We start from the raw sequence: 57,671 nt of genomic DNA, 5'->3' as shown, positions 1-57,671 counted from the left end.
GCACTGCGTGCCAAAAGACGATGCGTGGTCGTGCCGTACGCTTTTTAAAAGGCGGTGCCACGATCGGCGCCGTACGCCGCGGGCGCGATGCGAGGTTTGAGCCTCACGTGGCAGACGAAGTATGCACAGCACACGTAAATGCGAATAAATTTTAAAACGGAGAGATGATTGAAAACCGATAAATGGCTATATTACTTCACCTGCGCGCTCATTACGATCGGCATGATATTTTCGCTGTCGTTGAGCTCATATACGGTGCTTCTGCTGGGTGCTACGCCGCTGCATTTTTTTTATCGTCAGTGCGCGGTAGGGATCGCGTGCATCGCGGTGATGTGGATCGTCTCGCGCGCCGATCCCGATAAATGCCTAACGCCGGTGTGCATGTCGCTTTTTGCGATAATGGGGATTTTGATGCTCGCGATGGGCTTTTTACCCAAATCCTTGGTCGCCGACGTAAACGGCGCGGCGCGCTGGATCAGACTGCCGTTTTTTAACCTCGCGCCGGTGGAATTTTTCAAAGTGGGCTTTATCTACTTTTTGGCGTGGAGCTTCTCGCGCAAGCTTGATCACTCCAAAAAAAGCATCGGGCGCGAGATCGCGACGCTGCTTCCATACGTAGCGCTTTTCGGCTTCGTGGTGATCCTAGTCGCCATCGTGCAAAACGATCTGGGGCAGGTCGCGGTGCTGGGGCTTACGATGATTTTTATGTCGCTTTTTGCGGGCACGAGCTTCAAGCTCATCGGCTTTAGCTTTATGGGGATTTTGGGGCTTGCTTACGTTTTTATCGTCACGAGCGCGCACAGGGTCGATCGCGTGCGCTCGTGGTGGGGCGGCGTGCAGGATTTCGTGCTGTCGTTTATGTCGCCCGAAACTGCTGCCGGGCTGCGTATAGAGGACGCTAGCGCGCCGTATCAGGTCGGACACTCGCTAAATGCGATAAACAACGGCGAGTTTTTCGGGCAGGGACTTGGGCTTGGAAGCTTTAAACTGGGCTATCTGAGCGAGGTGCATACAGACTTCGTGCTCGCAGGTATAGCCGAGGAGTGGGGGTTCGTCGGGATTTTGCTCATCGTGGCACTATTTTATGCGATGCTATTTCGCATCTTTCAGACCGCGAGCAAGTCGCCGAGTAACGTAAATTTCCTCTTTTGCCTGGGTATCGGCTTTATGTTTTTCTTTTCGTTCATTATCAATTCCTACGGCATCACGTCGATCTCGCCGGTAAAGGGCATCGCCGTGCCGTTTCTGAGCTACGGCGGCAGCCACCTGCTCGCGGCATCGTTTGCGGTGGGGCTCGTTTTGATGGCGTCGAAAAGGGCGAAATTTTAAGGCTTTTGCGGGCTTTGGAGCGAGTGCGATTTAAATTTAGGCGTAAATTTAGAGCCAAATCGCGCTTAAAATTTTATGCCTAAGCACGCCGAGGCTTAAATTTAAGCGCGAAATTTTATAAATTTAAAGGAAAAGTATGGTCATAGCAATCAGCGGCGGCGGCACCGGCGGGCATCTGATAATCGCTAAAAATTTAGCCGCCCGCCTTGCGAAGCAGGGTACCAAGGCAATCTTCATCGGCTCAAACCGCGGGCAGGATCGCGCATGGTTTGAGGGTAGCGAGCTTTTTGCGCACACCTATTTTCTGCAAAGCTCGGGCGTCGTCGATAAAAAGGGCTTTGCCAAGCTAGCCTCGCTGCTAAATATCCTGCGCCTCTCGCTTGCGGCGCGTAAAATTTTAAAGCAAAACGGCGCCCGCGCGCTCATCAGCGTGGGCGGATACAGCTCGGCGCCCGCATCCATCGCGGCGATCCTTTCTCGTGTGCCGTTTTTTATCCACGAGCAAAATGCCATTTGCGGTCGGCTAAACCGCTTGCTGAGGCCCTTTGCGCGCGCGTTTTACAGCTCCTATGAAAAGCCCGCGTTTGCTTATCCGATCGCAGATATTTTTTTCGAGACGGCGCGGCCGCGCACGGCGCTTAAGAGGGTCATCTTTTTGGGCGGCTCGCAGGGGGCGAGCTTTATCAACTCGCTTGCCGTGGAGCTTGCGCCCAAGCTTTTGAGCCTCGGCTACGGCGTGATCCATCAGTGCGGCGAGCGCGAGTTTGAGCGTATATCGCAAATTTACGCGCAGCAGGGTCTGGACGTACAGCTCGTGGGCTTTTGCAAAAACATGCACGAGCTTATCGCAAGCGCCGATCTTTGCGTCGGACGCAGCGGTGCCAGCACGCTGTGGGAGCTCTGCGCAAACGGCCTGCCTGCGATATTCGTGCCGTTTCCGTTCGCGGCGGCGGATCATCAGTTTTATAACGCGAAATTTCTTAAAGAGCGCGGACTTTGCGAAATTTTACGTCAAGAGGAAGCGAGCAGCGAGCGGATATTAGGCTTGATTGAGAGCTTCGACGTGGCGCGAGCGAGCAAAGGACTGCTTGAGCTCGCGGATAAAAATGGCGCGCAAGCGATAATTGACGATGTGATGAGTAAAATTTAAAAGGGCGTAGGCTCGCTTGCGTAAATTTGAGACAATCTCTCCGTGAAGTCGATTTTAAATTTATTAAACCGATTAAATTTGACTTTTTGCGTTTGTGCAAATTTTACGCGGCACTTCGGTTTGAGTAAAATTTTAAATTTGCATGCTTGCAGACGAAGGACGCTTTTTGATTTGCGCAAATTTAAGCTCGCAAACGAAGCGCGCAAAAGTGCATTGAGCCGTAAAATTATCTGCGCCTAAAGCTGATTATCGCATCGTCGTTTTCTTGTTGATATTTTTCAAATAGAGCCTGATATCTTTGCGATTTTGCCGGATCATTTGAATAAATTCCTACTAGAAAATAGCACGCCTCCGCAAATCGCAACTCGCACGATCGCTCAAAGTATCGCGTACCCGTTTCTTTGTCATCGTCGTCAAAATACGCGACGTAACCGAACATAAAGCAGCCTTCGCCATCGCCGAGCTTGCATGCTTTTTTGTACAATTTTCTGCCCTCTTGAGAATCTCTATCCTCGTAGCTTGCGAGTCTCGTGCAGCTTTCGCCGCCGTTAAGCTCGTAGCAGCCTTTTTTAAGCAGATCTTTGGCGCCCTCTTGCGAAATTTCGCCATTTAACAGCAGCAGGCTCGAAAGTACGGCGCAGGCATCGCCGTCTCCGCCGTCGCAATCTTCGCGAAATCTTACGGGATTTTTCATTTTTAAAGTGCCGTCTTTGGTGCGAATAGAAATTTCTTTAGGATTTTTATTCGCGTCTTCATTTGCTTGATTGATCGGAATTTGGGTTTCATTCAAAGCCTCCGTGCGAAAAGGTGCCTTTATCGCTATAAAAACCGCGACTATACATACGATGATGAGAGGAAGTATTTTTGGCATGGAGCGATTTTTGTGCAGAGTACGGAGGTCTGCGTCTTTGATCGATTGCCTACCTATTAAAGTAACGACGGAAGGCTTGGGGCTCGGTTTTTGGCTTAAATTTGCGGTCGAATTTTCGCCTGATTTTTCGGTCAAATTTATGGTAGCGTCAGTATCCATATCTGCATTAATATCCGCTTTGCAGATATTTTCGTTTGAGCTTTTTAAATTTTTGCTCCGCTTTTCTCTCAGCTCATTTATGCGTTGTATGATTTCTTCGTTATTCAAATGGAATCCTTTTTGCTAGATAAATTTTGCTAGTCGGTTAACCCTCTGGTTTTATCATCAAAATCGCATCAGCATCAAGAGGAATTATATCATCTTGTTTTAAATTTTTCAAAAAAATATGACCAAGAAAAATCTGCAAATTTAGTGTAAATACGCCGTCAAATTTAGACGGGTTCTTGCTAGGATTATCCACAGCTAGGTTTAAATTTTATATACTTCGGACGCGTATAAATTTACAAAACTTGATAGGATTCATATCAAGTTTATTTATTCTACTCTTGACAAGATTAGCACTCCATGATATAATCTGCCAAAATTTTCAAAAAGGACCGCATAATGGCAAAGAAAAAATTTAAGACCGAAGTGAATGATCTACTAAATTTGATGATCCATTCGCTTTATTCAAACAAGGAGATTTTTTTGCGCGAGCTGATCTCAAACGCAAGCGACGCGCTGGATAAATTAAACTATCTAAGCCTTACGAATGACGATTACAAGGCGCTTTCGTATGTGCCGCGCATCGATATAAAGATCGACAAAGAGGCCAAAACGCTAAGCATCGGCGACAACGGCATAGGCATGGACGAAGCCGAGCTAGAGAGCAATCTAGGCACCATCGCGCGCAGCGGCACGAAGGGCTTTATGGCGAGCCTTAGCGGCGATGCGGCGAAGGACAGTAACCTCATCGGGCAGTTCGGCGTCGGGTTTTATTCGGCGTTTATGGTAGCGGACCGTATCGATGTTATCAGCCGCAAGCCGCTCTCGCAGGACGGCTATAAATGGAGCAGCGACGCGAGCAACTACATGGTCGAAAAGGCGGAGAAAGAGGACTTCGGCACGACGATAATCCTGCATATGAAAGATGAGGAGTTTTTGGACGAATATAGGCTGGAAGGCATCATCAAAAAATACTCCAACCACATCCCTTATCCGATCTTTATGGATAAGGAAGAATACGTACCCGCGCAAAAAGAGGGCGAGCAGGGACATAGCGAGGTTAAAAACGTCCAGATCAACCGCGCGAGCGCGCTTTGGCAGCTGCCAAAAAGCAGCCTAAAGTCTGGCGATTACAATGAATTTTACAAGCAGATCAGCCACGACAGCGGCGATCCGCTATTTTACATCCACACCAAGGCCGAGGGCACGCACGAATACACGACGCTTTTTTACGTGCCGAGCAGCGAGCCTTTCGATCTATACCGCGTCGATTATCAAAGCGGCGTAAAGCTCTACGTCAAGCGCGTTTTCATCACCGACGACGCCAAAGAGCTACTGCCTAGCTATCTGCGCTTCGTGCGCGGCATAATGGACGTCGAGGATCTGCCGCTAAACGTAAGCCGCGAAATTCTGCAAGAAAATCGAATTCTTGCCTACGTCCGCGAACAGAGCGTGAAAAAAATTCTATCCGAGCTGCAGAAACTTTTGCAGAACGATCGCGAAAAATACATAAAATTTTACGAATTATTCGGCAAGGTTTTGAAAGAGGGGCTTTACGGCTTCGGCGCAAATAAAGAGGAAATTTTAAAGCTTTGTCTTTTCAAATCAAACCTGCGAGACGGGCTCATCATGCTTAGCGAGTATAAGGAAAAAATGAAAGAGGGTCAAAAAGAGATCTATTATATCGCGGGAAACAGCGCCGCGATGCTTAAAAGCTCGCCTCTGATCGAGAAATTTAACGCCGAAGGCACGGAGGTGCTACTCTGCGACGATGAGATCGATACGATCGTGATGCCGGGCGTTTTTGAGTTTGATAAGACGCCGGTTAAAAATGCGACTTCGATCAAGCAAGAAGCTGTGAGCGACGATACCGCGACGCCGCAAGCCAAAGAGATCGCCGCAAAGATCAAAGAAATTTTAGGCGAACGCGTCAAGGACGTTAAAATTTCATCGCGTCTAAGCGGCTCGCTTTCATGCCTTGTTTTTGACGAGAACGATCCCGATTTTGCGACGCAGCAGCTGCTTAAGCAGATGGGAAACCGCAATCTGCCGCCAATAAAGCCGATTTTGGAGATCAACGCCGATCACGAGATCATCAAAAAGCTACAGTCCGACAAACTAATGCTGCCGCAAGTATCTGAAATAATCTACGATCTGGCGCGCCTTAGCGAGGGGCAGGAGCTTGAAAATCCGAGCGAGTTTATCAAAAACGTAAACGAGCTGATCGCAAAGGCTCTATAGATTATCTAAATTTAGAGCTTCGATCTGCTAGCAAAATTCCGCGCGGCTGCATATATCTATGTAGCCGCGTTTTAAATTTAAAAAGAAATTTCTGCAGGCAAACTTCACGAGCTTTTTAAATTTTAAAATTTAAAAGCGGTGGAATTTCACCCTTTAATTTCGGTAAAAATTTTATTTGGCGGCTCGGTTTGGCGTTTTAGAAATTTTGAGGTTTCGATCGCTTTTATTCGCGAGTCGAGGTTGGAGCGCGAGCCGAAAATATCCGTCAAATCATGAAATCATAAATCGGGCGATAAATTTCACTATTCATTAATTTAATCTTTACAAAGTTGCGTAATTCTATTTTGAATTTCCACCTTTTTTATCGCAAACAGCGAGATTGTTTGATATAATTCATTTTATAAATATTTGTAAATCTTTATGAAAGGAGATTTCGAATGAAACTCATCAAACTAAGTTTAGCTGCGGCGTTTTGCGCATGTGCAGTGTCCTCGCTAAGCGCGGCGGATAGCGTAGCCGAAGCGATCACTAATGGTAAGCTTGGCGGAACGGTAAAGACAACTTACGCCAGTAAAACCGTAGATAATAGAGGCGAAGCTGCTACGGGCGATAACGACTACGAGGCATTCGGCGTGGGTCTTGAGCTCGGATACGTTACCGATCCTCTTTACGGCTTTAGAATAGGGCTTACCGGACAGGGCTGGTTGATGCCGTATCACGTAGGCTCAAGCAATAAGATCGCCTACGATAAGGAGTGGTATACTAAAGGTGCGGTATTATCGGAATTATACCTAGGATACGGCATAGGAAATACCGATATAAAGGCAGGTAGACAATATGTCGTAACTCCGCTCGTTGCTGGCAACTATACGAGGGCGTTTAAAGAGGCTTTCGAGGGCGTGGCGATATCCAATAAAGATATCCCCGATACTACATTGTGGGGCGGATGGTTTTATAAATTCCAAGGAAGGAGCAAAACCGCTATGGGCGCTCCGGCAGGCGAAGGAAAGGCTCCTTTATTTAAAGATAGAGTGATTCTGGGTAATATGACCGGTCCTGTCGCCGTAAAATTTGAAAATATCTTCTCTGCATACGTTCAAAACAAATCCTTGCCTTATACTACTTTAACCGGCGCTTACGCAGCGGTAACGGACGTAAAACCCGCTAACGCATTAAAAGACGGCGATGTTAGCCTATATCTTGCCGAGGCGAATGTAAAAGTGCCGGTAGGAGAAATTTTAAAGCTGGGATTTGATTTTAACTACAAAGGCTCACGCGTAAACGGAGGGCTGGAGCCAAGAAAGCTTGACGGCGATATGTTCGGTGCAAGAGTCTCGGTTAGCGAGTTTTTCGGATTCGGTCTATCGTATGCCTATACGACCGTTAGCGATGATGATGCCGTTATTTTGGGCGTCGGCAACGGCCCGGGATCATATACCGCACTGCCTATTAGAGGTCCGTTCGTCTTCACAGGATATGCGGGTATGGATACGCACAAGGTCGTGCTTGATTACGACTTCGGCGCTATCGGTCTGGACGGCCTCAAAACCGCGCTGCACTACGTAAAGGGCGATCAAGACAGAGTAGGCGGCACAAATAATATCAATGCTAGCGGGGCTGCGGGCCAAAAGGTCGGCACCAGCATGGACGTAGAGGGCTGGGCGGTAACGGCAAACTACGCTCCTAAGGCCGTTAAGGGGCTAAGCTTGGGCGTAACCTACACTGCGCTTGAGAGAAGCGACCACTACGCTAGCGGCGTAAATAGGAAGTTCGACGAGAATGAGATATGGTTGCAAGCTGCGTATAAATTTGATCTAAGCGGCGACTAAAGCTTTAAAGAGCGGAGTATTTCCGCTCTTTCTTATTTACATTATTTTGCCTCGTATATGACGCAAAAAAGGGCGTTTAAACCCGAAAAATTTACTCTTCCTCATCGTGCATTATCAAACGGGCTCGTGCTTGATAAATGTTTCATCCTAGCTCCTTAAATTTAAACATGCTCTTAAATTTTAAATGAAACGGAGGTAAAATTTATCTAAAATTTTGCCGCAGAGCTTTGACATACCGAAATTTAAATAAAGCTTGGGTGTTGAAATTTTGACGAGGATTTTGTTCTGCGCGCTTTATAGGAATTTTAAATTTATAAAAATTTTAGAGATTTCCTTACAATTACAAGAAATATACCTTTCTAGCGTTTTAAATCTTTTGATACGAAAGTTACTTGAATATTTTCTTTCGGGACAAATTTATTTAAACTTGCACCGCCCCTATACTCTTCTAATGCGTCTTTTAAAATTTTAACTATCTCATCCCTTGATATACCATAAGTATGGGTTTTTATAGACTTTAATTCATATAAGATTTTAAAAGGGTTGTCCGTAATTTTTGTGCTAGTATTTTTATTGTTTATATCTCTTAAATCAAGCTCAATATCTTGATCATCATAGTGCAAAACCCAGATCCGTTCCCCGCTCCATCCGTCTCTATGATCTGGCAAATGTAAATTAACGACAGATATTAGCCAAACGTCTCTTTGCCTATCAATCACCCAGCAGAGTTGATCAATTAAATAATCCGAGTATTCTTCTTCATTATACTTGCGGCAGCATGTATTTATAATGTTTATAATATCATATTTCTCCAAGTCCTCTTTAGAAATATATTCCGCTACAAACGCCATCGCTTCCTCCTAAAATTTTAATTCGATTATACTCTCGATAATTTATGCTAGCCTTATGCTCTCATAAATGTATCGTGAGTATGAAATCAAGTTAGCACTATAGTAAGGCTCATAGAGATGCAATTGTAAGGGTTTTTTTGGATACTTTTCGTTTACGACCTGGCGAGTAAGAAGCGTATAAACTTAAGTTGCGGGCGGTTGGTTTAAATATAGTCTGATAGATGAAATTTTAAATCGAGAATTCTGGTAAATTTTAAATCTAAAAGCTGATAAATTTAATAAACACCTCACAAAAATTTCGTCAAAATTTCAAAAATCCCGTCAAGGTCTCAGCTAAACCTCGGCGGAATTTTAAAATTTAGAAATTCTAGGATTTCAAGCGGCGTTATTTTTTCGTGCTAGAAGCGTCCATAAAGGCCTGCTCTTCGGCGCTCGGTTTATACTCGTCGCCGAAAAATTCCTTCTTCGCCTTGATCTTCTCCTGCATCATCTTCTTTTCGTAAATTTTATACGTCGGTCGCCAGTACTCTAGGTAGTTGCGAAGCCCGATGCCGTGGCCTGCGCTTACGTGGCAGCTCGCGCATTTAAGCTCGCGCTCGGTGCCTAGGAGCTTTTTGTAGTGCGCGTGCATGCGCTGTGCTTGCTCGGAGGTGATTTTGCTGTCGATCACGGTGGCGTGGCAGCTCATGCAGCCGTTGTCAAACACATAGTGCTCGCGCTCTTCGCGCCTTTTGTTCCAATCAAATTTTTCGGGCTCGTCAAAGAAGTGCGAGTAACCCTCTAGCACGCCGTTTTTGGCCTTTTGATAGACGTATTTTACGATATTGTCGTGCGGCAGGTGGCAATCGACGCATTGAGCTTTGATGCCCGTTTTGCCCTTGCCCGAGTGGACGTCGTCTTGATAGGCGATCACCATCGGATCCATCTCGTGACAGACGTCGCAGAATTTATCGGTGCTCGTTTTCTCAAGCGCATAGTGCACCGGCACGACGACGAAAAACCCTATAATGCCGCTTATTAAGATGATAAGCGCTAGTAATTTTTTAGAAATTCTCATGGTGTCACCCCCATCCATTGCGGCACTTCGTGCTCGTGGCATTCGGTACACATATTCGTAGATGCCTTGTGCTCGTTGTGGCATTCGTCGCAGTATAGCGTAGGACCGTCGTGGACGGAGTTGTGCGGATTGGCCTTGAGCGTATCCATAAATTTTAGCCTCAAAGCGAGCTTCTTTTTGTCGCCGTGGCAGCTGATACAGCCCTTGTCGCCGATACTTTTAAATTTAGACGGATCGCTTCCTTGATTTACGTGGCAATCAACGCAGTCAAACGACAAATGCTCGTGATGAGGTTTGATTTTGTATTTTGCCCGAAGCTCATCTGAAACGACTATGTTCGTGGCGTTGGCGTCGTTGGCAGACGGCGCGCCGAACAAAGTCGCGATGATACAGCACAGAAACAGCGCCGTAAAACTGAAATTTTTCATTTGCAACCTTTTATAAAACTGCCTTGCCGGTCCGCTTTCGCTACCGGCAAAGCTTTAAAGAGCTTGCGCTCAGACTAGCTAAGCGATCTGCTCACCCGCGATCATTCCGAAAACTATGCAGTCGGTGATCGCGACGGTGCCTAAGCGGCTAGCGCCGTGAGTCCCGCCGGTGATCTCGCCTGCAGCCCAGAGGCCTGGGATTGGTTTATTCGTCTTAGATGATAAGACCTCGGCTTTGGTGTTGATCTTTAGACCGCCCATCGTGTGGTGAGGTTTCGGCGAGAGGCGGATGACGTAGAAAGGTCCCGCTTCGTTGATCTCGCTAAGCGCGCTTTCTTGCTTGCCGAACTCGTCTTTTTTTGCTTTGACGCCTTCGTTGTATTTCTTAACGGTTTCTTTTAACGCATCGGCAGGCACGCCGTATTTTTTAGCGATATCATCGAGCGTAGCGCATTCGCCCACTAACTTACCGCTTGCCATGCCTTTAGAAATAACCTCTTCGCTTAGGTCTTTAAACGCCATTTTGGTATCGGCGAAGGTTATCGGATAGGCTTTCGGATCCTCGCGTAAAATTTTAAACTCCGCGTCCGCGCGGGTCTTGCGATCTGCAAGCTCGTTCATAAAGCGTTTTCCTGTGCGTACGTCCACGGCGATGCCGTATTTAAAGGTGCCTTGCTGAGTTAGGATCGGAGCGGTACCGAAGCCCTTCTCATCGGGGCTCGCCCATGGACCGAACTGGATCCAATCGACCTGCACCGGATACGCGCCGATCTCAAAGGCTTTTAGCAGCACGCCCGCAGTGGCTCCCGGGTGGTTCGTGCTATCGACATCATCTGGGATGCGCGGATCTTGAAGCTTGCGGAAAATTTTATCGCGACAAAATCCGCCCGCTGCGAGCACTACGCCCTTTTTGGCTTTGAGCGTCTTTTTGGTGCCGCTTGTGTTTTCAAGATCGTCGCTGTAGAGATTTGGATCAAATTTATACTCCTCGCGGATTACGACGCCCGCCACGCGATCTCCGTCCATTACGAAATCGTCAAATTTAGCGCGGCGGCGAAGCTCGCAGCCCTTATCTTTTAGCGCTTCAAATTTTTCAAGCATCGGCTGGATGTAGCCAGAGCCGCTATCATTTGTAGTTAGCATCGAGCGCGCGACGCTGTGTCCGCCGAAGTGGGCGCAGTGATCCATCTTAAATTGCACGCCGCTATCGACGAGGAATTTAAACGCGTCCAAGCCGCGATCGGCTAGGGTGCTTAAAAGCTCGGGGTGGTTGATGCCAAGACCCGCCTTTAGGCAGTCGTTCATAAATAGCTCTTTGCTGTCTTTAACGCCAGTTTTTTCCTGCACGGGGTTCATTGGCACGCTCATACCGCCGCCGTTGATGACGGAGTTGCCGCCGATGCGGCCCATCTTTTCGAGGATCAAGACTTTGTTGCCCTTTTCGGCTGCTTTTAAGCCCGCCGCAAGTCCAGCAAAGCCGCTACCGATGATGATTACATCCCACTCCTCGTCAAATTTGACGTCCTTTGCGTCCACCGCGCTTGCTTGTGCATTTACCGCGCTAAGTGCGAGTGCACCGGCTCCTACCATACCCATTTTCAGTATGTCGCGTCTCTGCATATTTGCCCCTTTACTTAGAGATTTTTTAATCTTAAAGATTAATGTCGTAATTTTATATTAAATCTTTATGTAAGTCAAATGTTATTTGGTATATAATTTAATAGCTAAAGGCTATAAAATTTCAACCGAAAGGGCAAAAAATGAGCCTGCGACATATGGAATTTGCGGTAAAAATTTCGGAGCTTAAAAGCTTTACAAAAGCGGCGAGCGAGCTTGGAATTGCACAACCGTCGCTTTCAAAGAGCATTATGCTTTTAGAAAAGGAGCTCGGGATCGAAATTTTCGATAGAAAAAACGGCCTTGAGCTTACATACGCGGGCGAAATTTACATCGCCAGAGCGAAAAATATGCTTAGGCTCAATAAGGAGCTAAATAACGAAATCCGCGGACTTTCGTCGATCAAGACGGGCAAGCTCGTAATCGGCGCAACCTCGACCAGCTTTAAATTTATCGAAAAGATCATCGCGATGTTTTATAGCAGATTTTCCAAAGCCGACATCAGGGTCGTGCACGCTCACTCCGAGCCTGCGCTCATCGAGATGCTAAAAAGCGGCGAGCTTGACATCGTCTATGCCGCGCACTTCGGCGAGCTTGTCGCGGAGGGGCTTGAGTGCGAGTTTATAAAAAAGCGCAGGCTTCTTCTAAGCGTCTGCTCCTCTCATCCTGCCGTTTCGCGAGCGAGTATAAATTCTACCGAGAAATACCCTAAAATCGCGCTTAGCGAGTTCAAATCCGATAAATTTGCAATCAGCAGTAAAATTTTAAAAAGCGAGTCGAACTTCAAAAAGATATTTGAAAACGCCGGCTTTACGCCTCAAATTTTCTGCGACACCTCCTATCTGTACGTGGCTAACGCGATGGTCGCGGCGGGGCTTTGCGTCAGCTTCAGCTTCGCGCGGTACATTTTTGAGACGCAAAAGGACTACATCACGCTCTTTGATGTCGCGGATGAGCCGCTTTTGGACGTATCGTTTTCGGTCGTGTATAAAAAACCATCCAAGCTCGCAAAGGAATTTATAAAGATGATAAAAGCGGGCAAAAGCGACGCGTAGGGCGGATCGGTGCATAGCGCACAAAAGATAACGGTGCCGTCGTAATGCGAACACGTCGGACTCGCTCCGCCGCCGTTAGAAATATCGTCGGCGTATATGGCGCAGGTGTGAAAACGATTAAATTTTGCCGTTCAGATAGCACGTAGGTGCGGAGCGCGTGAGCTAAATTTACAGCGACAATCCGTGTGCCTTGTGAATACGATTCGCAAAGGATGTCGCGGAGTAGATTTAAATTTGCTGCGCGGGTAGCTTGCGGGCGGCATGAGTTTAAATTTAATAACGCGCCGCAAGGGTTTAAATTTAATGACCGCAAGGTGCTACGCCAAAGATCGGCTTTTAAAATTTATCCCGCAATCTTGCTCTTTAAATTTCACTTCGTAACTTGCTTGGCCGAAATTTCATCTTAAATTTATCTCGCGCCGTGACGCGCTAAATTTCATTTTGCAGCAAGTTGGATTAAAATTTTCAGCCGTGGCGGCTGCGTAAATTTACGGCGTGCTTTTTTTGTAAAATTTTATCTACAAGCGGGGCAAAGAGCGTCTATTCAGTGCTTTCGGCTCTTTGGCTCCCGCTTGATTAGCTTTTCTTGCTCGCCGCTAAAACTTGCGCCAAGATCGCCGCTAGCGCGATATTGAGGCTGACGCAGAGCCCAAACAGCGCCACGGCCTTGGTGGAGCTGAAAGCGAGCGTGAAAAAGGAGATTATGCTGGTAAGAGACGCGAGCGTAATGCCGAAAATTTTATCCCTAAGCGCCATCTTATCGTTGTTTGCAAAGATCATATAATCGATCCCCACAGCGCCTGATAGGATCAGCGCAAAGATTGCAAAAATATTCACGCTCACGCCGAATGCGCTAAGCAGGGCGAGCACGGCTAAATTTGTCGCAAAAACGCAGATGACGATCAACCACGCCGTCCGCGCGCCGAAAAACGCCCACAGCAGCGCAAGCGCAAGGGCGTATGCGGCGCATTTTAGATACAGGGCGTTGATTTTGATCTGCGAAAACGCCTCGCTTATGGCGCTTCGCATGTTTAGATGCAGCGCGCCCATCTGCGCGGCAAGCTCGCTTACGGCCGCTTTATCGCGCACGCCGCGCAAAAAAGCGATATGCGGATCGATGCTTGGCATCGCGGCAAAAAGAACGGAGCTTTTAGCTTGCTCGTAGCTTAAAATGGGCGCATCCGCGATCTTGGCAAAGTTTGCGTCCACGAGCTCGCGGCTAAGCCCGAGACGTAAAAATGCGCTTCTATCGTAGTTTGCAAAGGCCTGCTTGATAAAGCTCTGCGTAGCTGGATCCAAAATCGGCGCGCCGGTGTATGAGTCCGCAAGACTGCGCGCTACGGCCTCTTTGGCTACTGCGCCCGCATCGTTGCCCACGATCAGATCAAAGCTCGAGCCTCCGATGCTTGCGAGCTTGGCGCTCATCGCGATAAGGTTTTTATCCAGGCTCGCGTATTCACTGACGTCGTCCTTAAGCTCCATCCTGAAATACAAAAACGCAAGCAACGCCGCGCAAACGATGGCGAGCGCTTTGAGGCTTAGGTTTATCTTGCAAAGCGCCTTCGCGTAGAGTTCAAGAGCTTTTGCAAAGAGCGGGGCGGGGCGAAATTTCGCTCCTTCAAGAAGTAGCGGCAGGGCGAAGTAGCTAAAGCAAAACGCCCCCGCAAGTGCGGCTATTGCAAAGATCGCGATCTCTTTGAGCAGAAAAAACGGGCTGAATAAAAATACGAAGTAGCCTCCCGCGGTGATGAAAAACCCTAGAAGCAGGATGTTTCGCATGCTTTTTATCGAGCGAGCCTCGATGCGGCGCGCGATGTTTGCGCCCAGCCAGTGCACTGCGTAATCCAGCATCAGCCCGATTAGGCTCGTCGAAACTACGGCGCTTAGGATATGGATCGAGCCGCGGATCGCCATCGTAGCCGCTACGCCGCAGGCAAGCCCAAAAAGTGCGGGCAGCAGCAGGCAGAAGATCCGTGCGCGCGAAAATGCCGCCAGCAGCAGCGCTGCGCACAGGCTAAGCGATACGGCGCCCGCGACGGAGCTTTCGCGCACGCCCGCGCTTTTGCCCAAAGCGCTAAAAAGGGCAGTGCCGGAGATTAAAATTTCGCTCTTTTGCGCCTCGCGCACCAGCGCGCTAAGCGCATCGTCGTTTGCTTTCGGAGCGAGTTTGGCCGTAGCGAGGTAGTGCGGCGCGCCGTCAATGATCGCAATAAAGCGGTTTTGCGCAGGATCGAGCTTGATAGCGCCGCGGGCGCCGAGGCGCGAGTGAAGGCTGAGCGAGAAAAAGTCCTGCGAGAGGCTAAGCGGACGAAATTTTGAATAAAGCTCACGCGCGCTACGCTCAAAAAAGGCCTGCGGATCGCTTTTTAAAAGCTCCACGCTCGCATCATCGAGCATCGCGGGCGCAAAGCGCGCAAGCTCGCTCTGATACACGCTCGCGTCCTTTACCTCGTAAATTATGCTCTCAAAAAGCCCGCTTTTTTGCATATCTGCAATGAACGCGTCAAAGCTCGCCTTCTCTGTGCTTGCGACGATGATTTGCCTTGCAATCTCGCGGTTGAAATCCTCGACGCTCTGTTTCTGCTCGCCCGAAATTTCAATGCCGCTCAGCTCGTAAAAACCGGAATTTACGCGGTTTAAATTTAACGCTATAAAGGCGCAAAGCGCGATGAATGCCGCGCCGAATGCCGTTAGGATCGCGCTCTTACTCATCTAAGCTCACGACGCTCGAAAAAACGTTTTCGCTCACGTCGCCGTTAGCGCTGCTAATCCGCAGCACCCTGACGTAGGCACCGCCCTCGATCACGATATTTTTAAAGATATTTTGTAGCATCCCTTTGGGGCTTAACTCGGCGCGCCACGCATCTTTGCTGCCGCTTAGCGCGATCGAGAAATTTTTGCTAAGTCGCGCTACGTCCAGGCGTGAGATCGCCAAAAAGGTGTCCTTATCAAAAAGCGAATCGGCGCTTTTGACCCATGCCACGCCGCTACGCTCAAAAACGCCGTCCGCGCCGATTTTTAGCTCGCTTCGCACCGGCTTTAGCGTCGTCCAAAACAGCTCGCCGCCTTTGATCCTAAACTCGCCGCTGCTTCGTACGGGCTCAGCAAAGCCCTCAATGCTGAGCGTTTCGCTAAATTTGCCGCCGATATTATCGGTCTTAAGCGCCAGATCGCTTACTTCAAGCGCGCTCGCAAGTCCCAAAATCGCTAAAAATAAAGCTAAAATTTTCATCGTAGTCCTTTAAATTTTATGCTCGCTAAATTTTCACTGCTCGTTATCGCTAGGCAAAATTTCATTCGCCGCGGCATTTTGAGGGCGCTCTTGCTCGGGCGCGGTTTTGCTTGCCGTCGAAATCTCATTCGTTGTCGAATTTTTATCTACTGCCGAAATTTTACCCGCGGGATTTTTCTTTAATAAAATTTTATCCGCGCACACCCTTAACTGCGGCGGTATCTCATACAGCGTCCTTTTGGAATCAAGCTCCACCGCGGCTTGCGACGTGGTAGCTTTGGCCAATAGCGCGCCCAACGGGCTTTTGATGCGGTAGGAGAATTTTATGATCGTGTCGCACTCAAGCAGCTCGATGCTCACCGCAACCTCGTCGTCAAAAAGTATCGGCGCGATAAATTTAAACTCCATTTTGATAATGGGATATATAAATCCATCATCTCTCATCTGCATATATGTGTAGCCCGCGTCACGCCAAAACTCGCATCTAGCGTCCTCGCAGAGCTTTACGTAGTTGCCGTGCCACATCACGCCCATCGGATCGGCGTCGTAAAATCTAGCGCGAAATTTATACTCTTTCATTCCTCTCTCCGCTATGAAATTTTTTGTCTTGCGCGGCGGATTTTGCAGCGCTCAAATTTGAATTATCTAAATTTAGCACAGTATCCGAGCTCGCCGTACTTTTTAAATTTAACGCCGTATTTAAACCCGCCGTCTTATTTAAATCCGCTGCACCATTTAAATTTGCCGCAGCATTTGAACCCGTCTCGTCGAAATTTTGCGCACCGTCGCGCTTTGCATCGCTCACGTTTTTTTCTTGCGCCCAAAAATCAAAGAAATTATACCATTGAGAAGGAAATTCTTTGACATAAAGCTCGAGCTGGCGCACGTAGCATTTAAGCGCTAGCGCGACCGATCGCGCCTTATCGCGGCTTTTTAGCGGCGCAGGTAGCGGCTGCAGCCGCAGCTCACGCCCTTCGCGCCCCTCGTAGCACCATAAGCTAAATAGCGGCGCGTCCAAAATTTTCGCGAGCAGATAGCCGCCGATCGGGAAGTTCGCGCTGCGTCCTAAAAAATCCTCGCTTTGAAATTTATCCGAGCCCACCGGCATGCGATCGCCCATTACTGCGATGTGCTCGCCGTTTTGCAGCAGCTCTTTGATTTGCAGCATCTCGCCGATACCGAGCTCGCCGACGTATAGAATTTTCACGCCGCCGCCCATCTTTTCGATAAATTTCATAAAATTTTCGCTGTGTTTGCGAAAGATCAGCACGTTGATTTTTATCCCCGCCGTGCTTGCCGAAAGGGCGCGCGCGATCTCGGTGTTGCCGAAGTGCGAAGTGATTAAAATTTTACCCGTTCCATCGCTTAAAAGCTCCTTCATACCGCTTTGTACGCGAATTTGATCCAGTGCGATCTTGCCGTTCCAAACCGCGATTTTTTCGCACAGACTGAGGGAAAATTTATAAAAATTCGCGTAAATTTCGCGTATCTTGGGCTCGCGATCAAGCGCGCGCCGCAAAAACTCCCTGATCGCGCGCCGTTCGTTTTTAAGCAGCGCAAAATAGATCGCCGAGATGCAAAGCGCGGTGCTTCGCATGCAAAAATCAGGCGTGTGAAGCGTGACGAAGCGGGCTAAATTTAAAAGCGCCGCGCCCGCCTTTTCGTTGTTTTTGCTCCAGTGTTTAGCCATCGCGCCCGTCCTTTGCGGCGGCGCTCTGCTGCGATGCTTTTACGAGCGAGCTTTGCGCTGCGGCGTTGTCGCCGCATTTTTCGGTACCAGCTTTTTCGTCTGCGCCGCCGTCCATCTCCTCTTTGGTACCTTTACGACCATCGCGCCGCGCTCCGCCGCAAAGGTTTTGCCCCGCTAGCCCTTGCAAAATTTCGTCTGCACTCTGCTGCGAAACATCCTGCAAGTCGCGCTTTTTAAATTTATCGCAGGCGCGCTCTAGCGCCCTTTTTGCAAGCCAAAGCGGAAGCCCGCAAAATAGCCTCGCGTGCATCAGCGAAATTCCGAAATTATCCCGAAACGGCGCAAAGTGGCTCACTCCGCCCGCTTCGTAGCGCACCGCCAGATCGAGCCATTTTATCTCTAACCCCGCCCGCACGGCCAGGATTAAAATTTCGGCATCAAAGCTCATTCTGCGGCTTTTGGTGCGGGACAGAAGCGGCACGATCCCCTCTAGCGGGTAAATTCTAAAGCCGCACATCGCGTCTTTTATGCGGTGCGAAAGGGTATTTACCACGCACCAAAAATTCATTATCTTGCGTCCGTGTAGGCGGGATTTGGGCGCGCTTTCATCATACACTGGCGCGGCGCAGATCAACGCGGCGGGCTGCTTTGCCGCAAGTGCCAAAAACTCCTCACACCCGCCTACGTCGTGCTGAAAGTCCGCGTCGATCTGAAAGGCGTGCGTAAATTCAAGCTCCTTCGCCCACGCCAGCCCGTCGCACACGGCAGCGCCTTTGCCGCCGTTTTGCGCGCGGGTGTAAATTTGAGCCGCAAGCCCCTTTAGCGCGCTTTTGCTCGCTTCGTCGCTGCCGTCGTCCACGATCAGCACGGGCGCGATGGGCGCCAGGGCGCTTACGAGCTCGGCGATGCGCGCGGGGTGGTTGAAGTAGGGCAGCAAAAACGCGGGCTTAAAGGCAAATTCTTCCACTGGCGCAGACCTTGTCGTTTGAAATTTCAAAGCGGAGTTTGCCGCTTGCTTCGGTGATTTTGATAAAAATTTCATCGCCCGGGCGGATGAAATTTTTAAATTTTAAATTTTCTATCTTTTGCGTACCGTCCAGCTCGTAGCCCAGGGCTTTTGCGCAGATTAATACGAAGCGAAGCTGCATAAACGCGGGCACTAGCGGAAATCGCGCAAAGTGTCCGTCGAAATAAAAGTCGCTAGCGCGCACCTTCGCGCGAAACTCATTCTCCGCGCTTTGCTCGAAAACGGGCACCTCGTAGCGCTGCAGAGCGCTTAAAAAGTCCTTTTTGCTTAGCTTGCCCTGCTCATTAAAAGGCAGCTTGCTCGCGATCTTGAAGTAGCGCAAAATCGCGCCGAATTCGGGCTTCAAAAAGGCCTTCAGTTCGTCCGTAACGCCCTTTTTACCGCCTGCGCGAAACGCCTGCTCGCCGCGCTCGCTGAGCTTGATAAGAGCTACGGCGCGGTCGCGCTGTGGGTGCAGATTGATCCTACACTCGCCGATAAATTCGTGCGAGCGGAGTTTGGCTTCGAGCAGATCGAGGCTCACGCGGTTTTCGTTGATTTTGACGGTGCGATCGCCGCGCCCCAAAAGGGTGATCTCATCTGCGCGCACATAGCCGAAATCGCGGCTTTCGAAGCTCTCGCACCAAGGCGAGCTGATCGTAAACTCGCCCATTTGCAAAAATTTGTCGGCGGGCCGCTTTGCCCTAAATTTATCGCAAAGCTCCTCTGTCTGCGTAAATTTATCGTCGTGTTTTATCGCGGCGATCGGTGCGGAGCTGTTTTTCTGATCGGCTGCGGTTTTATCGCTAGTGTCTACATTAAATTTAGACGCCTGCTCGCCCAAGCGGTTTGTGTCTTGCCCGTCCACACTGCTCGTTTTAGGCTTTGCCGCAAAATTTTCGCCGCAAGGGCTTGCCGCAAGATCGAAGGGCTTATTCTCGCATTTTGCCGCGCTGCCGCTATCAATATCTGCGCGAATCTGCACGCTAACGGGAGCGAATTTTTTAAGCCCCGCGCCCTCGTTGCAGGCGATCACGCCCGTCTCGCTCGAGCCGTAAATATCGACGATGCGGGCATTGCTAAGCGCGCGCAAATTATCTCGGATCGCAGGACTTAGCGGCGCGCCTGCGCTAAAAATGGTGCTCAAAGGCGCTATGTTTGCGGCGTCTGCGTGCTCGCACAGCGCGCCTAGCACCGTGGGCGAGCTGATCAGCACGGCGCCCGCAAGATCGGCTGCGAGGATGATTTCAGGATAGTTTAGGCCACCTTTTTGCGTGCGCGAACCGCAAAGCAGCGGCACGAAGATGCTAAAAGTAAGCCCGAACATATTTTGGTGCGAGACGCCCGATAAAAATCGATCGCTTGCGCAAAGGCCGAATCTTTCTACCAAAAATTCCGTCTCCAAAACCATATCGCGCAGGCTTTTTTCGATGTTTTTCGCCTCGCCCGTGGAGCCCGAAGTTTTGATATAAAATTTTTGATCCGCTCGCAGCAGATGTAAAGAGACAGCCTCTTGCTCGCACGGCGCGTGATTTTGCGGCGCGTTTTTAGATGAAATTTTAGGCACAGATTTTTCGGTATCGTGCAGCGAAATTTTTTCTAAATCATGGAAGCAGAATTCGTCTAAATTTTGTGCTGCGGCGAGATTTGGAATTTTCACGTCGCCGCCGAGATGAAATTCGCCGCTAAATTTGGGCTCTCGCAGCAGTACGGGCGCAAAACTCGCAAGCAGCGCGCCGAAAAAAAACGCAATGAACTCCGCCGCGTCCTCGCCGTAAATTTCAATCATCGGCGCGCGCTTTTGCTCTTGCGTCTGCGCCGATTGCAGGGCGTGCGCGGCACCTGCGCCGCCACTAGAATTTTCCGCATCTTTTAAATTTACATTTGCCGCGCTACTTTGGAGTTTGTCCGCGTCTTTTAAGCTTGCCGCTTCGCTCTGCTTGCACCGAGTTTCCGCTAAATCGCGCGCAAGAGCCGCCGCGGCAAGGATTTCGCGCTCGTAAGGCCTCAAAGAATTAATCAAATTTTTTAACATAAAATTTCCTAAAAATCATCTCGCCGCCGATCAGCGCGCCGATGAGGACGTATGAGATCGCGCCGCAATAAACGCTCCAATAAATTTTATCTCGCGGTAACAGCAGCGCCGCGCTAAGTAGGCCGTTTAGCACGAAAAATCCGAGCCAAATTTCGGTCAGCTTGCGCGTGTAGGCGCGGCCGTGCTCGTTGAGACCTGGCCGCTTCAAAAGCGCTAGGCGCGTGATCGCGGGCGTCGATCTTAGGCTGAGCGCAAAAAGCGCCGCGAGCGAGAAATTTATTATGAGTGGATACAGATACGCAAGCGCTCCGCTGCAAAATATAGCGCACAGCGCAAAAAATGCCGCGCTCGCGCCCTTAATAGCGCGATCTTTACTTTCAAAAACAGCTCGCGCGCCCCATAGCGCGCTCATAGCCGCGAGCAAGCAGACCCGCGCGCCGCCGTGCAAAAAATAGAGGCCGAAAGGGTAAAACACGCTTAAAATTATGGTAGCTGTTTTTAAAAATATCGTTCGTCGCAATCTTTGTAATCCTTAAATTTAGCCGCGAGGGCTTGTTTTTTTACCGCGGCGGTTTAGCTTTGTCGCAGCGTTGGGCTTTTGCCGCGGTGGCTTTAGCTTCGTCGCAGCGGTTTTTTTGTTTTGCCGTTAGCAGCGCACAGCGCGATTTGTACCGCGCCAAGATACTTTAAATTTGACCTCGGCGCCACGGTTTTGGGCGCCATGCTTATAAAATTTTAATTCAGCCGCGCCTGCCGCCCTCAAATTCTAGCCGCATCTTAAAATTTAGCTGCGCTTTAATTTGGCTCGCGGCACTGCGCCCGCGATCAGATCCGCTAAATTAAATTTAGCCGAAATTTTAAAATTTTGAAATTTTACGAAAATGACGGTCGCAAAAGAAACAGCGCCTTTTAAAATTTCAAAATTTCACTCAGGCTCGCAGATTAAAATTTTAATCTGCAAAGCGCTTTACATAATAGCTTAAAAGCGGCAGGCAAGCGGGCTTTGTGCCGTGCCGTTTAGCCGCTAAGCCCGCAAAAGCCGCTAGTTCCACGCTCTTTCAATAAAACGTTCGCCGCTCGCTGCGCACCTTTGATAATATTCGCCGCGCCTTATCCAAACCGCCGCACGCCGTCAAATAAACGACGCCGTATGTTTATCCGCTCGCTCGCTGCCCCGTGTCGCCGCAAACTACCAAGCCGCGCCGCACGCGATCCTGCCGCGCCGCACGGCGAAATTTAACTCTCGCCGTCCGTAGTTTCCCCGTTTGCGCCTTGATCGAGCTTCGCGGCTACGGCATCCACGATGTCGCCGAGAGTTTGGATATTTTTAAAATCATCTGGCATCAGCTTGTAGCCGGTGTTTTTCTTGACGTAATCGACCAGATCGATCGCGTCGATGCTGTCGATCTGCAGATCCTCGTAAATTTTAGCCTCCGGCACGACCTTGCTCTCGTCGATCTCGAAAAGCTCCACGAGCGCCTTTTTTAAAATTTCAAAAATTTCATCTTTACTCATTTTTACTCCTATTTTCGGCGATGTATTGCGCCAAAGACGCAACGGATGAGAAAATTTGCTTTAAATTTTGGGTTTTTGAGTTAAGCACGATGCCGTATTTTTTCTGCACCAAAAGCCCGAGCTCCAGCGCATCGACCGAATCGAGCCCGAGCCCGTCGCCAAAAAGCGGCTCATCGTCATTTATGTCGCCAGGCGCTACGTCTTCGAGGTTTAGCCCCGAAATGATCAGCTCCTTAAGTTCCAAAATTTCTTCGTTCACAGATTCTCCTTTTCATATAGATTTGATATTTTTTCGTAGAGTTTGCGCACTCGGATTGGGTTTGGACGATCCGGCTCAAAGCCCGTTAGATCAAGCGCGCACAGCTCGTAGAGGTCGTACTTCATCCGAACCTCGGGCGTATCGTACCATACTTGTCCTTTTTTTAGGCTTTTAGGATCCATTTTTATCGCGACGCAATTCATATTTTTTGCGAAATTTATCGCGATGTAAAACGCCGCTTTGTGCATGGCGATGCGATCTGCGGTGCGCGTGCCCTCGGGGAAGATGATTAGGCTTTCTCCTCGCGCAAGGGCGCTGCGGCACGCATCTATCATCGCTTCCGAGCCGGTGTTTGGGATGTAGCCTGCGGCTGCGATGGCGGCGGAGAGGAAGGGGTTTTTGCATAGGCTTTCCTTGACTACGCAGTTTGCGCGCCGCACGTGAGCTAAAAAAATCACCACGTCAAGCAGGCTAGGGTGGTTTGCGATGATGAGAGTGCCGCTAGGCGGGAGTTTGCAGCGCCAGCTCACGCCGATACTGCCGTAAAGACGCGCTAGCAGCAAAAATATGCGCCACGAGATCATTATGAAATCGCGCACGAAATTTCGCACGGCCTCTATGCGGTTTAATCGCAGTAGCGCTACTGGGAGGAAGAGCAGGTTGCCTAACATACACAGCGCGCCGAAGCTTGAGAAGGATAACGCGATGCTGATCTGCTTGATTTTGCGCCTTAGCGGATCTGTCTGCTTCATCGCACGGCGCCTCTTTCGACGGGGATTTTATGCCTCTCGACGAGGATTTTACAGCTTTCGGCGGGGATTTGATGGCTCGTCATGCGCGCGATCTCGATAAAATTTCTACGGCTTGCCGCCTGCCGCATCGCAGCGGAGTTTTCGCGGTTTTCTGCGCGCGATATTTCGCCTTGCGGCATGTGCCGAAGTAATAGAGCTTTTATGGTCTGAGCGGAGGCGACCTCGGTGCCGTGTATGTGTCGAAGCAATAGAATTTCTGCGGCGCGCGGTAAACTGCGATTTTGTAGAATTCTCGCCGTTTGCCGTGCGCATTGCCTCGGTGAAATTTCCTCAGCTTGCCGCACGCTTCGTCGTGCGTGCCATTGCGATGGAATTTTTATCTTTTGCCGCGCGTATCGTTGCGGTAGAATTTCTGCGGTTTGCCACGCGCGCCATTGCGACGGAATTTCTGCGAAGCGCCGTATACGCCGTTTTTGCGCCGCCGTATGACGCGCCGTCTGATTAAATTTATAGCTCGCGGCGTCGTTAAATTTAAAATTCATCGTAGCGCCTTGTCGTGTGCATCCTGCGTGAGCGGCTACTCGGTTCATCGCGCGGCTAAATTTAAACTCGTAGCCCAAGCTTTGATCTGCTAAATTTATGAAATTTACAGCCTGCTGCGCGTAGTATTTCGGCTCGTCGCATCTGTCTTTATAGCGGAATTTTACGGTGTCTTCCATGCGCCGCTGCGGTAAAATTTTTATGGCTCGCAGCTCGCAGCGTTTAGGCGGATTTTTTTGGATTCGTTGCGTATTCCTCGGCGGCGTATTTTCGCAGCGCGCCTCATTGCAACGCGATTTGGGGGCGTATGGCACGCGCCCTTTCGGCGTGTTTTTAAGATGTGCCGTTTGGGCGAGCTCGTGTTTGATAGCGCGGCTAAATTTAAAACCTTCACTATATCCGCGTTTGGCGGAGCGGCTAAATTTAAAGCTTGTCGTTCGCGCCTTTGCAGCTCCGTGTAGCCCGGAATTTTGATCAAAATTGCTCGTCTTGCCGTGCCTGCTCATGCGATGAAATTTTGCTATTTTAACGTTCATGATTTTGCCTTAAAAAAGCTGCGATTTTGGCGGGATCTTTGACGCGCCAAAGATAGTCTAAAACCCCGTCGCTACTGCGCCATTCGCACTTGCCGGAGAGGATTTTAGCCAAAAATTCCACCGCGGTATCTAGCGGGATTTCGCCTCCCTTTTTAAAGCTTCGTAAAATTTCATTTTCGGCTCGCGATTTCGGATTTTGTGCCTCTATGCTCTGTGCCGTCGCGTCTGCAACGTGCGGCGAAATTTCGATCTGCACGTCATCTCCGCGCTGAAGCACCAAAAGTAGGGCGCAGGCAAAGTCGCAGCGCTTCAGATAGTTGTTATTTGCCTCCTCAAAATAGCAGAGCAGGGCGATTTTATCGTTATCCGATTTGCATTCGCCGTTTTTGCCTGCTTCGTTCGCATCCTGTGCGGAGCCGGAATTTTCCGCGCTTTCTTTCAGCCTCGTAGCTGCGATTATTGCGCCGTTTTCGAGCGCACACGCCGCAGAGATCGTCGAAATTTCGGCATGATTTTGCGTAAAAATCGCATTTTGCGCCGCAATCGCGTTGAGTACGCTGACACAAAAGCTCGAAGGCGAGACGCTTTCGCTCATCGAGCCGAGCAGGCTAAAACAGCGGTTGATCTCGCCCATGCGCGAGCAAAAGACGAGCGGCAGCCCTTCGCGCTGCGTCGCGGAGCTTTGCATCTCATGATCGCAGGCTCCCGAGCTTTCGTTTGTTTTGGAATTCTGCCTCGCGGAATTTAAAGAATTTTCATTTGTGAAATCTTGCGGCGCCGAATCTAAATTTTGCTGCATAAAATTTAAAGAATTCTTATTTGAAAAATCCTGCGGCGACGGGTTTTGTGCGGCGGCACGGCTTTTGCTCGCATCTAAATTTTGAGGCGCGAGATTTAAGGAGTTTTCCTCAGCTAAACTTTGCGGCGTATTTTGCGAAATTTCGCCTAAAAGCGAGATGCAAAGTTTTGCCCCGAGCCCCAAACGGCGGCGGTGCAATGGCGGAATATGCTCAAGAGCCGGCTTTTTCTTCAAAGGCTCTAAGGCTAAAATTTCCTCTTTTAAGCGAGCGTGGGTAGAAATTTTTAAGTTTTCTACGAAGCTTTTTTGTAAAACCCCATTTTCGCACGCTGCAAAATTTGCGGGATTTATAGAATTCTGCTCGTAGTCCCGAGTATCTGTAAAATCTTGCGTAAAATTTAACGTAAAATCATACGTAAAATTTTGATCCATATCGCAAGCGGGATCGGAATTTCCGTCTAAGTTTACTTCGGAAATTCCGTCCGAACAAGCGGCGAGGTTTTTATAAAACTCCGCCGGCTCGCCCGAAATTATCGCGCTTGCGTAAGATATACCGAAGCTTAGTTTATTTTGCAATATAGCCTCTTAGTGTGACACCGCTCATTATCGTGCCTACGCCGCATTCAAACTCTTTATCGCTCACGAAAACGTTTTTATAATAGTAGCTCGTGATATTGACGATCTTGTTGCCGCCCTCTTTTTTGGCGCGATCTTGAAAGCTAAGTAGCGCCGATAAAAACGCGCGGTTGCATGCGGCTTGATCGCTCTTGCCGACGCCGTTTGCTTTTTTATTCGAGCTTAGCTGCTGCGTAATCTTTCTGCCTGCGGATTTGTTGCCGAAGTAGAATTTTATGTTCGGATCAAGCTTGGCTTTGGCGTCTGGCTCTGCGAGTGCCGCAGCGATCGGGAAGCGCACGATATCGTTTTTGGCATAAGCCGCATTAGCGACAAAAAGCGTCGCAACTACGAAAAATAGAAATTTTTTCATTTTCTCTCCTTTAGTCGATAAATTTTTTAAAAATCAAAGATGTATTTACGCCGCCGAAAGCGAAGTTGTTATTCATAACGTAGTCCGTCTTTATCTCCTGCGGCTGCGTGAGGTATCTAAGCGGCGCGCACTGCGGATCGATAGCTTGTAAATTTAGATTCGGATAGAACAGCCCCTCGTTCATCATCATCACCGAGATGAAGCTCTCCAGCGCCCCGCACGCACCTAAAGTATGGCCCAAATATCCCTTATAAGAGCTCACGGGCGTTTGCGAGCCGAAAATTTCATGCGTCGCCATAGATTCCGCGATGTCGCCCTGTCTGGTCGCCGTAGCGTGGGCGTTTACGTGCCCGATGAGATCCGGCGAAATCGCGGCGTCTTTGAGCGCCAGCTGCATCGCCGCGCGCATAGTCTCACTCTGTGGGCGGGTGATATGCGTGCCGTCACAGGTCGTGCCGAAACCTACTATCTCGGCGTAAATTTTAGCGCCGCGCGCAAGTGCGCTTCTGAGGCTTTCCAGCACAAACATAGCGCCGCCTTCGCCTAAAACCAGCCCATCACGCGCTATATCAAAAGGCGCAGGGCTGAGAGTAGGGGTGTCGTTTTTGCAGCTTGTCGCGTAGAGCTTATCAAATACGAATGCCTGGCTTGGGTGCAGCTCGTCCGCGCCGCCTGCTAACATCATATCCGCAAGGCCAAATTTTATCGCTTCATAGGAGTAGCCGATCGCTTGAGATGCGCTCGTGCACGCAGAGCTCGTGGGGATGAGCCTGCCTTTTAGCCCGTAGTAGATCGCGATATTCGCAGCGACGGTGTGGGGCATCATCTTGACGTAGGAGTTGGCGTTGAAGGTGCTATCCTTGCCATGCAAAATATCTATGACCTCGCCCGTAGCCTTCGCATCGCCGCTGCAGCTACCCGCTGCGACGCCCATACGACCGTCCTTTATGCGCTCATCTTCTAAAAGCCCCGCATCCGCCAGAGCTTCGCCCGCAGCATCAACGCCAAACATCGCTACCTTACCCATCGAGCGGGTATCTTTGCGATTCCAGTGCGCAGGCGGCGCGTAGTTTTGTATCGGCGCGCCAAGCCTCGTATTTAGTTCCTCGCCGAAGATATCCCATTCGCTCATATAAACTACGGCGCTTTTTTGCTGCGCCAAATTCTGCTTTATGCTCGCCCAGTCTCGCCCGAATGCACAGACGTTGCCAAAACCCGTAATAACTACTCTATTTAACATAATCCACCGTCTATTTTAATAACCTCTTTTGTGATGTATGCGGAATTTTCGCTTAGCAAAAACTCCACCAAATGTGCTACCTCGCTCGGCTCGCCGATGCGGCCTAGCGGGATCGCGCCTAAAATTTGCTCGCTTGCAGCTTCGTTTATGCCTTCGCTCATCGCCGTTTTGATGAGCCCCGGGGCTACGACGTTTACCGTGATCTTGCGGCTTGCAAGTTCTATCGCCAGGGATTTGGCCGCGGCGATTAGGCCTCCTTTGCTAGCGGCGTAGTTGCTCTGGCCGCGGTTGCCGGCAATTCCGCTAACCGAGCTCATCACGACGATACGCCCGCCCTTTTTGGCGCGGATCATCGGCATCAGCGCGGGCTTTAGGACGTTATAAAACCCGCCCAAATTTGTATCTATCACGCTTTGCCAATCCTCGCGCTCGAACCACACGAAGGAGTTATCCCGCGTGATGCCCGCATTTAGCACGATGCCCCAGTACGCGCCGTTTGCCTCTATGTCTGCTTCGATACGCTCCTGTGCCGCGGCAGTGTCTGCAACGTCAAATTTTAAAATTTGAACTTCCGCCGCGCCCGCGTCCAAGCAGCGCCTCGCTACGTCTTTTAGCTTTGCTTCGTTGCGCCCATTTAGCGCCAAGCCATAGCCCTTTTGTGCTAAATTTAACGCGCACGCCTCGCCGATACCGCCGCTTGCTCCGGTAATTAAAATTCTCTTAGCCATTTATACTCTTTATCATTTCGTCGCTCGCGCGCATTACGCTTAGCGTGGCGCTTGCGATATGTTCGCCGCCGCAGCGGATCTCGCAGTCGAAGATATATAACCCATCGCCGTCGCTTACGCTCTGCCTCGCCGTCGCGATCACGCGCTCGCCCACCTTCAGGCTTGAACGCGAAATATCGAGGTTCCGCACGCCCAGCAAAAACCCGAGCCTTGCCTCGCCGTCATTTCGGTAGCCCGAATACACGCCGATGCACTGCGCCATTATCTCCATATACGCGTAGCTGCCGAGTTCGCCGTCTTCGGTAAACGGCGAGTCCTCTTTAACGCTAAACGCGCAGCTTACGTAGCCATCGCTAACCTCTAAAATTTCATCCGCGAAGACCATATATCCGCTCTGCGGTAGGATGCTAGAGGCTCTCATACTCGTCCTATTATGGTTACGGCATTGTCTCCGCCGAAAGCAAAGCTTAGATTCATCGCGGTATCTACGCGCGCTTTTTTGGCTTCGCACGCGAGATTAAATTTAGACAGCGCCGCGGAGATTTCGCTCGTTTGCGAAGCTTGATCCGCAGCGTATTTTAAAATTTTATCGCCTGCGTCTTGCAAAGCTTTAGACGCAGCCAAAATTTCATCCGCGCTACTTTTTGAAATTTCACTCTGCGCGTTTTGTAAAATTTCATCGCCCGAGTTGCATAAAATTTGATCGCTTGCGTTGTTTAAAATTTCGTCGTTTCGCTCGCCGTGCCGCGCCTGCGCGCCACGAAAAATTTCAGCCTCCGAGCCGCGCCAAATTTTATCGTTCGTAAAATTCGGCGGAATCACGCCCTGTCTGATCGCCTCGTAGCAGACGGCAAGCTCGATCGCCCCCGCAGCGCCCAGGGTGTGTCCGATCGCCCATTTGGACGAGCTTGCGAGCGCTAAGGGTAGGGCGGCGCTCATAGCTAAGGCCTCCATCGCGTCGTTAGCCGCAGTGCCCGTTCCGTGCAGATTTACGTAGTCCACGCTTTGCAGATGAGCCGATTTCAGCGCGGTTTTGATCGCCGTGATCTGCATGCGTGCGCCGGGATCGGGCTTGGTGATGTGGTAGGCGTCGGAGTTTGCGGCGTGAGCCAAAAGCGCGACGTCGCTTATGTGTTCGCGCGAAAGCACGAATGCGCAGGCCCCTTCGCCTAGATTTGTGCCTGATCGCGCCTCTGAAAACGGCTTGAGCGGATGCTCGCTTAAAATTTCAAGCGCGCTAAAGCCCTGCAGCGTGAGCTCGTCTAATGCATCGGCGCCGCCGAATACGACCGCATCGCAAAGTCCCGCGTAGATGAGGCGCGAAGCTTCGATGAGAGCTTTGTTTCCGCTGGTACACGCACTCGAAACTCCGATCGCGACGGATTTTAGCCCGAAGCATTCGCGGATAAAATTTGCGGGGTTTGCGTGGGAGTTGCGCTCGAAGCAGAAGTTTTTAAATTTATCGTTTGCATTTTTTGAAATTTTGGCGAAATTTTCGCCGTTCATCGCAGAAATTTCACTGCACGGCGCGGAGCTCTCGCCGTCTTGCGAGATAAAATTTCCCGCGTCTTTACCGCAGGCGAAAAATTCCGCATAGTTTTCCTGCACGCCGGTGTTGGTGGTTGCAAACACCACTCCTACGCGGTGCGCGCCGAATTTTTTCACGGCTTGCTCGATCTGTCCGTGCACGCCGAGGCAGGCATAAAGCGCCAGAGCGTTCGTGCGCGTGGCGTAGGCGCGATCTTTGATCTGCGGCAGCGGCGTATCCACGCGCCCGAAGATGAAATTTTTACCACAGACATCAAGCTTTCGCAGCGCGGATCTTTTTTCGCACAGCGCGCTAAAAAGCTCTGCAGCGCTGTTTGCGCCCGCACAGATGAGCCCGGGGCTACTTAGATATTGCGTCATATCGGCGCCCCTTTGCGTTTATGGTGAAATTCGGTTTATCCGCATTCTCAAGCAGGGCTAAAAATACTCGCTCGCTTTGCGAATCGGGCGGCAGGAAGCCGTCGTTGCGAAATTTAGCCTCGCCGCCTTTGATCGATAAAATTTTGCGTGCTATCGGCGCGCCTAGCATATCGAGCCAGACGAGCTTGTAGCGGCTCTCCTCGCCGTTTGCGGGTGAAATTTTTGAGATCAGGGCTCTGCTTTTCACGCCGTTAGTATCCGTCAAGATGAACTGTTTTTGGCTAAATTCCGCTATTTGCCCAGGCGCTTTGTGCGCGCATCCGCCTATAAAAAACGCGGCGCAAAGCAGAATGAAAGCCGTTTTAGAAATAGCGTAAAAACGATAAACAGGTCTCAAAAATTCTCCCTAAAAACGAGCGAAATCAAAATCTGGCCCTCCAAAATATAGCTTTTGTGCGACCACGCCTTGCCGCGCTCATCAAGCGCCAGAGCTTCACCGCCTACGCCGCGCGCGAGCCCCACGCGATCAAGCGCGTAAAAACCTAGGCTTCGCGCCTTAATTAGCGCCTCTTTGATCGTGTAAATTTTATAAAAAACGAGCGCTTTTTCGCTCTCGTCCGCCGCCGCCAAAAGTTCGCGTTCAAAGTCGTTGAAACAAAACTCGCTCGCCGCGGCAAAATTCCGCGGTTTTAAAATTTCAAGATCGAGCCCGAATTTTTGCCTCGCTAGAGCCACGGCGACGATCGTTTTGCCCTCCGCGCTTTTGTGCGAGATGCAAAATTTTCCGCGCTTTTTAAAGCGCGACTTAAGCGCCCGCGAAACGCGAAACTCGCGCAGATGGCCTCGCGTTCGCGCCAGCTTCTTATCGCGCCTGCTCAAAAGCTGCCTCGGGGTGCACAGATCCTCGTCGGTGATTAAAATTTTTATCTCGCTCATAAAGCCCTGATTTTACTAAAATAGTCTTTATAAAAATATAAAATAGTGCTGTAGCGTTAGAATTTCGTTTAAAATTTATTTGATACGATTGGATTCAAAGGCGCATTAAATTATAAAAATTTATCGCGTTTTGAATTGCGCCAAGGCGCCGCGCGCGGTAAAATTTTAAAATTTAGCGCGTTTTGATCTGCACCGCGCGCTTTTTGGTTCGTCGCGTGTCGCTATGCGGCGTCGGCTGTATTCGTTGCGCTCGTCTTGTTTGTCGTATCTCGTGCGACGACCGTCATGTTTGGTTAAATTTTTAGCGTGGCTGTATCAAGAGGCAGGCAGTGTAAGGTTTTGAAAATATCGGCGCGGAATTTTAAAAATTCCGCGATAAAATTTCTATCGCGGGCGGCGTTTGCGCCGGAGCTTTTGCAATGAAATCTAGATGTGTCATGCGATAAAATTTTAAAATTCCGAAGCGAAATTTAAAACTACGAGCAGTGCGTGGCGCAGCAGACATCGCAGTATGACAGCGCAAAATTAGCCGCATTTGAATAAACGGCATAAAATTTAAGCGCTCCTGAATACGGCAGCTCGAGATTTAAATGTCCTTAAACTAAAGTGGTTCGAAATTTAATCGTGCTTAGCTAGAACAACCGCATTAAATTCTGAGCTACGCCGTGCCACACTAAATTTGCCGCCAAGCCGCATTAAATTTTATGTAAAAATTTCGCTGCTAAGCTACGACAAATTTAGATTAAAATTCCGCTGGCATGCCTATATGCGGTAATTTTTTACGAATTTTTCTATGCGCTCAAAGCCGCGTTTTAGATTTTCCATAGAGCACGCAAAGCTTATGCGGAAGTGCCCATCCATGCCAAATCCGCTTCCTGGCACCGTGGCTACGAGCCCTTTATCTAGCAGTTGCATGCAGAATTTCATACTATCGGGTTCTACCTGGGAGCAATCTATGAAGAAATAAAATGCGCCATCTGGTTTTACGACACTAAGCCCAGGAATCGCGCCTATCGCGTCCGTGCCAAAATCGCGCCTGCGCTCGTATTCGCGCCTCATCTCCTCGATATAATCGTCTGCCTCGCCCCGCAGCACCGGCATAGCGCCTGCCTGGACGATGCTTGCTACGTTGCTGACGCTTTGACTTTGCAGGTTTATCATCGCCTTATTTAGCTCATCGATTGCGCAGGCGGTGTAGCCGAAGCGCCAGCCGGGCATCGCGCCGCATTTGCTTAGCCCGTTGATCGTCACGGTGCGCCCAAACATATCCTCGCTGATGCTTGCTGCGGCTATGAAGCTCTTGCCGAAGACGATTTTTTCGTAAATTTCATCGGCAATTACTAAAATATCCGTGCTTTTTAGTACTTCCGCAAGCTCTTGCAGCTCCTGGCGCGAATATACGGCGCCTGCGGGGTTACTCGGGTTGAAAAGGCACAGCGCCTTCGTGCGCGGCGTGATCGCGGCTTTGAGCTGCGAGGCGGTGATTTTGTATCGGTTTTCCGCCTTGGTGTCTACGATGACGGGCTTGCCCCCGCAAAATTTTACGATGTCTGGGTAGGTGACCCAATAAGGCGCCGGTATTATAACCTCATCGCCTTCGTTTAAGATGCAGTTAAAGGCGTTAAATAGCGAGTGCTTGGCGCCTACGTTGGTGATAATCTGATCAGGCCTGTAGTTTAGAGCATTATCGCGCTTTAGCTTCTGCGCGATTAAATTTAAAATTTCAGGCGTGCCAGCAACCGGCGTATATTTTCCGCAGCCCTTGGCCATAGCTTCTATGACAGCCTTTTTGGCGACCTCTGCGGTATCGAAATCGGGCTCGCCCGCGCTTAGGATCACGACGTCTTGCCCCTGGGCTTTCATCTGCTTGGCTTTAGTGCTGATTGCGATTGTTAGGCTTTCGCCGAGCTTGCTTACGCGACTTGAAAGTGTTAATTTCATTGATGCTCCTTGGATTGGTTTAGACAATTTAAAATTTGATTTTTGACGCTAAAAGCCCTGCCGCTACTTGGGTCTTGGTCGTAGATATCGTCGATTTTATAATCTCCTCCGCTACGGACGAGTTTGTAGATTATCGTCTGCGCGCCGTAGGGGCAGGTCTGAGTTACTACGACGGTATCGCGCTGCCCTAGCTCAAAATCATATTTCGCGTCGTCGCAGACATCTTGACCGCCGATTACCGGATCGTAGTCCAAACAGCCCACCTCACCTTCGCCAGCAGATGCTTCATCTTGCATAAGCACGGATCTGAAAGAAGCTGATAGGGCATTTTTGTGATCGCCAAAATAGGTGTCCTTGATGTATAGACTTTTTACTAGGCTTATTCTGGCGTCGTCCGCGGAATTTTTCGCGCTATTAGCATCGCTGCCGCTTGCCGACAAAATAGCAAAAATTGTAAAAAATAGAGCTTTTTTCACTTTAACCCTCTTATTTTAATGATTTCAGATACTCTTCGTAGAATTTATTTAGATCCTCATCCATTGCGGAGATATCTTTTCTGCCGCTGCAGATGCACTCTTCCAAAATTTCGATACGCTTGATGAGATATTTGATAAGCTCTTGGCTGATATCGGGAATTTTATTATGCGCCAAAGGATCGCTCTCGCAGCTTCCTAAAATTCTAGCCGGTACTCCTACGGCGGTGCAGTTTGGCGCGACATCCTTTACGACGACGGAATTTGCGCCGATTTTGGAATTTTCGCCGATCGTGATATTGCCTAACACCTTAGCTCCTGCGCCTACTACGACGCCGTTTTGCAGCGTCGGATGGCGCTTGCCGTGCTCTAAGCTCACGCCACCGAGAGTTACGCCCTGATAGATCAGACAGTTATCGCCGATGATCGCCGTTTCTCCGATGACAAGCCCCGTAGCGTGGTCGAAAAATACGCCCGAGCCGATCTGTGCGCCCGGGTTGATATCTACGGCGGTGATTATGCGGCTAAGTCCGCTAATCGCGCGAGCTATGAGCTTAAAACCTCGCTCGTAGAAAAAATGCGCGAAGCGATAATTTATTAGCGCCCAGACGCCGGGATAGCAGAAAAATATCTCAAATACGCTGTTGCATGCGGGATCTTGGCGCAAGGGCTCGGTGAAGTCCTGTTTTAAAATTTGCCAAAAATTCATTTGATCGTCTTTAGATAGCTGTTGTCGTTTAAAAACAGATATAGCTCGCCCAGGATATGCTTTTTCTCTTTTGCGTCTATGAGATTTGATTTTTCGACGCGCTCGTTTAGGCTTTCGCGGATATCTACTACGTCGTAGTCCATATCCTCCAAGATGTCGATGACCGATTGCGATTCGATGAAATCCTTGATCTCAAAACCGCCGTCATCCTTTAAGATCACGGTCGCTTCAGTGGGGTGTGCAAAGAGGTTGTGGCTCATGCCAAGCACCTCCTGATAGGCTCCGACAAGGAAAAAGCCCAAAAAATACTCCTCTTTTTCGGGATCAAAATCGTGCAGAAAGAGCGGATTTTTTTGACTATCGAATTCTATCTCTCCGTCGCTATCGCAGGTGATATCCCAGATCGACGCCGATAGCGTGGCGCGCTCATCCAGCCTCTCTAGCGGCATGATCGGGAAGTGCTGCTTGATGCCCCAAAAATCGGGCAGGCTTTGAAAGATCGAGAAATTTACCAAATAGCGTTCTTGGGCGTTGCCTAAGGAGTTTAAGAAATTGCTGTATTCTTGCTTGTTGCCTAAAATTCCATACGCCTTTCGCATTATTAGATGAACCAAAATTTCGCCGTTTGAGCGGTCGATCAGATCGACGTATCCCAGATCAAAAAGGGTAAGCACGCTCTCCATGTGCGACATGGCATCGTGCAGATACTCTAGCGCGTTGGACGGCTTTAGAGTTTTATACAGATCGTATAGCTCGGCGACTACCGGCGGATTGTCCTTTTTTAGGGCGAGCTTCTCTTCGGCGTATTCTTGGGTAAAAAGCTCCAAAATCGGCGCTACGAGCACCGCATGGCTGGCGGCTACGTATCTTCCGCTCTCGATAAAGATATCCGGCTCGGCCTCTTTTTTATCCTCTGCGATCGATTTTAGCAAAAAAACCACGTCGTTGGCGTATTCTTTTAGCGTATAGTTGCGGTTGGAGCTTTCTTTGGCTTGGGAGTATTCGATAGCGAGACCTCCGCCTAAATTTATGGATTTTAAATTTTTTGCGCCCATTTTGCGAAGCTCGGTGTAGATGTTACCCGCCTCGATGAGGGCCTTTTTGAGCGGATGGATCTCTGTAATCTGTGAGCCGATATGAAAGTGGATCATCGTAAACTGCTCGATGAGGTCGTTTTTCTTGAGTAAGTTTATCGCCTCTATAAGCTCGGTCGAGGTAAGACCGAATTTAGAATTTATCCCGCCGCTTTTCGCCCACATACCACTTCCGGAGTTGTGCAGCCTGATGCGAAGCCCGATGAATGGCTTTGGCGCGAATCGCTCCTTAGCCGTTTCGATGATGGTTTCAAGCTCGTTTAACCCCTCGATCGTAAGCGTTACGTTATGCCCCATCTCTGCGGCGATGAAGCCGATATTGATGAGCTCCTTATCTTTAAAACCGTTTACGGTGATCGGCGCGCCGTATTTGTTATACGCCATTGCTAGCAGCAGTTCGGGCTTGCTGCCGGCCTCGAGTCCGTATCCGTAAGGCTCGCCGATATCGACTAAATTTTTAACGAAGCCCGGGAATTGATTTACCTTAAGCGGATAGACGGCGTGGAATTTTCCCTTGTAATCAAACTCCTTAATAGCGCGGTTAAAATTTGAGTAAATTTCAACGATCTGCTTTTTGATGAGGTGCGGGAAGCGCAGCAGTATCGGGCCTCGCACGCCGTCTGCGCGGATCTCTTTTATTATATCCACCAAAGGCTGCTTAAAATCGGAGTTTAGGCATAGTTTGCCCCCGTCTATCGTGAAGTTGGAATTTCCCCAAATATTTAGTCCGTAATCGCTCATGCTCTATCCTTAAAAAATGCTTCGACCTCTTTAAATTTGATCGCGAAGGTGCTTTGATCCTCTAAATTTTTGCACCACACCTCGGCGCGGTCAAACTCGTCCTGCCCGATGCAAAGGCAAAATTTCGTCTCCGCCCCGTCGGCTGCTTTTAAATGCTTGGCTAAGCTCCTAGGCTCGTATGAAATTTGAGTTTTACAAAGCTTCCGCAGCTTTAATGCAAACGAAAATGCCGTGCTAACAAACGCTTCATCCAGCGCGCCGATATAAAGACCCTCGCGCTCTTGAGGGGCTTCGCGCGTTTTTAAAATTTCGGCTATTCGCTCGATGCCGATCGCAAAGCCCACGCCCGCCGTCTTTCTGCCGCCTAAAAACTCTACGAGTCTGTCGTAACGCCCGCCGCCGCCTACGGCACTTTGTGCGCCAAGCTCGGATGAGACGAACTCAAAGGCGGTTTTGCAGTAGTAATCAAGCCCGCGCACGAGTTTCGCATCGATTTCAAATTTTTGTCCGTTTTGGGTTAAAATTCTTTGCAGCTGCGCAAATTCCGCAGCACAGACATCGTTTAAATTTTCCGTTATAAGAGGTGCGGCGGCTAAAATTTTCTGGCAGCTTTCGTTTTTGCAGTCCAGTACGCGGATCGGATTGGTGTCTATGCGCCTTTGGCAGTCCTCGCAGAGCCTATCTTTGTGTCCTTGCAAGAAATTTACGAGCTTGGTTTTATACGCTGGCATGCACTCCTCGTCGCCTAAAGAGTTGATTTTAAGCGTTGCGGCGACATTTAGCTCGCGTAAAATTTGAGCTAGCATCAAGATCACGCTCGCATCCTCATAAACGCTATTTTCGCCGAAGCACTCGACTCCGAATTGATGAAACTCGCGCAGGCGCCCCTTTTGCGGGCGCTCATAGCGAAACATTGAGCCTTGATAATAAAATTTATGCACGCCGCCGCTGCGGTCTAGCTTTTTTTCGATAAAGGCGCGCACGACGCCTGCGGTGCCTTCGGGGCGCAGGCAGACGCTATCGCCGCTTTTGTCGCTAAACTCATACATCTCCTTGCCGACGATGTCGCTGCTCTCGCCGACGCTACGGCGAAATAGCGCGGTCTGCTCGAGTTTGGGCGTTTCGATGAGGCAAAAGCCGTAATTGCGCGCCACGCGCTCGCACACGTTTAAAATTTGCGAGTAGATGCGCGCCTGTTCGTCCAAAATATCGTTCATACCGCGAAGTGCCTTGATCATCGATAAAATCCTTTGTGAAATTTTAAAATTTTCAAATTTTTGCGGCGATTATAGTTAAATTTTCCTAAATTTTAAGCCCTGCCGCTCGCAGCAACGTATCGATTCTGCTTATTTGCATCGCGCGCCGCGATGATTTTAAAATTTCAAATTTATTTTTAAAATGCGGATTGCGCGATCTTTGAGAATTGTTTTAAACGATTGGCGTTTATAAAATTTACGGCACAACGATCGGCGGACGGCTTCTAATATTGCGTGCCGAGAGTTTGCAAATACAGCGCCAGGCTTACAAAAACAGCGCGCCGCTGAATTTAATGTATCTCGCACTGCGAAGCGGTTTGATTTTAAAATTTAATTTGCAATGTGTCGCGCCAGCTCGCCGTACGCTTCGTAAATTTAAAGCGCTACGCAAAATTTTAAATTTTACCGCGGCGCAGATCGCGCGCCGTTTCGGATTGGACGTCTATTTTAAACCGGCTAAGCTCGGCGGTAAAATTTCTACTTTGCCTCCTTGAAGCTCAAGAATTCCTCGTAGCGGCGGTCGATGATCTCTTTGATCTCGGCGTAATTCTGCGGCGAGTTTTCTATGTAAAAATAGGCGTTGTCGAAGTTTTTATCGCCGAATTTTCGCGCGACGAAGTCGCAATAGTCCTGTAAATACCAGCCGTGCGTTTTGGCAAATTTCGTGCGGTCCGTGGTGTAGTAGGCCTTCGCAAAGGCCTTGCCCGCGGTGTTTAGCTCCTCGCTACCTAGCACGCCGTCCATGGCGCCAAAGAAATACCCGCGATAATCAAAGCTATCGTCCATCCGCGCTATATCGTCCGCAAAGTCCGCCGCGAAGTCCTTGGAATAGAGCTTGCGCTCCATGCACCAGCGGAAGAAAAACGCGATGTGCGTCGCGCCGTTTTCCTGCGGGATGTCGGTCGGCGCATTTTTCGCACCCCAGTGCCATTTTGCCTTGTCGTAGGTCACGTAAGCCATTTTGCTCTCCTTTTTTTGGACTTTAAGTTGCATAAATTTTAGAAATTAAAAGCAAACAAGGCTTGGTAAAGCTCTAAATTTTATCCGATGCAATCTGCGCCGTGAAATTTCAAATTTTATATCAGATCGCCCATTATCTCATAATCGCATTCGCTTCGTAAAATTTTGCCGCGGCTAAATTACGTTTAAATTCTATCACATCTCGTAGAATTTCATGCACCCCGTCCTATGTCTTTCAGTCGCTGTTTTGCCGCAGCCGTCACGTCCTCTTCGTAATCATACCACGTAAACATCGCGCCGTGCTGTACCGAGCCGCCCAGCAGATCGCCCCCTTGGCGGTTTTTCAGATCGATATTTGCGACCTTAAATCCGTCTAGTGTCGCTGCGAACTCGCGCAGGCGCTGCGGCGGGGATTTGAGCTTGGTGTAGAGGTAGCAGCGCCCCGCCTGGCCTTTGCGTCCGACGCGCCCTCGCAGCTGATGAAGCGACGCGAGCCCCATTCGCTCGGCGCCCACGATTAAAATGACGCTAAGCCGCGGCAGCGAGATGCCCACTTCGACGATCGTCGTAGTTATCAGTAGCCGTCCTTCGTCGCGGAAGCGGCGCAGGACCTCCTCCTTGTCCTTGTCGCTGCCGTGGGTAATCATTACGTCCGCAAACTGAGCCTTCCAAAACGGCGCCGCCTCCTCAAGGCTTTGATAGACCGAGCTTTCGCTTTGCTGCACGAGCGGATAGACGATGATCGCTTGATTGCCCACGGCGAGCTCGCGGCGCAGATCCTGCATAAAGCCCGTAAATCCGTCATTTTGCAGGATTTTTGTTTTGATCTGCTTTTCAAACGGCAGCTGTTTTAAAAAGCTAAAGCTCACAAGCTCGGACTGGATCATGCTTAGCGTGCGCGGTATCGGCGTGGCGCTAAATTGAATGAAATGCGCGCGAAACTCGCCGCTCCCCGTGAGGCGCGCAATCTTTTCGCGCTGATTCGAGCCGAAGCGGTGCTGCTCATCGACCATTATGAGATTTGACGGCGCGAGCTCGTGGTAGAGCAGGGCGTGAGTGCCGATGATAAGGTGCGCGCCTGCGAAATTCGGCTCGCGATCGCCGCTTTTTACGAGCAGGACTTTGATCTGCGGCGGCAGCAGACGGAGAGCTTCGGCGTAAATCTGCTCGGCTAGGATGCTCGTAGGCGCCATCAGATAGCTGATGCGCGGGTAATTCATCGCCGCGCTCGCGAGGATCACGAGCGTCTTGCCGCTGCCTACGTCGCCCATGACGACGCGGCGGCGTGCCAGAGGGCTTTGTAGATCGCTAGCGATGTCTTTTATCGCTCTCAGCTGATCGCGCGTAGGCTCAAAAGGAAGTGAAGCAAGCCAGTCTGAAATGTCGTGCAGCGGGTAAATTTGCGCAGGGAAGCTCGTTTTTTTTGCGCTTAGCTTTTGCAGGTAGTTTAGAATTTCGACAAATTTCAGCGTGCGTAAAATTTCAGCACCGCTCATGGACGCGACGGCTGCAGCCTGTACAGCCTCGGCGGCGCTTGCGGTCTGAGCGATCGTAGGCTTTGCGGTTGCAGTCTGCACGGCTACTACCGCCTGAACATTTTTGATTTGATCGCACGCAGGCTGCGCGCCCGCAGCTTGCGTGCTCAAAGTTTGGATGGTCGCGAATTGCGCGCTCGCTACTTGGCTTGAAGTTTGGATTGCTGCGGATTGCGCATCTACGTCTTGGGTGCTTAAATTTTGTTTTGCGATTGCGGCTTGCTCGGCTATGGACTGCTCGGTCGCGACATGCTCTAGCATGGGCTGGGCTGTCGCAGTTTGAACGTCTGCTAGCTGTGCTGCTTGGGTACCGGATACTAGGTCGTTTGAAATTTTATCGCCGCTTGCAGCCGCATCATTGTCAGCTTTAAGATCGTCTAAAATTTCATCCTCACGCGCCTCGGCGCCGTATGTGGCAAGAAAATTATCGTCGCTTTGGATATTAAAATTTTCGTCGTTATAAATCTCAGTGCCGTGTACTTGATGCTCCTCGTCGTCTACAATTTCATCGCTCGCAATCTCGCCGTCACGGAGGCTTGGGAGGAGTGAAGTCTCCGCGCTCTTTGGAATTTCGCCGCTTAAAATTTCATTCTCCGCGTCGTGCTTTGTTCTGTAGGCAAGAACTCCGCCATTTTGAGGACAGTTTGAAATTTTACCTCCAAAAATTTCATCATTTTGCGATCTGCCCTTTAGAATTTCGGCGGCGACCGAGTTTTGCGAGCTTGGAATTTCGCCGTTATCTGAAATTCCGCCGTCATTTAAAATTTTATCGCTGCTTGAAATTTCATCGCTTAAAATTTCACTGCCGCTCGGAATTCTGCTGCTGTTTGAAACGTCGTCGCGATCGCCGAAATTTTCCGCGCCGCCCTCCTTGAGCTGCCTATTTAGCGCGGCTAGCATTCGCACGCTGCGCGGCGAGCTCTCGTGTAGCGCGAGCAGTACCGCCGCCTCGTCCGCGCGCAGCCCGCAGGCTAAAAGCGCGTCCGCGCTTAGGTATTTTTTGATCAGCTTTTGCGCTGCCGCGTCGCTCAGCGCGGTTTTGTATTTGGGCGCGATCCTGCCCGGCTCGCTTACGATTTTTGGATTTACGAACTGCCACGAGCCGAAGCTTTCGTCGCATTTGCCGTGGATGAAAAATTTTTTGCCGCGCTTAAAAGCGCCGAAGTGCCAGTTTTTGGCGTTGAAGATCACGATTTTGATCTCGCGCTCCCAGCTGAGGCAGTGCGCCGTGACGATGAGCATCGAGCCGCGCCTGTGCTGGAAGAGGCACTCGACCTCCGCCGTGCTCTCGCCCGCGCACGGCGCATCCCCCACGCTTAGATCGTCGAAGCTTTTGGGTAGAAGCAGCGCCAGATCCAAAAGCGTCGTGATGCCCGCCTTTTGCAGTGCCGCCGCGTCTTTTGCTTCAAAAATCAATTTTCATCCTTTAAATTTGATCGGCGTTAAGCCCTCGCGCTACGAAATTTTACGTGTCGAAGCGAAATCGCCCGCCTAAATTTGATCGAAATTTTACGCGCCGCATCGAACGCTTGCTTAATTTGGCCGAAATTTCGCCAAATTTGCTCGCCGACTGCGCCTGTAAATTTTACCTCTGCGCGTGTTTTGTTTGAAGGCCGCGCCTTTGCGGCGTGCACCGGGTTTTAAACAGGGCGCGATCGCTTGAAATTTCACGGCGCGATTTGCAAACATGGACTTGGCGCCGCTCGTGAAAGCCCAAGTCGCGACTTTAATTTTCGCAGCGCGATTTGCGAACTGCAAAAATTCAATTACGGCAGCCATCACCGCGCGCCTTTTTAAATTTCACGGCGCGGCTGGAAAACGACATACGCGAGGCCGAGCTTTAGCCGAGCGCGCGTCTTAAATTTCACGGCGCGGCTTGTAAGCGGCGTGCGAAATCGGGCTTTGATTTTGCGCGCTGAAATTTTACCGAGTCGCACACGGCGCCTTTAAATTTAGCCGCCCTTATAAGGCTCGCAAATTTTAGCGGCTTTTGCAAAACCTTGCAAGTTTTGGCGCGACGCAAGCGCGGTTTTTAATTAAACATACAAGCTGTCCGTAAACGGAGCGAAAAAGTAAATTTAGCGCCGCCCGCTGGCGGAGCGCAAAAACAAAATTTAACGCCGTTCGCGCCTTAATATTATCCGCGCCGCTTTACAAATTTTAAAATTTACCCAAATTTTAGGCCGGTCGCAGGTATGCACTCGCTGTGCCGCGACGGACTAAATTTTAAGCCCCTTTTTCGCGGCGGCCTCGTCGCAAATTACGGAAAAGCTTAGGTTCATGATCTCATCGTGCGACTTGATGAAATCGTTGAGCGCTCCAAGTTTTAGCGTCTCGATGCGCTTCAAATTTCGCTCGAACTCGCCGAATGCGTAGCCCTTGTAATACTCGCTCTGCGCGATCGCTGCGCGCTTAAACATCGTCTCTTTTTGCAGCACGGCGCTGCCGATTAGGAATTTTTTTGCGCTTTTCAACTCCGCTTCGCTCACGCCAGATGCGATAAATTTCGCGATCTCCTCTTTTACGAGCGCGGCGGCGTTTTGTAAATTTTCGTTTTTGGTCTGCAGATAGCCCCAAAACTCGCGGCGGCTAAGCTCGAAATCACCGCGCGCATAGACCGAATACGCAAGGCCGTGTTTGACGCGGATGCGCTCCATCAGCCTGCTGCCGAAACCGCTGCTTCCGAGCACGAAAAGCGCGGTGTTTGCGATGAACTCCTGCTCCTTTGGCAGCGCAAAGGGCGCGCCGAAGTAGATGTAGGCCTGCTGCGTCTGCTCTTTTTGGACCTTTATTTTTTTCGCATCGCTCGGCGTGAAAAACGGCAGCTCGCGCTTTTCTCCGCTTGCAAAGAGGCTTAGAATTTCCGCGATTTTCGGGTTTTTATCGCTCACGTCGCCGCATAAAACGACGTATAAATTCTCTAAACTCAGCGAGGAGAAAAACTCCCGCACATCCTTCATCGTGATCCGCTCTATGCTCGCCTCATCGCCTATGAGCGGCTGAGCGAGCCTCGTGCGCGGATACAGAAGCGCTTTGAGGTTGCACGTCGCGATGTAATCGAACTCGCTTTTTAGCACGGCGATCTCGCCTATGGTTTGCATTTTTAGCTTTTCCAGCACCGAGGGCGTTAGATTGGGCTTGCTAAGCAGCTCTCGCAGCATGTCTAGGCCGAAATCAAAGTGCTCTTTTAGGCAGTTTAGCTGGATGCCGAAGGTTTCAAAATTGCTCGCGGCGCTGATCTCGACCGCGCGGATATCGAGCTTGCGGTGAAATTCGCTCACTCCTAGCGTCTTTGAGCCCTCGCCCAAAACGCCCGCGCAGATGCGCGCAAGCCCCGCTATCTTCTCGCTCACCGCGCCGCTTGCTTTAAAAATTAGCTTGAAGCTCGCCACCGGTAGCGAATCGTCGAACTGATACAAAAAGTCGATTTTAGCGCTTTTGCCGCCTTTAATCTTAAGTGAAATCTCTTTTTTTTCCATCGTTTTCCTTTATAAAATTTTTAAATTTCATCGTTCTTTCAGGCGCGGTTTTAAAATTTTGACGCAGCCAAGCCGCTTTTTAAATTTGCGCCAGGGCTTGTTTTTAAAATTTCGCGCCAAGGCAGTTTTGCCCGTCCTACTTAAATTTAATCGCGCCGCATTTTTGTAAAATTTCAGCGCCCGAAACACCGCGCCGCGCCGTATTCACAGTAAGAGACGAAATATATCCGCGCTCAAATAGGGCGAGCGTTTTAAACGAAATGTATCTCACGCGCCGTTTCCGCCGCATTGATCTTGCGGCGTGGAATTTCGCGTCCAAAAAATTCTAAGGCGAAATTCCGCAGCGAAATGAAATTTTACCGCGCAAATTCCGCTTGAGCCTGTAAATTTAACCTCCGTACCGATATCAAAATTTTAAAACTCGCGGCAAAATTCCACGCTCGCGATCGCAAAAAATTCGCCATCTGTTTTAATCCAAATTTGCCGCTAAATTCGAGCCGTAAAAGCGCATAAATTTCTGCCGCAAACGCGCAAAAGTCCGCGCCTAAGCGTACGTCTTCAAAATATCGTAGTTGGTGTTGCGCTTGGCGGGTATTTCGCCTACGTCGCGGATCAGCGCTATCATCTCGTCCTTGCTCATCCGAAAGCTCGCGCCCGCCGCCTTTACGACGTTTTCCTCCATCATTGTGCTTCCAAGATCGTTCGCGCCGAATTTCAGCGCCAGCTGCCCGATGTAGCTGCCCTGCGTGACCCAGCTGCTTTGGATGTTTTTGAAATTATCCAAAAATAGCCGCGAGACGGCGAGCAGGCGCAGGTAGCGGTTCGGGCTTTGCTTTTTGATCTTGGGATGCTCGCGCAAAAGGCGGGTGTTCTGCCCCTGAAAGCTCCATAAAATGAACGCTCGAAAGCCGCCCGTGCGGTCTTGCAGCTCGCGGATTTTATCCCAGTGCTCTACGATCTCGCGCGTGCTTTCCAGCGTGCCGAACATCATCGTGGCAGTCGTTTTCATGCCGATGCCGTGCGCCTCCTCGTGCACTCTAAGCCACGTGGCGCTGTCGCTTTTGCGCGGCGCTACTAGCTCTCGCACACGGTCGCTTAAAATTTCGGCTCCGGCTCCGGGCATTGAGTAAAGCCCCTTGGCTTGCAGCCTGCGAAGCACTTCAAGCGTGCTAATGCCGCTAAGGCGCGCGATATAATCGATTTCGATCGCCGAGAAGCCGTGGATCGTGATGCTGGGGTAATTTTTGCGGATGAACTCCACCAGATCCTCGTACCATTCGATTTTCAGCTTCGGATGGACGCCGCCTTGAAATAAAATTTGCGTGCCGCCCACGGCGATGAGCTCCTCGATCTTTTCGCTAATCTGCTCAAAGCTCAGCACGTAGGCATCCGCGTCGCTTGCGTGGCGGTAAAATGCGCAAAATTTGCAATCTATCATGCAGGCGTTGGTGTAGTTTATGTTTCGATCGATGATGAAGGTTGTGACGCGATCCGGGTGCAGCTCGCGCTTGCGCGCAAACGCCGCGCGCCCAAGCTCATTCAGATCGGCGTGTTCTATTAAATTTAGAGCTTCGTCTATACTTAGTCTTTTCAAATTTATCCTTCCGGTTTGCCTTTGCGATACGGCTTTAATGCATCAATGATTTTTTGATTTAGCGTCGGCAGATAGTCCTTGATAGCTATCTCTATCAGCTCAAAATTTAGCCGTTCGTATTCGTGCGAAGCGTTATTTCTAGTGGCGTTGATAGCTCTTATTTCATCTTTACTAAAGATCGCCAAAGCCTGCAAATCGTTGCTTTCTTGTAGCCCCTTTAGCAGGGCGTGGATATTTATGAACTGCATCATTATTGCAGGCTGCAAAACGTCCTCATCTGCAAGAGCCTGGGCTACGCCGCCCTTGCATTTATTTAGGATGGATGAAATTTTATCAGATATCTTTTTTAACCGCTCTACGCTTGATTTTTCAAACATAAATCGCTCCTTGCAAAAGCTTTGCTTTTTCTTCGCTACTTAAAGAGGTAGTATCGCACAGATCGACATTTGCATTAAATTTACTGGATAGCTTTTTTTTAAAATCGTCTAAAAAAACCAGCGCCGAAAAAGGGTTTCCTAGATTTTTTACCATTTTTGCCCCGTCGGTTTCGATCGCGATATCGATGTCTGAAAACGCGTCGGCGCTACCCTTGGCGTAGCTGCCGAAAAGCCCTAGCTCGGTAACGCCAACCGCAAAAAGCCTCTTTTTCTGTGACGATAAAAATTTTAAAATTTCATCTTTGCTGTTGATCGTTTTTTTCGGTGCGGTTTTAGCGATCACTCTGCGCCTCTTTCGGGTCTACGGGCGCTTCTTCTTTAGCGCCAGAGCTTCGCGCGTCTTTGCTCGCGGCGGCATTAGAATTTTTATCGTCGGTACTCGTGCTGTCGGCACCGCTTAAATTTGCGTCGCCGTTATTTAAATTTACGCCGTCTGCGCCGCTAGAATTTCGACTGCTATCTTTTTTAATCACGATCTGGCCGTTTTTTACGCCTAAAATTTCGACGCGGTCGCCCTCGTTAAGATCCGAAATTTCATCGCTTTTCCAAAACGTACCTTTGAAATATACCATGCCGTTTTTGACGGTGCCGGTGCCGCTTTCGTCTAAAAAGTTATCCTCGTGTTTCTCTTCAGGTTTGAAAAAGCGCGACTTTAGCGGCCTTTTAAGCGCGATCAGAAGCACGAACGAAAGCACGAACGAAAGCAGAATTTGCACGTCCCAATCAAGATGAAAGCCGAAGCTCAAAAGCCCCGTGATGAAAAATCCGGCGCTGAAAAATATAAAGGTAAAATCCATCACCAAAAGCTCGACGATCGCCAAAATCACGCCGATTATGATAAAAATCAGCGCGTTCATTTAGTATCCTTCGCGCCGTTTTTGCCGAGGAATTCTTTAAGTACGCTAAGAGAGCCTAGAAGTTCGCTCGTTTCGTAAGGGATCAAAATTTTATCCTTGCTCGTGTTTTTGGACAGCTCGCTGAAAGCGTTTACGCGACCCTGCGCGAGCAGGTATTCCGCCGCAAAGCTGGAAGCGCTCATCGCTAAATTTATACTGTCCATCGCGTCTTTTTGACCTTGCGCGAGCGCGATCTGCTCATATTTTTTCGCATCCGCCATGCGCTCGATCGCCTCGGCTTCGAGCACCTTCTCCTGCTTTAGCGCTTCGGCGTTTCGGATGAGAGCTGCTTTTTCGGCCTCGGCTTTAAGCTCAATCGCGCGCTTTTCACGCTCGGCTTTCATCTGCATATTCATCGCCTCTTCGATGCCGTGCGGTACCGAAATTTCGGAAATCTCCACGCGCATGATCTTTACGCCCCAGTTATCCGCGGCGTCGCCCAGAGCGATTTGTAGCTTGGAATTTAGCTGATCGCGCGAGCTAAGCGTGTTGTCTAAGCTCATCTCGCCGATCGCGCTACGTAGCGTTGTCATCGCTAAATTTGAAATCGCGCGGCGATAATCCTCGACGTTGTAAAGCGCCATCTTGCCGTCGATAACCTTCAAAAACACGATACCATCCACGCTTATGTTGACGTTATCTTTGGTGATGACCTGCTGCTTGTTGATGTCCACCAGCTGCTCGCGCACGCTCATCTTCGCGCGCACCGCGTCAAAAAACGGCACGATGATGTGAAAGCCGCCGTCAAGCACCTTATGAAAGCGACCCAGCCGCTCGATGATCAGAATTTCGGATTGTGAGACGATCTTGACCCCCATCTTTAGAATTGCCGCGATGAGGACGCAAAATACTATTACCGTAGTTACGAACCCTTCCATTTTCACTCCTGAATTAAAATTTCGCAATTATAGCATTTTTAGCTTATTTTGGCTTTTAAGGCGCGCCGTGATACAATTTCGCTAGATTTTTTATATTAAATTTACGGAATAAAATTTTATGATCAGATACATCGTGTTGCTTCGCCATTCGCGCAACTACCGACTGCTCTTTTCGGCGGGTTTTATATGTATGTTCGGCTTGTGGTTTTCGGTCGTCGGGGTTGCTACGCTGCTCATTGGGCTTGGCGCGCCGGTGTGGGCGATTACGGCGGTGGGCGTCGTTTCGTTTGTACCGAACGTTTTTTTAGCGCCCATTAACGGCATCATCGTGGATAAATTTCAACCAAAGCCGCTGATGACAGCGATGTTCATAACCGAGATGATCAGTATTTTCATGCTGATTTTTATCGATAGTTTGGATTATCTGTGGCTGCTGCTTCTGATCGTGGTCGTGCGAAGCGTCGCAGGCACGCTGTTTTTTCAAACCGAATCATCTACGCTGCCGAAATTTCTAAGCCGCCCCTATCTCAAGCTTGCTAACGAGATGACGGGCATTATCTGGACGATCACATATACTTTCGGTATGGCGAGCGCGGGTATTTTTATCCACTATTTCGGCGTGCGAGCGGCTTTTATTTTGGATTTTTGTTTATACGTTTTTTCGTTTTTTATCCTGCTGCGGCTAAATTTTAAAGACCTCGCAAGAAACGCGCCGGGGCCCGTGCTTAAGATGCTAAAGGAGGGCTTTTCCTACCTGCGCTCGCACCCTTTGGTGGTGCATCTCATCGTCCTTCACGCCTTCGTCGCCGTCACCACCTACGACAATCTCATCGCGCTTCTTGCGAAATACCGCTACAAAGAGATTTTAAGCGCATCTCTAGTCATCGGGCTTATGAATATGTCGCGCTCGGCGGCTGCGTTTTTCGGACAGATATGGCTAAGCAAGATCGTGAATAAACATACGTTTTTTTGGCTATTGCTGGGGCAGTTTGCGGGCATCGCGCTGTGGGCGGTGCTGGAGTTTAACTACTGGCTTTCGTTTGCGGGCATGATCGCGGCGGGATTTTTCATCACGACGGTGTGGTCGTATTCTTTTACGCAGCTGCAAAGCCACGTCGACAGGGAGTTTTTCGGGCGCGTTATCGCCTACAACGACATGGCGTATTTCATCGTCGCGACGCTCGTGTCGGCTGCGATCGGATTTTTTTTCGAGCTTGGATTTTCGCTTTCGCAAATCACCTTCGGCATGGGCTTTATGTTCGCAATCGCGGCATTTTATTATAAATTTTTGATCTACGAAAAAATTTAAAATTTTAAAGCTATCTTTTCGGCGCGATCTCGGGACGAAAAATAGCAAATATAAATAAAAAGCTCATCGCCGCGAAAAACACCCAGATAAAGCCGTTTGCGCCCAAAAATTTCATCATCGCGCCGATTATCAAAGGCGAACAGAGCGACGCGCTCGAATAGATAAAAAGCATTGCCGCTGAAATTTGCACGCGAGATGCGCCCTCGCCGGTGATGGAGTCGTTTGCGCGCGCTATGGCAAGCGAATACAAAGGAAAGGCGCCAAATCCCAACATCAGCGCAAGTGCGCACGTTAGGATGAAGCTTTTGGCAAAAAATAGCGCCGCGCAGGAAGTAAGACCCACGACGCAAACTATCATTATGGCGCGTTTGCGACCAAACTTATCTGAAATAGTGCCGCAGACGAGCTGCGCTAAGAAGCCTCCTGCCATCGCCGATCCCATAAATGCGCCCACTGAGCCCACTCCAAGCCCTGCGCTTAGCACGAAAACGCTCGCCATCGAAAAAAAGCCGTTAATCAAAATGCCCGCGCAAACCACCGTCGCAAACGCAAGCGGCGGCACGATCGAAATTTGCGGCATCGAGATGCGCATGCGAGCGGGAACTCTAGGAGGGTTGAAGCGGATTAAATTTACCGGCAGCAGCGCTAGGATGATAAAAAATGCGCTTAGCACGAAAACTTTCATCGTTCCGAAATTTAGCGCTAAAATTATAACTCCTATCGCAAACGCGCCGTAAAAAACCGCTTCGTAGATCGCCAGCACGCGGGAGCGGATGGAGTTTGTGATCTTTGAGTTTATCCAGCTTTCGATTATCATCAAAAGCGCGTAATAACAAAAGCCCAAAATGAAGCGCAAAATCGCCCAATACACGAGGTTTGAGCCTAGATCGTGCAGCATTGCAGCAATTCCGAAAAGCGCCGTAAAGACCGCGTATGCCCGCACGTATGAGAGCGCGCCGATTATCGAAGGCACGAAAAAGCCGCTAAAGATCGCACCTAAAAAGAAAAATGCAGAAATCGCTCCGATCTCAAGCTCGCTGTGGCCGAATTCTTTTAGCATGATGCCCGCGCTTGCGATGACTAGCGCGTCGCCGATAAACATAAAGAAAATCCCCAGAAATAGGGGGCTTAGCGAGCGTGCCGCGCGCATAGATTCAAACAATGACTTTCCCTTGGAATTAAATTTGGCGTATTGTAGCCTTTTATTGATTAAAGCTCGGTTTTTATATAAAAATATTTGAAAAATTTTGATTCGGATAGAGATTTTAAAAAGATGCGAAAATTTATAAAGGAAAATAAAGCCAAAATTTTATCGCAGATGCCCAAGATCAGGTGCAGGTGACGCCGAAAAGCCCAGCGTGCGATAAAATTTTACCGCAGCGGTTTTAAAACGGCGCGAGCCTTTAAATTTAGAGGCAGCCTGCAATGAAGCGCTAAAAATTTAAGATAAATTTTATTCCAAGCGTTAAAGCTCTAGTAGTCGTGCCTCGTAGCATCAAAGAGACGAGTTTTATTGAAAAGCCCTGCAGCCGAAGCAGCGATCCGCGCGGCTAAATTTCAAGGCAAAATTTCAATCTTTGCGGATAAACTTATGTGGCTTACTTCAAAGCTAAAATTTCAAAATTTCATAGAGCAAAACCGGGGCGTAAAAGGGGCAAAATTTTAAAGCTCTAGTCGTTTTGCATGATCCCCTTTAGGCTGCGATACTCCTCGCATTCGGCCGTCAGCTTCGCGTCGGTGCCGATAGCGAGGATGCGGCCGTTTTTCATCACGGCGATATTATCGGCGCGCTCGATCGTGGAGAGGCGGTGAGCGATTACAAAGACGATTTTGCTTTGTTTGATCTTTTCGATGACGTTTGAGATCTCCTTTTCGCTTGCGTTATCCAGCGCCGAAGTCGCCTCGTCGAATATTAAAATTTGCGGGTCCTTATACAGCGCGCGCGCGATGGCGATACGCTGGCGCTGCCCGCCGCTAAGATTTGCGCCGAACTCGCTAAGCACGGTGTAAATTCCATCCTTCATCGAGCTTACGAACTCATAGGCGTTGGCGAGCTTTAGTGCTTCTATGACGCGCTGCTCGTTAAATTCCGCGCCGTAGCTTACGTTTTGTGCGATCGTGTCGTTGAAAATATAGACGCGCTGACTTACGAGACCGATATTTTCGCGCAGGCTAGGGATGCTAAACTCGCCGATCTCGTCGTTGCTGTTGAATAAAATTTTACCGCTGCTCGCATCGTAAAAGCGCATCAGTAGGTTCACGACCGAGCTTTTGCCGCCGCCGCTGTTTCCGACGAGCGCTAAAATTTCGCCCTTTTTGACGCTGAAGCTTATATCTTTTAGCGCCGCCTTGTCGCCGTAGTTTAGCGACACGTCGCAAAAGCTCACCGAGCCTATCTCGCCCATCTGCTTGCCGCCTCCGACGATCGTAGGCTCCAAGTCTATGAGCTCAAACGTCCGCTCGCTCGCCGCGATGGCGTCTTGCATATTGTTGTAGAGCGATGAGACCTTTTTTATCGGGGTGTAGACCATAAAAAGCGCCGTAAGGAAGCTAAAAAAGCCGCCGATGCTCATCTGGCCCGCGATGACCTCCTGTCCTCCGACGATGATCACCACGGCGATGCCCACGGCGCCTAGCATCTCCATGATCGGGCTTACCAGGCACGTCGTTACGACCGCCTTTAAATTTAGACCGAAAAATTTCTTGTTTTCGGCGTTAAATTTCTCCACTTCAAAGCTCTCGGCGTTACTTGCCTTGACGATTTCGATGTTGGAGTAAATTTGACTGAGCGCCGAGGAGATATCGGAGGTTTTCTCTTGAGACTCGCGCGAAATTTTTTTCATCCGCTTAGCAAGGCGCGAGAGCGGATATATCGCGCACGGAAAGACTACGAGTGCGAAAAATGAGAGCTTTGGGCTCTGATAGATCACGACGCCCAAAAGCCCCAAAATCGTAATGATCTGCGTGAAAAAATCGGGGATCATATTCGAAACCACGACGCGGATACGCTCGATGTCGTTGATCGTGCGGCTGATGAGTTCGCCCGTGCGAAATCGGTTGAAAAAATCCACGTCCAGCCGCACGAGGCTTGCGACGAGCCTATCGCGGAAGCGGCGCACCGTGTCTTGACCGATGAAGGCTGTGAAGTAGTTTTGCATAAACGCACCACCGCTTTTCATCGCAAAAACCACGATGATCGCGATCGGAAGCGTGTAGAGATACGGCTCGTTTTTTTCGACGAAAATTTTATTTAAAACGGGCTCGACCAGCTTCGCGCTCGCAGCAGTTGCCACGCTCGTCATCACCATACCCAAAATCGCCAATGCAAACTGCGGCTTGTAATCCCTAAAATAGGGCTTAAAGCGCGATAGTAAAGTCTTAAAGCCGTTCAAATGCTATCCTTTTTTATAAAATTTTTAAAATTTAAAATCCAAAAATTCATGAAATTTCAAAATTTACAATTTCAAAATTCTTGAAATTCCAAAATTTATAATTCTAAAATTCCTTAAATTTTAGAATTTCCAACCCCGAAATTTCTAAAATTTTAGAATTTTGGCCGCGAGGCAGCACAAATTTGCGCTACGACACGGGACTAATTTGCGCTACGCAAGCTCACTAAATCAACTCGCTCGCATGCGGCGACCGTGCGGGCGACGCCGAGATTTAGCTTTTTTTATTTGCCGCTTTTAAAGCACTAAGCGCTTAAAGCAAGCGAATTTTTATTCATAGTGATCTTTCTCTTTCGCAAGCCACTTTAAACACTGAACGCTTTGAGACACCATAAAGCGCTCAAAGACCGTATCGTAATATACACCGCGTGTATCGCGACTTCGCATCGTCGCGCCGCATTGCTCTTTCGCACCGCCGCGCTACCGAATGAAAATCGCAGCCTGCCTTGTGGTTTTGCCGCTGCATCAGCCGTATCGCCAAATGAAATCGTGACTTTCATCGCTGCGCACTATATACGATATCGCCGAATAAAAATCGCGCCGAAATTTGCGCGTTGCGGCAACATATTCCACTGCACCTAGTCGCGTTAGAATTTACGCACAGGTGCGCCGCAGCGCTGCTTTCACTGCGCTGCATCGCAACTTTGCATCGCCAATTGCCATAAAATCGCACTAAAATTTACGCACAGACGAAGCCGTAGTGCTACCGCTGTACCGCGCTATATCGCGCCGCCGTATCAGCTGCACCACCGAATGAAAATTGCGATCCGCCTTGCGCCTTCGCCGCCGCGTCGTGCTATACATCGCATCGCTCCTGCACCGTATCACTGAACAAAACCGCGCCGCCGTATTGCGATGCCGCAAATAAAAATCGCGCTAAAATTTTCGCGCGGATTAGCATCCTGATTTACGCTTCGCATCGTAAAAATCATAAAATTTAACGTAAAATTTTGCGATAAATTTTACGTTTTATTCCGTTGCGACCTCCCAAACGGTGCCGCCAGGCGTATCCATAACTTCGATTTTCATATCCGTAAGACGCGCTCTGATAGCATCTGCGCTCGCAAAATTCTTTTCCGCCTTCGCCTGCGCGCGCTGTTTTATCAGCTCCTCAATCTGCGCCCTTTGCTGCTCGCTCACGCCGAAGCGAAAGTATTCAGTCTCATCCTCATATAAAATTCCGAGCGTCTGCTTCGCAAACTCCAAATTTGCGGCGATTTGAACTTTTAGCGCCTTATCTTTCGGCGCTCGATCGAGCGCTTCGTTCGCGCCTGCTACGAAGTTACCTAGCACCGCAAGCGCGCCTGAGGTGTTGAGATCATCGCTTAAAAACTCCATCATCTCCGATCTAAATTTAGCTTCTACGGCAGGCAGCTCAGACGCAGAATTTTTAGGCTTGGAATTCGGCGCCACGCCCAGGCTTAAATTTTGAGATCCGTTCAAAGCTAAATTTTGCCCCGCAGCGGGAGCCAAAACGTCACGGACGCGCTTTTTAAGGCGGTAAATTTTATCGAGCCTCTTTTTGCTCGCAAGCAGATCGGTTACCGAATAATTAAAATTTGCCCTATAATGCGAGCTTAAAAGATAAAATCTCAGCGCCTCGCCGGGTGCGATTTTTAGGGCGTCTCCTATAAAAAAGGAGTTGCCGAGGCTCTTGCTCATCTTTTCGTTATTTACCTGCACGAAGCCGTTGTGAAGCCAGTATTTGCTTAGCGCTCTATGGTGGGCGCAGCGGCACTGCGCGGCTTCGTTTTCGTGATGAGGGAAGAGCAGATCGGCGCCGCCTGCGTGAATGTCTATGCAAAATTGCGGATCGCCGCTATCAAGGTGCGCTAAAATCATCGCGACGCACTCGCTGTGCCAGCCCGGGCGCCCTTTGCCAAATGGGCTATCAAACCAATTCTCGTCAAATTTCCACAGCACGAAGTCCTTCTCGTCGTGCTTAGCATCGTTTGAGGCGACGCGGGCGATGTTTTTGCCGGCGCCCTCTTTTTTGCCGCTAAGGCTTAGATAATCCCCGTCCTTGCGCGTGTCGAAGTAGATGCCGTCACCGGCGATCTCGTAGGCAAAGCCTTTTTGAAGAAGCGAGGATATGAGCTCGCAGATCGCGGCGATATTTTCGGTTGCCTTGGGCGAAATGCTCGCGTCCGCGACGTTTAGCGCGCTCATATCCTGTAAATATCTGCGGGTATAAAACTCCGTGATCTCCCCCAGACTCTTGCCGGTTTCCGCCATCTTTTTTAAAATTTTATCGTCGATATCGGTGAAATTTCGCGCAAATTTAACTTCATAGCCCTCGGCTTGCAGTACGCGGCGCAGCAGATCGAAGCTCACGGCGCTCTTTGCGTGCCCCAAATGCGCGTCGTCATAGACGGTCGGGCCGCAGGCGTAAATGCGCGCTAACCCCTCGCTAATAGGCTTAAACGGGAGCTTCTTTTTACTCAAACCATCATAAATTACCATAATACAAGCCTTTTAAAATGTATAAAATCGCCGCCTCGCCCGCACAAAGCGCCGCGATCGCAATAATTTTTTTTGCGCGGATTATAGCCAAAAAGTTATTAAATCCAAAAAAATAGAGATTAAAGCCGAGCAGAAATGCCCCCGTTATCGTGCTTGCAAACGCAAGCCCCACCGCTCCGAAGGGTTTAAAAAACAGCGCGCACAAAGCGACGTTTATAAAGACGCACCAGATCGAAATTTTCGCGCTTAGCTTCTGCTTCATATTCGCATACAGCCAGTGCGAAAAAATCCTAGACAGCCCGAACGGCACGAGCCCCACCATATATGCGCCGAGAACTGCGGCGCATTCGATGGAATTTTGACGAGTAAATTCTCCGCGCTCAAACAGCAGCTGCGTGATCTCGTTTCGCAGCATCACGCCGCCTATCGCAGAGAGCCCGAGTAGCGCCAAAAGGAAGTAAAATCCGCGCTCCACGAGCGCCAGAGCTTGCGCGTCGTCGCGAGCTTTTACAAATTTGCTCATGCGCGGAAAGATCGCCGTGCTAAGCGCGATCGCAAAAAGCGCGAGCGGCAGCTGAAATATGCGGTTGGCGTAATATAGATAGCTGATACTGCCGCTAGCAAGGAAGCTCGCAAAAAAGGTATCTATAAACGAGCTTAGCTGAAGCGCCGACGCACCGAGCACGCCCGCGAAAAAATTTTTATAAAAGCCCTGCGTCTGCGGTTTATCGCCTCGCGCAAGTCGCGCAAAGCCGCCCGTTAAGACGCGCAGCATACCGGTAAATTTCAACGCATAAACATGCACCGCAAGCTGCAAAAGCCCTCCCGCTACGACGCCGAAGCTAAGATAGAGCACTGCCGTGGCGCCGTCCTTGCCGCGAGCCAGCAGAAGCGCCGCGATCATCGCTAAATTTAAAAGCGCGGTCGAAAGCGCCGTCGTAGCGAAGTGGTCGCGGTACTGAAGCAGCGAGGCAAAGAGCGTAACGACGAAGATAAATGTGAGGTAGAAAAAATTTATCCGCACGTACGGCACCGCAAGACCGATCTGTTCGGCGCTAAATCCGTATGCCAAAACTTTAGTAAAAACGGGCGCGGCAAGCAGCACGAGCGCCGTTAAAAGCGCGATGAAAACGCTAAATTTAATAAGCACTGCTGCGGCAAAAATTCCTTTTTTACGCGCGGCGGTAAAGCTAGGCAAAAAAGCCTGCGTAAAGGCCCCCTCGCCGAAGAGCCTGCGGAAAAGATTGGGCAGTTTAAACGCTACGAAAAACAGATCGCTGTAAATTCCCGCGCCCAAAACCGATGCAGTAAGCAGGTCGCGCACGAAACCCAAAACTCGCGAAACCAGCGTGCCTGCGCTATTTGTAAAAAAGCCTCTGAGCATAAATCTCCATTAAATTTTATAAAATGCCAAGGTTGATTATATTATAATTTCCCCTATTTTTTGATTTTGGAGAGAAATTTTTGCGGAATTTAGCCTTTTCGCTCGAAAGCTCGGGCGGGAAAAATACCTTATCGATACGCGGGCAGTGGAACTACAAAAGCCCGCGCTCCCAGCTACTTGCACTAAAAAAGGCGGTAAAAAATCTAGACGAGCTGGAGCTAAGCTTAAGCGAAATTTCAAATTTAGACTATTTCATGGCGCTGATGATCAAAAACGCCCTTGCTGGCAAGCGGGTTAACCTTGTGGAGGATAGCTGCAAAGCCGCCAAAATTTTAAGCTTTATGGATGATAAAACGATCGATTTTAGCTACGTACCCGAATCTCGCAGGCTAAATTTTTTAGCGCAGATCGGACTTTATTGCCATCTTGGAATTCTAGGCTTGCTAAGCCTTGCAAGCTTTTTGGGCGAGTTTTTCTCCAAACTCGCGGCTTTTGTAATTCATCCGATGAAATTCCGCTTCAAAGAAACCGTAAATTTCATCAAAGATAGCGGCATAGACGCGCTTTTCATAGTCTCACTGACGGCATTTTTGATCGGTATCGTGCTTGCTTACATAGGCTCGGATATGCTTTCTAAATTTGGCGCCAGCATCTACATCATCGATATAATGGGTGCTTTGACGCTCCGTGAAGTAGCGCCTCTAATCGCCGCTATCGTTATCGCGGGTCGCTCGGCTTCGAGTTTTACGGCGCAGATCGGCGTGATGAAGATCACCGAAGAGATCGATGCGATGAGGACGATGGGCTTTGATCCGTTTTATTTTCTTGCGATGCCGCGCATTATCGCAATGGTACTAATCATGCCGCTAGTTATTTTTATCGCAGACGGCGTGAGTATCCTTGCGCAGATGATTGTGTGTGACGCGTATTTAGACATAGCCTTTAGCGATTATTTGGATAGATTTAAGGCTTCTGTAGAGCTTAGGCATTTTTTAGTAGGTATGATTAAAGCGCCGTTTTTCGGGGCATTCATCGCTATCATCGGCTGCATGCGGGGTTTTGAGGTTAAAGGAAATACCCAAAGCATCGGCGAATACACCACGATCAGCGTCGTAAATGCGATATTTTGGGTCATTGCGATTGACGCGGTATTTGCGGTTTTGTTTTCGGAAATCGGGCTATGAGTGAGCAAGTGCAATCCGGCGAAAGCGCTAAAATTATCGTCGCGCGCGACGTTACTACCGCGTACGGATCGCGCGTTATGCACGATAGCGTGAGCTTTAGCGTCAAAAAGGGCGAAATTTACGGCTTTTTAGGTGGCAGCGGCAGCGGCAAAACGACGCTGATGAAAACCCTCATATTTTTAAAACGTCCGCAAAGCGGCGAAATTAAAATTTTCGGGCGCGATATTTGGCGCGCAAGCGAAGCAGGGCAAAACGAGATCCGCCTAAAATGCGGCGTGATGTTTCAGTTCGGTGCGCTTTACAGCTCAATGAGCGTGCTCGAAAACGTAGGCGTGCTGCTTCACGAATACTCTAAATTTAGCGAGCGCGAGATAGATGAGCTATCGATGTTTTGGATCCAGAAGGTGGGGCTTAAGAAGGAGGCTGCCGCGCTTAGCCCAAACGAGCTTAGCGGCGGTATGAAAAAGCGCGTGGCACTGGCTCGCGCGCTCGCTCTCAGCCCTGAAATTTTATTTTTAGACGAGCCAAACTCGGGGCTCGATCCGCTCAGCGCCAGAGCCCTTGATAGACTTGTTTGCGAGCTTAGAGACAGCCTCGGCGTCACGGTCGTGATGGTGACGCACGACGTGGACAGTATCTTTGACATTTTGGATCGGTTTTTGATCGTGGATAATCAAAAAATTGCCTTTGAAGGAAGCATCGAGGAGATTTCAAGCTTAAAGAATAACCCGCTTGAAGAGCTATTTAAGATGCGGCAAAGGGATTAAGCTTTGAAATTTAGCGAGCCGAAATACGCATCGCGGCGGGTAAAATTTAAATAGGTGCAAGCTGAAATTTTAAAATAGCAGCGGAAGAATTTTAAATTTTAAACCTAGCGAGGAATTCCGGGCTCCGCAGGGCTTAAATTTTTAAAATTTGGACCTTAGCGGCTCAATCGAAATTTTAAAATTTAGGCGGGTCGTATTTAAGGGCGCATTTGCGGGATAGCGCATTTAAATTTTAAAATTTAAACGAGCAAGCGGTGCTAAATTAAACCGGGGCGGTAAAATTTTACGCTAAAATACGGCGCGGCGATATTTTGAAATTTCAAAAT

50 protein-coding genes are annotated in these 57,671 nt (G+C 49.6%); 9 read left to right on the top strand and 41 right to left on the bottom strand.

The features are described from left to right. Window positions 1-168: 168 nt before the first annotated feature. Both Q0117_RS05830 and murG read left to right on the top strand, forming a co-directional pair. Window positions 169-1,329 (top strand): FtsW/RodA/SpoVE family cell cycle protein, encoded by a 1,161-nt coding sequence (locus tag Q0117_RS05830; RefSeq protein WP_297923671.1) that lies wholly within the window; start codon window positions 169-171, stop codon window positions 1,327-1,329. A gap of 136 nt (window positions 1,330-1,465) precedes the next feature. Then, window positions 1,466-2,479, top strand: a complete 1,014-nt coding sequence (gene murG, locus Q0117_RS05825; protein WP_297923668.1) for an undecaprenyldiphospho-muramoylpentapeptide beta-N-acetylglucosaminyltransferase — start codon at window positions 1,466-1,468, stop codon at window positions 2,477-2,479. Window positions 2,480-2,705: 226 nt separating this feature from the next. On the opposite strand, the gene Q0117_RS05820 is transcribed toward murG, so the two are convergent. Beyond that, window positions 2,706-3,617: a hypothetical protein gene (locus Q0117_RS05820; protein WP_297923666.1), complete on the bottom strand. Its 912-nt coding sequence runs from the start codon at window positions 3,615-3,617 to the stop codon at window positions 2,706-2,708. Between the two features lie 336 nt (window positions 3,618-3,953). Here Q0117_RS05820 and htpG point away from each other — a divergent pair, with 336 nt between their 5' ends. Next, on the top strand, window positions 3,954-5,795 hold the full coding sequence (gene htpG, locus Q0117_RS05815) for a molecular chaperone HtpG (RefSeq protein WP_297923664.1): 1,842 nt from the start codon (window positions 3,954-3,956) through the stop codon (window positions 5,793-5,795). Window positions 5,796-6,232: 437 nt separating this feature from the next. Next, a complete protein-coding gene (locus tag Q0117_RS05810; RefSeq protein WP_297923662.1) occupies window positions 6,233-7,624 on the top strand; it encodes an OprD family outer membrane porin in 1,392 nt (463 codons plus the stop codon). A gap of 359 nt (window positions 7,625-7,983) precedes the next feature. On the opposite strand, the gene Q0117_RS05805 is transcribed toward Q0117_RS05810, so the two are convergent. The 4 genes from Q0117_RS05805 to Q0117_RS05790 form a co-directional block, all read right to left on the bottom strand. After that, window positions 7,984-8,475 (bottom strand): hypothetical protein, encoded by a 492-nt coding sequence (locus tag Q0117_RS05805; protein WP_297923661.1) that lies wholly within the window; start codon window positions 8,473-8,475, stop codon window positions 7,984-7,986. Window positions 8,476-8,860: 385 nt separating this feature from the next. Then, entirely contained in the window at window positions 8,861-9,532 is a 672-nt protein-coding gene (locus Q0117_RS05800; RefSeq protein ID WP_297923711.1) for a NapC/NirT family cytochrome c, read from the bottom strand. Further along, on the bottom strand, window positions 9,529-9,960 hold the full coding sequence (locus tag Q0117_RS05795) for a cytochrome c3 family protein (protein ID WP_297923659.1): 432 nt from the start codon (window positions 9,958-9,960) through the stop codon (window positions 9,529-9,531). The genes Q0117_RS05800 and Q0117_RS05795 overlap by 4 nt, the downstream gene beginning before the upstream one ends. Before the next feature lie 78 nt (window positions 9,961-10,038). Beyond that, complete coding sequence (locus tag Q0117_RS05790; RefSeq protein ID WP_297923656.1) at window positions 10,039-11,580, bottom strand: flavocytochrome c; 1,542 nt, start codon at window positions 11,578-11,580, stop codon at window positions 10,039-10,041. A gap of 140 nt (window positions 11,581-11,720) precedes the next feature. On the opposite strand from Q0117_RS05790, the gene Q0117_RS05785 reads away from it, so the two are divergent. After that, entirely contained in the window at window positions 11,721-12,632 is a 912-nt protein-coding gene (locus Q0117_RS05785; RefSeq protein ID WP_297923654.1) for a LysR family transcriptional regulator, read from the top strand. Window positions 12,633-13,208: 576 nt separating this feature from the next. Here the strand turns inward: Q0117_RS05785 and Q0117_RS05780 are convergent. The 32 genes from Q0117_RS05780 to Q0117_RS05625 form a co-directional block, all read right to left on the bottom strand. Next, complete coding sequence (locus Q0117_RS05780; protein WP_297923652.1) at window positions 13,209-15,344, bottom strand: hypothetical protein; 2,136 nt, start codon at window positions 15,342-15,344, stop codon at window positions 13,209-13,211. Next, the gene (locus Q0117_RS05775; RefSeq protein ID WP_297923650.1) at window positions 15,337-15,864 is read right to left on the bottom strand and encodes an outer membrane lipoprotein carrier protein LolA; all 528 of its coding nucleotides are present in this window, start codon (window positions 15,862-15,864) and stop codon (window positions 15,337-15,339) included. Before Q0117_RS05775 ends, Q0117_RS05780 begins: the two co-directional genes overlap by 8 nt. 33 nt (window positions 15,865-15,897) lie before the next feature. Next, window positions 15,898-16,443, bottom strand: coding sequence for a thioesterase family protein (locus Q0117_RS05770; protein ID WP_297923648.1), 546 nt, complete (start codon window positions 16,441-16,443; stop codon window positions 15,898-15,900). Next, window positions 16,430-17,554, bottom strand: a complete 1,125-nt coding sequence (locus Q0117_RS05765) for a hypothetical protein (RefSeq protein WP_297923646.1) — start codon at window positions 17,552-17,554, stop codon at window positions 16,430-16,432. Before Q0117_RS05765 ends, Q0117_RS05770 begins: the two co-directional genes overlap by 14 nt. After that, a complete protein-coding gene (locus tag Q0117_RS05760) occupies window positions 17,547-18,521 on the bottom strand; it encodes a glycosyltransferase family 2 protein (protein WP_297923644.1) in 975 nt (324 codons plus the stop codon). The genes Q0117_RS05765 and Q0117_RS05760 overlap by 8 nt, the downstream gene beginning before the upstream one ends. After that, a complete protein-coding gene (locus tag Q0117_RS05755) occupies window positions 18,502-20,595 on the bottom strand; it encodes an AMP-binding protein (RefSeq protein WP_297923642.1) in 2,094 nt (697 codons plus the stop codon). The genes Q0117_RS05760 and Q0117_RS05755 overlap by 20 nt, the downstream gene beginning before the upstream one ends. Then, a complete protein-coding gene (locus Q0117_RS05750; RefSeq protein ID WP_297923640.1) occupies window positions 20,576-21,115 on the bottom strand; it encodes a DNA gyrase subunit B in 540 nt (179 codons plus the stop codon). The genes Q0117_RS05755 and Q0117_RS05750 overlap by 20 nt, the downstream gene beginning before the upstream one ends. Window positions 21,116-21,831: 716 nt before the next feature. Further along, window positions 21,832-22,110, bottom strand: a complete 279-nt coding sequence (locus Q0117_RS05745; protein ID WP_297923638.1) for an acyl carrier protein — start codon at window positions 22,108-22,110, stop codon at window positions 21,832-21,834. Continuing rightward, window positions 22,103-22,369 (bottom strand): phosphopantetheine-binding protein, encoded by a 267-nt coding sequence (locus tag Q0117_RS05740; protein WP_177388711.1) that lies wholly within the window; start codon window positions 22,367-22,369, stop codon window positions 22,103-22,105. Before Q0117_RS05740 ends, Q0117_RS05745 begins: the two co-directional genes overlap by 8 nt. Continuing rightward, complete coding sequence (locus Q0117_RS05735) at window positions 22,366-23,121, bottom strand: lysophospholipid acyltransferase family protein (protein ID WP_297923636.1); 756 nt, start codon at window positions 23,119-23,121, stop codon at window positions 22,366-22,368. Before Q0117_RS05735 ends, Q0117_RS05740 begins: the two co-directional genes overlap by 4 nt. Continuing rightward, complete coding sequence (locus tag Q0117_RS05730; RefSeq protein WP_297923634.1) at window positions 23,118-24,197, bottom strand: hypothetical protein; 1,080 nt, start codon at window positions 24,195-24,197, stop codon at window positions 23,118-23,120. The genes Q0117_RS05735 and Q0117_RS05730 overlap by 4 nt, the downstream gene beginning before the upstream one ends. Then, window positions 24,187-25,572 carry a beta-ketoacyl synthase chain length factor gene (locus Q0117_RS05725; protein WP_297923632.1) on the bottom strand — a complete coding sequence of 462 codons (1,386 nt, stop codon included), beginning with the start codon at window positions 25,570-25,572 and terminating at the stop codon, window positions 24,187-24,189. Before Q0117_RS05725 ends, Q0117_RS05730 begins: the two co-directional genes overlap by 11 nt. Then, the gene (locus Q0117_RS05720) at window positions 25,562-25,984 is read right to left on the bottom strand and encodes an excinuclease ABC subunit A (RefSeq protein ID WP_297923630.1); all 423 of its coding nucleotides are present in this window, start codon (window positions 25,982-25,984) and stop codon (window positions 25,562-25,564) included. Before Q0117_RS05720 ends, Q0117_RS05725 begins: the two co-directional genes overlap by 11 nt. A 10-nt stretch (window positions 25,985-25,994) precedes the next feature. Then, entirely contained in the window at window positions 25,995-27,224 is a 1,230-nt protein-coding gene (locus Q0117_RS05715; protein ID WP_297923628.1) for a beta-ketoacyl-ACP synthase, read from the bottom strand. Further along, window positions 27,218-27,952: a 3-oxoacyl-ACP reductase FabG gene (fabG, locus tag Q0117_RS05710; protein ID WP_297923627.1), complete on the bottom strand. Its 735-nt coding sequence runs from the start codon at window positions 27,950-27,952 to the stop codon at window positions 27,218-27,220. The genes Q0117_RS05715 and fabG overlap by 7 nt, the downstream gene beginning before the upstream one ends. Beyond that, entirely contained in the window at window positions 27,945-28,373 is a 429-nt protein-coding gene (locus tag Q0117_RS05705) for a hypothetical protein (RefSeq protein ID WP_297923625.1), read from the bottom strand. Before Q0117_RS05705 ends, fabG begins: the two co-directional genes overlap by 8 nt. Then, the gene (locus Q0117_RS05700) at window positions 28,370-29,860 is read right to left on the bottom strand and encodes a beta-ketoacyl synthase N-terminal-like domain-containing protein (protein ID WP_297923623.1); all 1,491 of its coding nucleotides are present in this window, start codon (window positions 29,858-29,860) and stop codon (window positions 28,370-28,372) included. The genes Q0117_RS05705 and Q0117_RS05700 overlap by 4 nt, the downstream gene beginning before the upstream one ends. Then, window positions 29,841-30,257 (bottom strand): hypothetical protein, encoded by a 417-nt coding sequence (locus Q0117_RS05695; RefSeq protein WP_297923621.1) that lies wholly within the window; start codon window positions 30,255-30,257, stop codon window positions 29,841-29,843. Before Q0117_RS05695 ends, Q0117_RS05700 begins: the two co-directional genes overlap by 20 nt. Then, window positions 30,254-30,796: a 4'-phosphopantetheinyl transferase superfamily protein gene (locus tag Q0117_RS05690; RefSeq protein WP_297923619.1), complete on the bottom strand. Its 543-nt coding sequence runs from the start codon at window positions 30,794-30,796 to the stop codon at window positions 30,254-30,256. The genes Q0117_RS05695 and Q0117_RS05690 overlap by 4 nt, the downstream gene beginning before the upstream one ends. A gap of 762 nt (window positions 30,797-31,558) precedes the next feature. Further along, window positions 31,559-32,737, bottom strand: a complete 1,179-nt coding sequence (locus tag Q0117_RS05685; RefSeq protein WP_297923617.1) for a pyridoxal phosphate-dependent aminotransferase — start codon at window positions 32,735-32,737, stop codon at window positions 31,559-31,561. After that, window positions 32,734-33,213, bottom strand: coding sequence for a hypothetical protein (locus tag Q0117_RS05680; protein WP_297923615.1), 480 nt, complete (start codon window positions 33,211-33,213; stop codon window positions 32,734-32,736). Before Q0117_RS05680 ends, Q0117_RS05685 begins: the two co-directional genes overlap by 4 nt. A gap of 10 nt (window positions 33,214-33,223) precedes the next feature. Continuing rightward, a complete protein-coding gene (gene cysE / locus Q0117_RS05675) occupies window positions 33,224-33,919 on the bottom strand; it encodes a serine O-acetyltransferase (RefSeq protein WP_297923613.1) in 696 nt (231 codons plus the stop codon). Further along, complete coding sequence (speA, locus tag Q0117_RS05670) at window positions 33,916-35,754, bottom strand: biosynthetic arginine decarboxylase (protein ID WP_297923611.1); 1,839 nt, start codon at window positions 35,752-35,754, stop codon at window positions 33,916-33,918. Before speA ends, cysE begins: the two co-directional genes overlap by 4 nt. Further along, a complete protein-coding gene (hisS, locus tag Q0117_RS05665; protein WP_297923608.1) occupies window positions 35,751-36,992 on the bottom strand; it encodes a histidine--tRNA ligase in 1,242 nt (413 codons plus the stop codon). Before hisS ends, speA begins: the two co-directional genes overlap by 4 nt. A gap of 495 nt (window positions 36,993-37,487) precedes the next feature. Beyond that, window positions 37,488-37,970 (bottom strand): hypothetical protein, encoded by a 483-nt coding sequence (locus Q0117_RS05660; protein ID WP_297923606.1) that lies wholly within the window; start codon window positions 37,968-37,970, stop codon window positions 37,488-37,490. 212 nt (window positions 37,971-38,182) lie between these two features. Beyond that, a complete protein-coding gene (gene recG / locus Q0117_RS05655) occupies window positions 38,183-39,766 on the bottom strand; it encodes an ATP-dependent DNA helicase RecG (protein WP_297923709.1) in 1,584 nt (527 codons plus the stop codon). Window positions 39,767-41,724: 1,958 nt separating this feature from the next. After that, a complete protein-coding gene (locus Q0117_RS05650; protein WP_297923604.1) occupies window positions 41,725-42,984 on the bottom strand; it encodes a pitrilysin family protein in 1,260 nt (419 codons plus the stop codon). 544 nt (window positions 42,985-43,528) lie between these two features. Further along, window positions 43,529-44,578 (bottom strand): dehypoxanthine futalosine cyclase, encoded by a 1,050-nt coding sequence (locus Q0117_RS05645; protein WP_297923602.1) that lies wholly within the window; start codon window positions 44,576-44,578, stop codon window positions 43,529-43,531. 2 nt (window positions 44,579-44,580) lie between these two features. After that, entirely contained in the window at window positions 44,581-44,955 is a 375-nt protein-coding gene (locus tag Q0117_RS05640; protein ID WP_297923600.1) for a 2-isopropylmalate synthase, read from the bottom strand. Beyond that, window positions 44,948-45,298 (bottom strand): nucleotidyltransferase domain-containing protein, encoded by a 351-nt coding sequence (locus Q0117_RS05635; RefSeq protein ID WP_297923598.1) that lies wholly within the window; start codon window positions 45,296-45,298, stop codon window positions 44,948-44,950. The genes Q0117_RS05640 and Q0117_RS05635 overlap by 8 nt, the downstream gene beginning before the upstream one ends. Further along, a complete protein-coding gene (locus Q0117_RS05630; protein WP_297923596.1) occupies window positions 45,288-45,872 on the bottom strand; it encodes an NfeD family protein in 585 nt (194 codons plus the stop codon). The genes Q0117_RS05635 and Q0117_RS05630 overlap by 11 nt, the downstream gene beginning before the upstream one ends. Continuing rightward, window positions 45,869-46,789: a stomatin-like protein gene (locus Q0117_RS05625; protein WP_297923594.1), complete on the bottom strand. Its 921-nt coding sequence runs from the start codon at window positions 46,787-46,789 to the stop codon at window positions 45,869-45,871. The genes Q0117_RS05630 and Q0117_RS05625 overlap by 4 nt, the downstream gene beginning before the upstream one ends. 118 nt (window positions 46,790-46,907) lie before the next feature. Between Q0117_RS05625 and Q0117_RS05620 the strand changes: the two genes are divergently transcribed. Then, on the top strand, window positions 46,908-48,098 hold the full coding sequence (locus tag Q0117_RS05620; protein WP_297923592.1) for an MFS transporter: 1,191 nt from the start codon (window positions 46,908-46,910) through the stop codon (window positions 48,096-48,098). A gap of 10 nt (window positions 48,099-48,108) precedes the next feature. Here Q0117_RS05620 and Q0117_RS05615 read toward each other — a convergent pair whose 3' ends face one another. Beyond that, window positions 48,109-49,260, bottom strand: coding sequence for an MFS transporter (locus tag Q0117_RS05615; RefSeq protein ID WP_297923590.1), 1,152 nt, complete (start codon window positions 49,258-49,260; stop codon window positions 48,109-48,111). A gap of 351 nt (window positions 49,261-49,611) precedes the next feature. Here Q0117_RS05615 and Q0117_RS05610 point away from each other — a divergent pair, with 351 nt between their 5' ends. After that, window positions 49,612-49,764, top strand: a complete 153-nt coding sequence (locus Q0117_RS05610) for a hypothetical protein (RefSeq protein ID WP_297923588.1) — start codon at window positions 49,612-49,614, stop codon at window positions 49,762-49,764. A 4-nt stretch (window positions 49,765-49,768) separates the two neighbouring features. Here Q0117_RS05610 and Q0117_RS05605 read toward each other — a convergent pair whose 3' ends face one another. The 3 genes from Q0117_RS05605 to murJ form a co-directional block, all read right to left on the bottom strand. Beyond that, window positions 49,769-51,490 carry an ABC transporter ATP-binding protein gene (locus Q0117_RS05605; RefSeq protein WP_297923586.1) on the bottom strand — a complete coding sequence of 574 codons (1,722 nt, stop codon included), beginning with the start codon at window positions 51,488-51,490 and terminating at the stop codon, window positions 49,769-49,771. 1,026 nt (window positions 51,491-52,516) lie between these two features. Continuing rightward, window positions 52,517-54,010, bottom strand: coding sequence for a cysteine--tRNA ligase (cysS, locus tag Q0117_RS05600; RefSeq protein ID WP_297923585.1), 1,494 nt, complete (start codon window positions 54,008-54,010; stop codon window positions 52,517-52,519). Then, window positions 53,997-55,394, bottom strand: a complete 1,398-nt coding sequence (murJ, locus tag Q0117_RS05595) for a murein biosynthesis integral membrane protein MurJ (protein WP_297923583.1) — start codon at window positions 55,392-55,394, stop codon at window positions 53,997-53,999. The genes cysS and murJ overlap by 14 nt, the downstream gene beginning before the upstream one ends. Before the next feature lie 80 nt (window positions 55,395-55,474). On the opposite strand from murJ, the gene Q0117_RS05590 reads away from it, so the two are divergent. After that, window positions 55,475-56,578, top strand: a complete 1,104-nt coding sequence (locus Q0117_RS05590; protein WP_297923581.1) for an ABC transporter permease — start codon at window positions 55,475-55,477, stop codon at window positions 56,576-56,578. Continuing rightward, on the top strand, window positions 56,575-57,345 hold the full coding sequence (locus tag Q0117_RS05585) for an ATP-binding cassette domain-containing protein (protein WP_297923579.1): 771 nt from the start codon (window positions 56,575-56,577) through the stop codon (window positions 57,343-57,345). Before Q0117_RS05590 ends, Q0117_RS05585 begins: the two co-directional genes overlap by 4 nt. Window positions 57,346-57,671 lie beyond the last annotated feature (326 nt).

This window comes from uncultured Campylobacter sp. (genome assembly GCF_937997535.1).
In the GTDB taxonomy this organism is placed as follows: Bacteria; Campylobacterota; Campylobacteria; order Campylobacterales; family Campylobacteraceae; genus Campylobacter_B.
The sequence above is the reverse complement of the archived record's forward strand: the minus strand, read 5'-3'. Positions and strand labels throughout refer to the sequence as shown.

What these genes read in the sequence shown, in the direction of transcription:
- murG (WP_297923668.1), top strand. Translation starts at nt 1,466, where the DNA reads ATGGTCATAGCAATCAGCGGCGGCGGCACCGGCGGGCATCTGATAATC.
- htpG (WP_297923664.1), top strand. Translation starts at nt 3,954, where the DNA reads ATGGCAAAGAAAAAATTTAAGACCGAAGTGAATGATCTACTAAATTTG.
- Q0117_RS05810 (WP_297923662.1), top strand. Translation starts at nt 6,233, where the DNA reads ATGAAACTCATCAAACTAAGTTTAGCTGCGGCGTTTTGCGCATGTGCA.
- Q0117_RS05805 (WP_297923661.1), bottom strand. Translation starts at nt 8,475, where the DNA reads ATGGCGTTTGTAGCGGAATATATTTCTAAAGAGGACTTGGAGAAATAT.
- Q0117_RS05800 (WP_297923711.1), bottom strand. Translation starts at nt 9,532, where the DNA reads ATGAGAATTTCTAAAAAATTACTAGCGCTTATCATCTTAATAAGCGGC.
- Q0117_RS05795 (WP_297923659.1), bottom strand. Translation starts at nt 9,960, where the DNA reads ATGAAAAATTTCAGTTTTACGGCGCTGTTTCTGTGCTGTATCATCGCG.
- Q0117_RS05790 (WP_297923656.1), bottom strand. Translation starts at nt 11,580, where the DNA reads ATGCAGAGACGCGACATACTGAAAATGGGTATGGTAGGAGCCGGTGCA.
- Q0117_RS05785 (WP_297923654.1), top strand. Translation starts at nt 11,721, where the DNA reads ATGAGCCTGCGACATATGGAATTTGCGGTAAAAATTTCGGAGCTTAAA.
- Q0117_RS05780 (WP_297923652.1), bottom strand. Translation starts at nt 15,344, where the DNA reads ATGAGTAAGAGCGCGATCCTAACGGCATTCGGCGCGGCATTCATCGCG.
- Q0117_RS05775 (WP_297923650.1), bottom strand. Translation starts at nt 15,864, where the DNA reads ATGAAAATTTTAGCTTTATTTTTAGCGATTTTGGGACTTGCGAGCGCG.
- Q0117_RS05770 (WP_297923648.1), bottom strand. Translation starts at nt 16,443, where the DNA reads ATGAAAGAGTATAAATTTCGCGCTAGATTTTACGACGCCGATCCGATG.
- Q0117_RS05765 (WP_297923646.1), bottom strand. Translation starts at nt 17,554, where the DNA reads ATGGCTAAACACTGGAGCAAAAACAACGAAAAGGCGGGCGCGGCGCTT.
- Q0117_RS05755 (WP_297923642.1), bottom strand. Translation starts at nt 20,595, where the DNA reads ATGTTAAAAAATTTGATTAATTCTTTGAGGCCTTACGAGCGCGAAATC.
- Q0117_RS05745 (WP_297923638.1), bottom strand. Translation starts at nt 22,110, where the DNA reads ATGAGTAAAGATGAAATTTTTGAAATTTTAAAAAAGGCGCTCGTGGAG.
- Q0117_RS05735 (WP_297923636.1), bottom strand. Translation starts at nt 23,121, where the DNA reads ATGAAGCAGACAGATCCGCTAAGGCGCAAAATCAAGCAGATCAGCATC.
- Q0117_RS05730 (WP_297923634.1), bottom strand. Translation starts at nt 24,197, where the DNA reads ATGAACGTTAAAATAGCAAAATTTCATCGCATGAGCAGGCACGGCAAG.
- Q0117_RS05720 (WP_297923630.1), bottom strand. Translation starts at nt 25,984, where the DNA reads ATGAAAAAATTTCTATTTTTCGTAGTTGCGACGCTTTTTGTCGCTAAT.
- Q0117_RS05715 (WP_297923628.1), bottom strand. Translation starts at nt 27,224, where the DNA reads ATGTTAAATAGAGTAGTTATTACGGGTTTTGGCAACGTCTGTGCATTC.
- fabG (WP_297923627.1), bottom strand. Translation starts at nt 27,952, where the DNA reads ATGGCTAAGAGAATTTTAATTACCGGAGCAAGCGGCGGTATCGGCGAG.
- Q0117_RS05705 (WP_297923625.1), bottom strand. Translation starts at nt 28,373, where the DNA reads ATGAGAGCCTCTAGCATCCTACCGCAGAGCGGATATATGGTCTTCGCG.
- Q0117_RS05700 (WP_297923623.1), bottom strand. Translation starts at nt 29,860, where the DNA reads ATGACGCAATATCTAAGTAGCCCCGGGCTCATCTGTGCGGGCGCAAAC.
- Q0117_RS05690 (WP_297923619.1), bottom strand. Translation starts at nt 30,796, where the DNA reads ATGAGCGAGATAAAAATTTTAATCACCGACGAGGATCTGTGCACCCCG.
- Q0117_RS05685 (WP_297923617.1), bottom strand. Translation starts at nt 32,737, where the DNA reads ATGAAATTAACACTTTCAAGTCGCGTAAGCAAGCTCGGCGAAAGCCTA.
- cysE (WP_297923613.1), bottom strand. Translation starts at nt 33,919, where the DNA reads ATGAATTTTTGGCAAATTTTAAAACAGGACTTCACCGAGCCCTTGCGC.
- speA (WP_297923611.1), bottom strand. Translation starts at nt 35,754, where the DNA reads ATGAGCGATTACGGACTAAATATTTGGGGAAATTCCAACTTCACGATA.
- hisS (WP_297923608.1), bottom strand. Translation starts at nt 36,992, where the DNA reads ATGATCAAGGCACTTCGCGGTATGAACGATATTTTGGACGAACAGGCG.
- Q0117_RS05660 (WP_297923606.1), bottom strand. Translation starts at nt 37,970, where the DNA reads ATGGCTTACGTGACCTACGACAAGGCAAAATGGCACTGGGGTGCGAAA.
- recG (WP_297923709.1), bottom strand. Translation starts at nt 39,766, where the DNA reads ATGCTAGAGCATGTCGCGACCGAGCAGTCCATAGCCGAGCAAGCCGCA.
- Q0117_RS05650 (WP_297923604.1), bottom strand. Translation starts at nt 42,984, where the DNA reads ATGGAAAAAAAAGAGATTTCACTTAAGATTAAAGGCGGCAAAAGCGCT.
- Q0117_RS05640 (WP_297923600.1), bottom strand. Translation starts at nt 44,955, where the DNA reads ATGTTTGAAAAATCAAGCGTAGAGCGGTTAAAAAAGATATCTGATAAA.
- Q0117_RS05630 (WP_297923596.1), bottom strand. Translation starts at nt 45,872, where the DNA reads ATGAACGCGCTGATTTTTATCATAATCGGCGTGATTTTGGCGATCGTC.
- Q0117_RS05625 (WP_297923594.1), bottom strand. Translation starts at nt 46,789, where the DNA reads ATGGAAGGGTTCGTAACTACGGTAATAGTATTTTGCGTCCTCATCGCG.
- Q0117_RS05620 (WP_297923592.1), top strand. Translation starts at nt 46,908, where the DNA reads ATGATCAGATACATCGTGTTGCTTCGCCATTCGCGCAACTACCGACTG.
- cysS (WP_297923585.1), bottom strand. Translation starts at nt 54,010, where the DNA reads ATGGTAATTTATGATGGTTTGAGTAAAAAGAAGCTCCCGTTTAAGCCT.
- murJ (WP_297923583.1), bottom strand. Translation starts at nt 55,394, where the DNA reads ATGCTCAGAGGCTTTTTTACAAATAGCGCAGGCACGCTGGTTTCGCGA.
- Q0117_RS05585 (WP_297923579.1), top strand. Translation starts at nt 56,575, where the DNA reads ATGAGTGAGCAAGTGCAATCCGGCGAAAGCGCTAAAATTATCGTCGCG.